We start from the raw sequence: 57,671 nt of genomic DNA, 5'->3' as shown, positions 1-57,671 counted from the left end.
TCTTGGTTTTAATATGCAGGCACTACCTTTTAATGATGTTCAAGTGAGAAAAGCTATATCACATGCCATTGAGATGGATGCAATCATTGATGGGGCTTTTAATAAAATTGGACATAGAGCCAATTCATTAATGGGATCAAAAGTGTTCGGTTATCATGAGGACTTAAAAGCTTATGAATATAATCTAAACGAAGCGAAGAGATTACTGAGCGCTGCTGGTTATGCAAATGGCTTTGAAGCTACATTACTCACAATGGATAACAAAGAAAGAATAAATCTTGCAGAAATATTACAATCGCAACTAATGGGAATTGGAATCAAACTTAACATTCAGGTTCTTGAGTATGGTTCATTTGTGGAGCAAGTGAATAAAGGAGATTCCCAATTATTTCTCATTAGTTGGAGGAATGCAACAGGTGATGCTGATTATAATCAATATAATCTTTTTCATTCAAGCTCACACGGTGCCACAGGCAATACGCTCTTTTATAGCAATAATGAAGTCGATGAGTTAATTGAATTAGCGAGAGCTGAGACCGATCAAGAGAAGCGCTTGGAACTTTATGCAAAAGCACAAGAAATAGAAATGGAAGACGCTGCTTATGTGCCTGTAAGAGTGATAGAAAACTTAGCGGCAGTTGCGAAGAATGTTGATCATTTTTCTATAAGCGCTGCTGGTTACTTAGAAATCAATGATATTTTAATAAACAAAGATTAATAGGGAGGAAAATATACATTGAATGATCAAACCTATTGGCTTAAAAATGTAAAGATAGAGAGTGGATTTAAATGGGAGAATGGCCAAGCAGTTAGAACAGAGACAGAAACGGTTCACTTATTCATTAGTCATGGGAAGATTGAAAAGATTACGAATGCCTTAGCAGATATAACAAATGATTACCCTCTAAAAGACGTAAAAGGCTTATTGTTAATGCCATCCTTTGTTGAGAAACATGTCCATTTAGATAAAACCTATATGGGAGATAAATGGCAGTCTTGTCTTCCCGCATCAAGTGTAATAGAGCGTTGTAATATCGAAAAGAATATTTTAAAATCCCTTCCTTCACAAACACATGTTAGAGCAGGAAAGCTCCTGAAACAATTACTATCATTTGGATCCACACATGTCAGGACACATGTAGATATCTATCCTGAGGTTGGGCTTAAAAACTTAGAAGAAGTCCAAAGGGCCATACAAAATTTCTCCGATCAGATGAGCGTTGAAAGCGTCGCATTTGCACAACATGGTTTATTAAATAAAGACACGATTAGTTATATGAGGCAAGCAGTTAAGCACGGGGCAGGTATTGTAGGCTCGGTAGACCCAGCTACTGTTGATAATAATATCGAAGCTTCATTAGTACAATTAATGGATATTGCTGTAGAAGGAAATGCTGACATCGATTTACATTTACATGATCCTGGACATCTCGGGACATTTACAATGAAAAGACTTGCCCATCTCACATTAGAAGCTGGGTGGCAAGGTAGAGTTTTCATTAGTCATGCATTTGGATTAGGCGGAGTATCGTTGGATGAAGTAAAAAAAACAGCTGAACTTCTTAAAGCAGCAGAAATATCTATAGTCACTAGCTTACCGACCGGGAGAGATATACCACCTGTAGATTTCTTAGACGAATATGGTATACAAGTAGCGATTGGAAACGATAATATTTTTGATTCCTGGTGGCCAACGGGGAATGGGGATATCTTGGAAAGAGCAACAAGATTAATAGAGCGATATAGATGGACAAACGAAATATCTCTATCACAAATATTAAAATATATTACAGGCGGCATTACAACTTTGGATAGAAATGGTCATCAGCAATGGCCAAAAACCGGTGACTCTGCCAATTTCTTATTTATGGATGCATCTTGTAGTGCCGAAGTCATTGCTAGACGTATAAAACCAAATGGCGTTATGTATAAAGGAAACATAGTTTATGGTGAACTATGCATAGAAGAGCCTGTTAATGATTAATGAGATATGGGCAGAAACTAAATAGTATTTCAGCAAAAGATGTATCCGAATGATTAGGAGAAGAATCTACCTTCTAATTATTCGGATTGTTTTATATCATTGAGAATAGTGGAATCGAGCAACTAAACTATGATATAAATCATCATTCGCTATTGTTCATTATTTCAGGCTAAGTCATTTAGTTAGCTACTTGCCTTATTCTGCCTACTTCCAAATTTGCCAAAAATGACTGTATTCATAAATATAAACAAAAGGTATAAAAGTATAGATGAAATGATTCCAACAAAAAATGATAGATTGTATAATGGCTCTAAAGATGAAATAAAATGTCCTGAGAGACTTAATCCCCCTGCCATACACATAGCTAAAATAGCTGATTTGTTTACACCACTAGAGTAATAATGATCTCCTTTATTATGATAGAGCTCCTTTATATCAATTTTCTTTTTATCGATAAGAAAATATTGTGTAATCATGATTCCAATCACAGGACTCAATAATCCACCTACCATGTTTAAGAATGTGAATATACTTGTTGAATTCTCCATCAACTTCCAAGGCATAATAACCATCCCTGCTATGGAAATGATAATAGCTGCACTTTTGGAATTGATTAACTTTGGAAAAAGAGAAATTAGCTGATTAATAGCAGGAATTATATTTCCGGTAATATTAACAGAAAGCGTAGATAAACAAACCGTAATCAGTGATAAACAAACCACTAGCTTACTATCGAACTCACCAATCACATCAAGTATATTCCAAATAGGTTTGCCATAAAGCATTTCTGTACCTTTAATAATTGAAATACTAGCTGCAGCAAATAAGCCATAAGAAACCATTATCCCCAAAAATTGACCGAGCGATTGTTGAATGGTTGTTCTAGCATACCTAGTGTAATCAGAAACACTCAATATAGGCGCCACCCAAGTAGCTAATAAAGCTGACATGCAAGTAATCATAGTAAATATATTTGTAGCAGAGATATTTGTAGCGCCATGCAAAAGGATTGGTTCTACTCCCCCTGCTTGATCAATAATCCAAATACTCATGCCTCCGAATATAAGGAAAACCAATGGAGTAATCACATTGGATAATTTTCCAAGTGCTTTCATTCCTCCAAAAGAAAAGCATAAGTTGATGAACCAAAATACAAGAAATGAAATAAGATGAGTAAGGCTAAGACCAAATAATGTCCATTCCCCCCCAAAATTTATATAAGCAGGCCAGAATTGGCCAATTAAAATGGTGATTGCAAGGCTCCCAGCATAAGTTTGAAGCCCAAACCACATAATTCCTGCAATGATTCCTCTCAATACACCTGGTAATAAAGCACCTGCACCGCCAAATGATGTTTTAAGAAACATCACAAAGGGAATGCCATATTTATTTCCTGCATGTCCATTGAGCTGTATCAGAATAGTAAGTAGAAACGCTGAGGCGAGAATAACAACCATGACTTCGGTTATAGAAAGTCCTAATGCAAAAAAACCCCCTACCGTTACATAGGAGGGGATATTATGAATAGATCCCATCCATAAAGAGAAAAAATGACTGAAGTTCAAATTTCTTATGGTGGGTTTAGTAGGTTGCAGAGCGAAATCCTCTTCCACTCTATCTACCATAATAGATTTACCTGGATTCAAGTATAATCCCCCTATTATTTATTAAAATGGTTGTTGAAAATGGTATAAATCCAAACAATACTACATAGGGTACCGGAAATGAAAAAGCTAATCCAAATAGCAGTGAAATTTCCTACAACAGATATAAAAGCATAACCACCTATCATTCCGATTAATGAGGAAAAGGGAATAATCGAATGTATTGGTCCTTTACTTAAGATAATATAGAGCATAGGAATAATTAATGAAGCGTACATATGCCCAAAGAAAAATAATAGTTCTAAAAGAGAAGGAGAAAAAATACTTACGACTACTAATAAAAGTACACAAATAAAGCCTGAAGTTAGATAAGTAAGATTCCATTTATCCCTGTTGGTGAGCGATAAGAAAACCTGTAATATATTTCGCACGATTAATACAGTGGTGGCTTGTAATTCTGAACTAATTGCTGCTGAAATTGCGCTGAAACAAAATAGAATAAACAAAAAAACAAACAGGGTGGTTTGAATTCTATTAATTAGTTCGAATAATAAAGAAGTAATATTATCGTAGCTTCCACTATAGATAATAATCATCAATAAAGATGACAAAGCCAATGGAATAGTCATCCATATAAAACCTGCTAAAGTAAAGGTTAACTGGACCTTAGCAGGTTTTAATAAGAAGACTCTTTGCCAAGTCGAACGATCAATGATCACTTGACCAAATCCAATTAATATAGCAGTCATAATAAACAACATAGCATCTGTGTTTTGAAAATATAACAGGTAAGGATGGTATAATTTGATTCCTTCAAATACTGGGTGCACACCATTTTGAATGTAAAAATAAACAGGAATTATGATGACAGCAGCAAATATTAATGTCACATTTACACTAGCTAGCTGATGAATTCTCTGCATCCCACCCATTCCACCAATGAGAAAACAAACAAATAAAAATAATAGCATCCCCAAATAAATAGGAATAGGAAAAACAATATGAAGGAGAATAGCCGCCCCCATCGCTTGCACGAATATAGAGTCCAAACTCGTGATTAAGAGGATACAAATCATGTACCAGTAGCCGCTAGGATTGAGTTTCTCACGTAATACATCACCAATGGTTAAATGGTGGGGGAAAGATTGACGTATCCTCTTTGCTACCATTCCAAAAAGGATCAGGCTTAATGCCCCCATAAGAGAATAGCCTATTCCTCCTACCATTCCATACTTTAATAAAATTTCAGGTGAGGAAAGGATGGTATTCCCCGTTACCCATCTCGCTAATAGGCTCACGATTCCAAAACTAACCCCTAATTTAATTGCTCCACTTATATAAAATTGATAGTCCTGTTTATTCAACGATAGGGCACCTCTAGGCGAAATTCTCTTGGCGTCATTCCAGTTAATTTACGAAACATTTGACTAAAGTAATGTTGACTATTAAAACCGCATTTTTCAGACACTGTATGGATGCTCAAAGTCGGCTGTTCAATTAACATCTTCTTGGCTATGTTTAGACGGTAATCATTTAAATATTCAGAAAAACCCAAACCCACTTCTTCATGAAACTTCCTACTTAAATAAGCTGGATTCATATGACTCTTTGAAGCCAAGTAATTAAGTGTTATTTTCTCACTATATTCTTGTTGTATGATTTGAATCGTTTGAATAATTGATTCTGAATACTGACCTAATTGTTCATATTTATTTAAAACACCTATTAGTTCATCCTCTATGACAGGTTTGGTTATATAATCAACTACACCAAGCCGAATAGATTTTTGAGCATATTCAAAACTTTGAAAAGCGGTAACCATTATAATATCCATTGTATAATTTTGCGCCAATTCACTGGCTAACTCTAGACCAGATTTACCCGGTAGTTGAATATCTAAAAAGGCAAGAGAAATATTGTGTTGCTTGTTGATTTGAACAGCCTGAGACGCATCATTTGCTTTGTAAATCGTCCATTTAGGAAATTGGTTTTTTATCAAATATTCGAGTTGTTCAAGTTCTAGCATTTCGTCATCGACTAATAAAATATTCATACTTGTTTACCCTCCTATAATCATTCATTCCTTTGTTATACAAGGGAAAACAGCTACAACGGTTGTCCCAGTTTCTGAGATTAGTAAATTTATACTCGTAGTCTCTTTCGAATAAAATAGATGCAATCTTGCCTTTATATTTTCAAGGCCTATACCCACTTCATTAAAATCATCGATTGCTTGATTATTCGCGCTGTTCCAGACAGTAACTTGTATGGATTGTGAACACTTTTTAACTGTAACCTTTAAGAAGGCTTCACTTATATGTTTTTCAAAAGAGTGCTTAAAAGCATTTTCAACAAGGGTTTGAATTAAAAAAGGAATAATTAATGCTTGATGAACATCTTCATCCGCTTCAATCTCATAAAAAAGACGATCCCTAAACCTTGTCTTTTGAATTTCGAGATAATATTTAATATAAGTAAGTTCATCATTAACCGTAATATTGTTGGTGTTGGTTTGATATTTAAATTTCAATAGTTTAGAAAACGTTTCAATTGAATAGACTAATTCTTTTTTTCTATCTAACCTTGCTAAACTTAATATCGAGTTAAGCGTATTAAATAAGAAATGGGGTTGAATTTCTTGGTTAAGCTGGTTATATAAGGCCATTTGTAATTCTCTTTCAATCGCGATTTCTTTCTTCTCTTTCTCTATTAAATCGATTCTTTTCTCAAAGATAAACAAAAAAAGTAAGGTGAAAGCGCCAATTAATGGTGCTAATACACAGAGAATAATATAAATAGAGAAACTTTCTAGGGATATCACTTTCCCACTCCTTTATGTAAGAGAAGGGGGAGTCATGCACTCCCTTCAGCGCGTAGACATAGAAATATCGAAATTTCAGTTGGAATTGAGCAGTATACTTCAGTTCCTTTTTGAGAAGCTCGATCCTTGAACCGCTAAAAACATGAGGTTAGCCTCCGAAAATGCGATAACCTACTCTTTCAATTAATGATGCGTTTGTTTACCGCTTAGATCAAAGGGTAGACTCCCTTTATTGATATTTTATATTCTTGTAAATATTTTGTATAGAGAAATTATTATCCCACTATATTTTTTCCACCATATGACAGCTCACAAAATGGCCTTTCTCCAACTCCCTTAACTCTGGCTCAGTTTCTTGACAAAGATCCGTAGCAAATGGACATCTTGTATGAAAACGACATCCTTTTGGCGGATTAATAGGAGAAGGTACATCCCCTTTTAAAATGATGCGTTCATGCTTTATAGTAGGATCGGGTACAGGGATTGATGATAATAGTGCATGTGTATATGGATGCATCGGTTTATCGAACAGACTTTTTTTATCTGCGATTTCAACGATTTTTCCAAGGTACATAACCATTACCCGGTCAGATACATGTCTAACAACGCTTAAATCATGTGAGATGAATAGAAAAGTTAATTTAAACTGTCTTTGTAATTGTTTTAATAGATTTAATATCTGCGCTTGTATAGAGACATCCAATGCGGAAACTGCTTCATCACAGATAATTAATTTAGGATGAACTGCGAGCGCTCTAGCAATGCCAATACGCTGTCTTTGGCCACCGCTAAATTCGTGTGGGTATCGTTCCAATGATTCTAACGGTAGACCAACGTATTCTAATAGTTCTTTCATTCTTTCCGGCCTTTTCTCTTTTTCAACTGACTTCTGTGTAGCCATCGCTTCATTTAAGATTTGTTTTACTTTTTGTCTAGGGTTAAGTGATGCGAAGGGATCTTGAAAGATAACTTGTAAATCCCCACGTAACTTTCTCATGTCCTTCTTCTTAACAGTAAGGAGATTTTCTCCTCCAAAATAAATTTCTCCAGCTGATGGTTCATCTAGTCGTAGAATAGCTCGGCCAGTCGTTGATTTTCCACAACCCGATTCACCTACAATACTTAATGTTTCTCCCTCATACAGTTCAAATGAAATGCCATCAACTGCTTTTACCACCGTTTTCGGCTTAAACAAAGCATCATTTTTCACTGTAAAATGTTGTTTTAGATTATTTACCTGAAGGAGTACTTTTCGCTCAGCTATGCTTTTCATTTAGACACTCCTCCTCCCTCTTACTCTGATTATTCCAATTATCGGAGTATATCCAACATCTCACTTTTGTATCATCGCTAACTTCGAATAATTCAGGGTTTCTTTCAGAACAAATATCTTTACTATGAGGACATCTTGATGAAAAACGACAGCCCTTTGGCAGATTATATGGGCTAGGAATTGTACCTTCAATTGTTCTTAACTCCTCTACATCCTCAGTTATATTTGGCAAAGATGCTAATAATCCTTGTGTATACGGATGTTTAGGATTGGCAAATAACTCCTTAGAAGAGGTATGTTCTACAATATTCCCCGCATACATGACGACCACTTGATCACAGGTTTCTGCCACGACACCAAGATCGTGAGTAATCATAATCACACCCATCCCAAGCTGTTTTTGTAAGTTTTTTATTATTTCAAGAATTTGTGCCTGTATGGTTACATCTAAGGCAGTTGTTGGCTCATCAGCTATCAGTATTTCAGGGGAACAGGCAAGAGCCATCGCAATCATTACACGTTGGCGCATCCCACCACTTAGTTGAAAAGGTTCTTGCTTGGCTCTTTTTTCCGGTGAGGGAATGCCTACTAAACGAAGCATCTCGACCGATTTTTCCCAAGCTGCTTTTTTCCCTAAATTTTGATGTAATCGAATAGCCTCAGCAATTTGCTCGCCAACAGGTATAACCGGATTTAAGGATGTCATCGGCTCTTGGAATATCATTGAAATATCATTGCCTCTTACCTTCCTCATTTCACTTTCTGGTAACTTAACTAAATCTTTTCCTTTAAATAAGATAGATCCTCCAGTAATTTTTCCTGATGGGGAGGGAATGAGACGAAGAATCGAAAGAGAAGTCATGCTTTTTCCACACCCAGACTCTCCTACTATTCCAAGTGTTTCTCCTTTATTCAGAACGAAATCAATGCCATCAACCGGTTTACTAGTTCCTTTTTTCGTAGTAAAATAGGTCTTTAATCCCTTCACTTCGAGTATAGGTATCTCTTTTTCCGCCATATTTGCGCACCCCATTTTTAATTTAAATCTATACGTTTATTAAATAATCTATAGAAAATATCAACCAATAGATTCACAATCACAAAAATAAGTGACGCGACTAGAACCCCGCCTTGAACCATTGGTAAATCTCTCATTCGTATCGCATCCACAATCATTCTCCCTAGTCCATTAATAGCAAAGATGGACTCAACTAACACCGTGCCGCCTAGTAAAGCACCAAACTGTAAACCTACGACTGTGATTACCGGTATAAGGGCATTCCTTAAAGCATGTTTGAATATGATGATTGTTTCTTTCATTCCTTTCGCTCGTGCAGTACGTATATAATCTTGGCCTATAACTTCTAACATACTAGACCTTGTCATTCGTGCTACAATGGCTGCGCCCCCTACTCCTAGGGTAATGGCCGGCAGGATGATATGAAGAGGGCTATCCCAACCTGCTACAGGGAGAATTTGTAGCTTTACGGAAAAGAAATACATTAACATTAACCCCAACCAAAAACTCGGTAACGATATGCCTAATAAAGCAATTAACATGACCCCTATGTCTTGTAAAGAGTATGGTTTTATAGCTGCAATGATCCCAGCAGCCATACCGAGGAAAATGGTTATAAGAATACTAACAAAAGCTAATTCCATTGTTATTGGAAGCCTTACTAATATCTCGTCTAATACAGGCTGACTACTTTTTAATGAAGTACCGAAGTCTCCCTTTAACAGACTTGTTATATAGTCAAAGTATTGAATAATGAGGGGCTGATTCAGTCCTAGCTGCTCTCTTAACGCCTCAATCGTCTCCTTAGACGCTCCTTCTCCAGCTAGAATAACAGCTGGGTCTCCAGGTACTAGCTGCATGATAAAGAATACAACAAAAGTGACACCAATAATGACCGGGATTGTTTGGAACAATCGCCTAAAAATAAACATTGCCATTTTCAAAACCTCCTATTATTAGTTTTTCATTCTAGGATCTAACGCATCTCGTAAACCATCACCAAAAATATTAAATCCTAGAACCAAAATTGAGATGGCTAGGCCAGGAAAAAGGGCAATATATGGAGCTGAGAATAAAAAATCACGCCCACTACTTAACATTGTGCCCCATTCAGGAGATGGAGGCTGTGCACCTAATCCAAGGAAGGACAACCCTGCTGCTGAGAGAATTGCTGTGGCTAATCTTAAAGTCCCTTGGATAATAATAGGAGATAGAATATTAGGCAAAATATGTTTAAAAATAATGACGAAATCATTTGCACCTAGTGAACGAACGGCATCGATGTATTCCAGTTTTTTTACCTCTAGAGTGGATCCACGTACAATTCGAGCAAATAATGGGACTGAAAATGCCCCTACTGCAATGGTTACATTAATTAAGCTTGGCCCCAATGCAGCTATAATCGCTAAAGCAAGTAAAATCCCTGGAAAAGCGAGTAGAATATCCATCACTCTCATTATGATAGAATCCACCCATTTTCCATAATAGCCAGCGATTAATCCGCACATTATGCCAAATAATGCGCCAAAAGCTACTGCTGCAAACCCTACGCCCATTGATAAACGACTACCATATAAAAGGCGGCTTAAAATATCTCTACCTTTATCATCAGTCCCCATCCAATGATCAGCAGAAGGAGGAATAAATTTGTTATCCAAGTTAATTGCATATGGATCATAAGGTGCGAGTAAAGGAGCAAATAACGCAATCAAAAGATAGAAAATAATAATCATTGCACCTATCATTGCTGCTTTATTGCTAAGAAGTATGGCTAATGCATTTTTTATCTGTGATTCCTTTGGTTTGTTTAAAACTTGAGACACTGAATGATTAAGCTCGGATTTTACTTCAATAGACATTGCATCTTCCTCCTGTAATATTTATGAATGGATAGTATGGTCGTTTCCAACAGTAAGTCCCCCTTAGAATTGAAGAATAATCATGTGAATAAAATTATCAAATTTAAATAGAAAGTAAATAATTTTCAGAATATTGATGAAGAAAATGAAAAAAGAAGTAAATATAATATAAATATTTTAAAAAATCATCCTCTATAATGCAGATAAGCATTAAATTTAATGTAAACATTCACTTAAGAAAAGAAAGAAGGGAAAGTATGGTTGAAAGGTTACAAAAGAAAAACATCTTAATAGGATTCATCGTATTAGTATTAACTCTTTTCACAGCATGTTCAACACAATCTAATAGTGAGAGTGCAAATGCGGAAAACGAAGATACAGCAAAAGAAGGAGGTACACTTTCAGTAGTTCGCTTATCAGATGCAACAAAGCTTGACCCTCATTTCATTACAGATATACCTTCTGCTAATATTACTTACCAAAAGGTGTATGAAACACTCGTAGTCCCTGATAAGGATTTTAAAATACAGCCTCTATTAGCAACAGAGTGGGAAGTAATAAATGAGACAACTTGGGAATTTAAGCTTCGGGAGGGAGTAAAGTTTCACGATGGAACGCCATTTAATGCGGAAGCTGTGAAAACAACATTTGATAGGTTGCTAGATCCTAAAACAGAATCCCCGCAAAGGGAAAAGCTAAGTATGATAAATGAAGTAAAAATCGTAGATGATTACACTGTGCAATTGTTATTAGACTATCCATACGCACCCTTACTCTCTATTTTAGCTAGCCAAGAGGGAAGTATAATAAGTCCAAAAGTATTAAAAGAAAATCCAGATCAATTAATGGACCATCCAGTAGGTACTGGACCTTTTCTATTTGAACATTGGAAGTCAGGGCAAGAAATCTCATTAAACAAAAATAAAGATTACTGGGGAGAAAAACCTAGTCTGGATCGTGTCGTCTTTAAAGTTGTGCCAGAGGATGCTACTAGATTAGCCATGATTGAAACAGGAGAGGCACACATAAATGATCAGGTACCCGTAACTGAACTTGACCGTATTGTGGCATCAGATAGCATGGGGCTATATCGGACGGAGGGCCTTGCTGTAGAATATATAGGCTTTAATACTTCTAAAAAACCATTAGACGATATTAGGGTAAGAAAAGCCATTAGCCATGCAATTGAAAGGGACTCAATCATAAAAGGTGTTTATAATGATGTCGGGACACTCGCCAACTCGGCAATGAGCCCTAAAGTATTTGGATATAGCGAAAATGTTGCTCCATTTGATTACGACCTTAATGAAGCAAAAAAATTATTAAAAGAAGCTGGTTTTGAAGATAACCTTAACTTAACACTACTTACGAATGACAGAAAAGAAAGAATCAACATGGCTGAAGTGATCCAATCACAATTAAAGGGAATAGGTGTAAATATAGAAATTCAAGTAATGGAATACGGTTCGTATATTGATACAATTGATAAATCTGACCATGATTTATTTATCGGTGGATGGGGTAATGCTACCGGTGATGGTGATTATAATCAATACAACTTATTCCACTCGGATTCTCAAGGTTCACCAGGTAACCACTTCTATTACAGTAACCCGGATGTAGATCAATTGATTGAAGCAGCACGGCAAGAAACAAATAATGATAAACGGTTAGCGTTGTATGAAGAAGCTATGGAAATAGAACTAGATGAGGCTGTATATGTACCTATCCGTAATTACGAGCATCTAGCAGTTCACAGTAAAACTGTTAGTGGTATGTGGTTAAATGCGGCCAACTATTTAATGATTAATGAAGTGAAGCTAAAATAAAATCTTATATTATAACGGGGTTAACTAGCTAAAAAACTCTATTTCCCCTTTAAAAACTCTTTAGGAGGTACACAAATGACAATTCAATGGTTATTAAATGTAAAACTAGAGAAGTCTTTTGACATAGAAGATGGTGAAATCCGAGGGACAAAAACAGAATTATGTCATCTAAAAATAGAGGATGGCAAGATTACTGATATAACCAATCAGTTACCCGATACTCATGAATTGAGCATAGATGGACAGGGGTATTTGTTATTACCTTCATTAAAAGATATGCATATTCATATTGACAAAACATACTATGGGGGTCCATGGAAAGCATGTACACCTATAACTAATGGCATCTTTACAAGATTGGATGAAGAAAAAAAGTTATTACCAAAGTTGCTACCAACAGCACAAGAACGTGCTGAAAAAATGATTGAACTATATATAGCAAATGGGCATACACATATACGCACACATTGTAATATTGATCCTGTCATTGGTTTACAAAACTTGGAGGCAACGGTAAGTGCTTTAAAAAAATATGAAGATGTACTTTCTTATGATATTGTCGCTTTCCCTCAACATGGATTGCTAAGAAGTGATTCTGTGCAACTAGTTAAAGATGCCATGAGAAATGGCGCTACATTGGTTGGTGGCGTTGACCCTGCAACTGTCGACCGTAATATTGAAAAGTCATTATATACTATATTTGATATTGCAAATGAAAATAATAAAGGTGTAGACATTCACCTCCATGATCCGAACTCATTAGGTGCTTTTACCTTTGAAAGAATGGCATATTATACTGAACAAACAGGGTTGAAAGGAAAAGCTACGATAAGTCATGGCATTGCGCTAGGGGACTTAGATGAAAGTAAACTAACCGACATAGGCGAACAATTAAAGGAACAGGAAATTGATATTACTACAACAATTCCAATTAATAGACCAACTATTCCCGTCCCACTATTAGATAAGATAGGCATTACTGTTTCAGTAGGACATGATAGTATTACTGATCATTGGTCACCTTTTGGAACAGGTGATACTATTCAAAAACTTTCTATTTTAGCAGAGCGATTTAAAATGAGTGACGAACATTCATTATCAACAGCTTTAAAATATGGTACAGGTGGGATTAAACCGTTAAATGCAGACGGTGAAAGAGTGTGGCCTAAAGTAGGCGATGAGGCAACGATGATGTTAGTGGATTCATCATGTTCCGCTGAAGCCATAGCTAGAAGAGGTTCCATCAAATCACTTTTCTTTAAAGGAAAAAAGGTAGAAAGCAAGCTAGGGTCAGAGCAAACTATATAATCGAAAGGGGTTATATCGTGAAAAATAAATTTTGGCTAACAAATGTATTGCTAGAAGTAGGATATGTTGGAGATGAAAATAACACATATACCACCAAAACAGACTTATACCATTTAAAAATTGTTGATGGAAAAATTGTTGAGAAAAAAGAAAAAAAGGATAAAATTTCTCCTGAAGAGAATCAAATTGATTGTAAGGGTCTTCTGGCCATACCTAGCTTAAAAGAAATGCATAATCATTTAGATAAAACATACCTATCGCTAGATTGGAAGGCTTGTACACCTGCCAAAAACTTAGAAGAACGGTTGCGCCTTGAAGCAATGGAATTAGAGGAACTCTCAACTACAGTTAAACAACGAGCTTCTAAAATGATTGAACTTATACTTTCTAAAGGTTCCACCCATATTCGCACTCATGTAAATATTGACCCGTACATTGGTTTAAAGAATTTAGAAGGCGTATACGAAGCGCTTGATAGCTATTCTGATCAACTAACCTATGATATTGTCGCTTTTCCGCAACATGGATTATTAAAAGGGGACGTCATTCCTTTAATGAAAGAAGCCTTAAATTCTGGTGCTACACTTATTGGGGGGTTAGATCCAGCTGGAATAGATAAAAACATTGAGCAATCATTATTCGAGGTAATGAATTTAGCGACCGAATTTGATGTTGATATCGATATCCATCTCCATGATGGTGGGCATGTAGGCTATTATACGATTGACAAGTTAGCTGAGATGGTCGAAGAAGCAAAATGGCATAATCGTGTAGCAATTAGCCATGCTTTCTGTCTAGGCGAAGTTCCTTTACAACAAGCTGAGCATATGAGTGATCAATTAAGCGATTTGGGGATCTCAATTATGTCCACCATTCCTATCACAAAATCACTACCACCTATTGCATTACTGGATAAAAAAGGCGTGAATGTTCATCTTGGTTGTGATGGATTTTATGATTCATGGGGTCCGTTTGGTAACGGAGATGTTCTGGAAAAGGTAACGAGGTATTGCGAGACTTATAGAAAGAGTGATGAAATCTCACTTAGTCAATCTTTAAAATATGCAACTGGTGGGATTACACCATTAAATAAAGCTGGGGAACATCAATGGCCAAATGTAGGTGATGAGGCCAGCCTAGTTTTAGTCAACGCATCCTGTACTGCTGAGGCAGTAGCGAGAACAAGTGAGAGGAAAGCGGTACTCAATAAGGGTAATTTCACCCAAATCCAACAGCATAAATCTTTTATTACTACTTAAATATTAGCTAAAAGCTAGAAGAGATGGTATCTCTACTTAGCTTTTAGCTTATTTTAGTTTGATGAATATGAGTGACAAGGTCCATCAACCACAAAGAAAAAGCCCATTTTGATCAATCTTTATTTCAAAATAGGCTTTTTAAGTTAACGCAAAATATGGTTTTCGAGATATTTCTTGATCAAACTTTAATCTAAACCACCAGATATAATTTAATCTAGATACAGGCTTTCTATTTCGATATGTGTTTTAATAAAGTATTTGGTAACGGTTATATACTAAATTAATTTACCATTGTAGGTTCGACAATATCTTTTCTTCGATAAACGTTCAGAATAAGGCCTAGTAGTGCAGAGTAAACTAGCAACATGCTTCCTCCATAACTAATAAACGGCAGGGGTACTACCATAATTGGGACGATTCCAAGACCCATTAGAATGTTCCAACAGGCTGGAACAATAAATAATGCAGCCCCACCGATTACTAATAATCTGCCGAATACATCCTTTGTCTTAAAAGCATTTAATGAAATCCGCAAAATAAATACAAAGAGAAGTAGACATAGGAGCATTCCGAACGCCCAGCCTAGAGAATAGACGAGAAATGGAAATACCAAATCTGTATGTGCTTCAGCGAGCTTTAGATCATTGTAAAGTCCCTTGCCGAACCAACCAGCCTCTGAAAGGATATCTTTCAGTGGTATGAGTGTATCAGAGAGAAAGCTATTAGGGAAATAAAGGATCATTGTACTAATGAAAATGATACCTATAAGCAAATTACCCACGGCTACTTTAATGGCAAATTGTTTATGAACATAAGAAAAAACATACATCGCTAATACGCAAAAAAAGTATATTATACTATACATAAATTGTGGGACCATGATGTAGAGAAGGACTGGAGTCCAAAATAGGAATAATAGCATTCCTTGTTTTTTCCAACCCTTAAACTCATTGATTTTGGCAAAAATGCCGGCCCACGCTAAGAAAAATAAAAATAAGGTTATAGCTGGACCATCAATCGTCATACCCCCGAAAGAAATCCATCTTTTGGCTCCGTTAACCTCCATACCAACTAAAAAAGTTGTAAGAAAAAGGATTAAGCCACCTCCATAAAAATACATCCACAAATTTTTCAGTTTCCTGTAATCAAAGAATAGAAATCCTACGAGAGCAAGAATAGCAAGGACGAGCCAGACTACTTGTTTTTTCATTAAAGAAATGCTTGGTTCTGAAAAACCACCAATCAGTGGAAGAAAACTAATGCCTGCAAGAATGACAAATAAAACAATAAGGAGCCAATCCATTCTCGGTTTATGAAGATGATTCATGTTTTTACCAACGGTAGAGGGATCTCCCATTTCCTGCATTGCCTTTTTATCCGCATCCTTAATAGATACTCCTCTCTCTTGAAAGGATTGGCTTAGCTCTTCCATATGATCACTAAGCTCCTTTTTGATCATACTGTGAGCTTCCTTGGATTTCACTTGAGAGATGACTTTACTTAAATATTCCTCAAATTTGGAAGAACTCATAAAGAAGCCTCCTCAATTAAATAGTTCAGTGATGCGCATTGTTTAGAACCTCTATGCTCCCAAGAAGATACATATTTTTTTCCTTTCGTAGTTAGGGAATAGTATTTCCTGTCTTCAATCCATTTTGAAGTAATGATTTTCTTATTTTCAAGTAGATGTAAAACGATATAAAGCTGGCCTTCATTGCTTTTGAAGCTAAGCTCATTCTTTCGAAATAGTTGGGTGGAAATATCGTACCCATGCTTTGTTCCATCTTGCAGTGACTCTAATATATTTTTAAGGGTTTCTACTTTCCAATTATGTAGTTCTAGGTGAGATTGTTTCCTACGGATCGTTTCTTTCACCGCATTTTTTCTCTCCTCGGAAAAAGAAAGACCTGCAAAATCTTTTTTTATAGAATTCTTTAATTTATAGAATGGATCGCCCATGATTAAACCTCCTTTTTCATCTTGTTCCTTAATAATTCTCTGGCATGCTTTAATCTAGTTTTTAATGTATTACGATTGACACCCGTAATCTTGCTGATATTTGCTAATGAAAGCTCCTCGTAGTAATGTAAAAAGGCAACTTCCCTGTATTTTACTGGTAAATCCATCACAGCACTTGTTAAACTGTCCGCTACATTTTTTGAGATTATTTCCTCTTCCACATGTTTTGACTTGGATGGGATATGGTCCCAAATTTTATCGCTAAATTTTATTTTGCGATAATGCCAACTACGCAAGTAATCCTTACAATGATTAATGGCAATTCGATATAGCCACGTTTTTATTGATGACTTATGATTAAACTGACCTAGTTTTTCATAGCACTTAATAAATATCTCTTGTGTTAAATCCTCAGCTGTCGTTCGATTCTTCACATATGAAAAAACAAGATGCAGTACATCATCGCTGTAGTTATCCATTAATTGGCCGATAATTTGTTCAGTATTTTCTATATTATTAACATTTATTGCTATTTTTTCATCAGCCATCTAAGCTTCACCCCTATCACCCATTTTAGACGAAGCAAGTATCATTTTGGTTTGGAAAAATTTAAAGGAAAGTAAAGGAAATATTTATGTTTATATTGGAATTGAAATTTTAAAGAGTATGAACTAACGATGTTTTTCATCAAACTTCATTTCAAAGCAACACGAGCAGTTATGTGTGATTGAATGGCTTGAATTAGAGGGGAGATAAACACATGATTGAATTACGAAAAATCAACGGGGATAAGATGAAGTAATAGCACTTGAAGTTGCAGAAAACCAGAAAGAATTTATATTAGAAACTACTATCTTAGATGCTTCTCATTTGGTTTCGTAGATACAGGAATCATTCTATGTTGGCGATTAAAAATAGAGACTTGAAGAACCAACCAACTCCTACGACTTCGTATGGTAGCTGCTCTATTTTGATGAGGAAATACAACTATATTTAAAAACACTAATGAAATAGTCTTCTTCTGGAAAATCGCCTATATATTCTAATCCATTCCTCAAATAAAATTCTTTTAACTTCTCATTACCAGCCCAACAATCTAAATATAGAGTTTGGTTTAATCCTTTTACAAAAGAACAAGTAAAGTCGGTTATTGCGGAACCAACATTTCTCCCTTGGAATTTGGGTAAAATAGCAATTTGAGATAAGTATTTACTTTCTTCATCAACTGTTAAATCATTGATATAGTCTATAACATTAATACAAAAGGTTCCTATTATTTTATTATGTTTTAATAATACATAAGAGTAGTTATTTTTTATTTGGTTCTGTATTTTATTCTTATCCCAAGGATATTCCCATTGATGAATCCCTTATTGTTGTAATTCCAATGTAGCCTCATTCAATATAAATACCACCTGCTCTAATTCCTTTAACTTAGCTAATCTTATTTCCATCTACTTTTCAATCCAATCTTTTAATATTACAATAATTAGTCCTAAAAAAGACACGTTGCACAATAAACGCACCCTTTAATTGAATAACTAAAATCTTCATTGTTCATAAGACTTAATTTTGTTAAACTAAAGCACCTGTTTGTTTAAGTGGAACACTTCACAATTCTCTCCTAAGTGAGCCCTCGTTACTAATCATGATCCTCTCCCCTTTTTCATCAAATGCATGCTTAAAATCAAATGCAAAAGGAGTTGGGCCATGCTGAATATAATAGTTATATCTCTTAAATGCTTCCTCCCATGAGACATCCTTCAAGTTTTCTGTCCACCAAACTACATAAGAAAGGTGTTTCTCTGGATATTGCTCCATCCATTTGCTTCTATCCCGTAATGCTTGTATATGCTGTCCCGAATAGGTAAAGCGATATAAGGATTGAAGATTTCTCCATACCGTAAGAGTAAGAATAGGAGAGCCCTTTCCCTTTACAGTTTCTTCAGGGAAAGGGACTCCTTCAGGTGAAAATGCCTCTATAAGTCCTGATTTAGTTGCCTGACGATATACTCCATTTCCAACTTGATAAAATTCACGAGAGGTAGGGTGGTCATAATGATGGTTTAGCCTACCAACAGTATAGATTGACACTAATGCCATAAACAGCCCTCCATCTTATAGTCTTTTTATAGATATATTCAAGTGAAAATATAGAAATACCTTCTTCCACTAACCTGCCCCGTAGTTTAAGTGTATTTGTTCACAAAATAACAAATGATACAACTATTTAACTGCTTTCCAAATCGTCCATCTGTCTTTTTCAACTATGTTCTGCTCAGTTGAAATTAGTTCATCTATATATTTAATTAATACTTTCAATTCTCTAGCTTCTAAATCATGTAGAATACTTCTTCCTACTCTTTTGCTTAAATCTTGAAGTAATTGTTCTTTGGAATCATACACCCTTCGAATTTCCCATAATTTAACTTCTTGAATTTCTCTGAATCCTACTTGCTGAAGTGCTTCCTCAACATATTGGCTACTATATCTCCGTTTAGTTTCTTTATTTATTAACTTTGGAAATAAATCAAAAAAATACCCTCTAATATGACTGTCACTCCCTTTTAATAAACAGTCTTCGGGCGTACGGTCTTGAATAATGAAGTATCCATTATCTTGTAATAATCTATATGCCTCCACAAAACAATTCTGTAAATCGTCTATATGATGGATCAATGCTCTTTCAAGCAAAAAATCATAACAGCCACTTTCCAATTCCGTATGTAAAGCATTTCCTTCTTTAAAAGTTATGTTCCTATAATCTTTACAGTTTTCTTTAGCACCTTCAAGTATTGCATTAGAAAAGTCGACACCAGTAATAGATTTTACGCCCATATCAGATAATGCCTTAGAATAAATTCCTCCACCACACCCTATATCCAATGCATTAGAAATATGATGTATTGGTACAAGCTCATTTATAGCATCCATCCACGACTTATCTGCTTTTCGAGTCGTATAAGTCATACGATTTTCATCCTTTTGAAAATCAATCCCCATACTTAGCATCCCCTTTTTTGAACTGTTCTCAATTTTAATTCTACACTATTGATAATTACAGTAAAATTTAGAATTATTTATCTATTTTTATAAGTTTTTATTATAGTTAAACTACTTTTGAAAAATCCGTACTGTACTACAAACATGCCACGTTTGTTAAACAAGAAAAAAGGCACGCTCCAGCGATCCTCATCCTTAACTCTTGCACCCGTTAGCTACTACTAAAAAGCAATCATTTTTATCATTTATATTTTTAAAGACATTTTAACGGTATTAAATGTATGATTGAAAAAAGATTCTTGAAATTCTTCAAGAAAGGTAAACCCATTATTCTTATAAAACATTTCTGCCTGCTCATTACCTTTTTCAAGATATACGACTAATTCATCACCTTCTTGTAACTGGTTTATTACTTTTTTTAATAAAGCTTTGCCCATTCCTTTTTGCTGAAAATCAGGTAAAAGATAAATTGCAGAAAGATCATTCTCTCTCTCACTTCTATAAAGATTAGCAAATCCAACAAGCTCATTGTCAGTTTCTAAAACAAAGAAAAACGTAATTTTTAATTTATGATATAGCTGTTCCGTTGAATAATATTCATTTAAATACGCTTTTTGAACAGAAACAGGAAGGAGATTTTCATATGTTTTTGCCCAAGATTTTTTAGCAATTTGTTGAATTGCAGTAATATCTTCTATTTTTGCTAATCTAATATTTACACTCAACAGCAATTCACCACTCACTTCAAAAATTTAAGATTAACCTTATTTTCTATAAATTGCACAATGAATTGAATTCTTCTTTAAAATAAAAAATCCTTTTCCAACTAAACTGCCCCGATAGTACAAAAAAAAATGCAATACCCCTAAATAAGTATTGCAACCAGTAGTTTATGTCTCCAATAAAAATTGGGAAATGGGATTTTTTCGTTACCTCTGAAAAGTGAACGTTAGTTGTTTATCCTATTGATTAAAATAACGTTGTGACAGCTTTTTTTTATGTGACTGAAACACTTCTTCTAGGGGAATATTATACTTGTTAGCAATCAATATTAAATTACCTAATACATCTCCTAATTCTTCAGTTAACTCTTGTTTATTTTCCTCAAAAGAGCCCTTAACTTCATCAGGCCTATCCCTACCTATTTCAAGAGCTCTTATCGCTCGTGCAACTTCGCCAGTTTCTTCAGCTAAAAAACCAATTCGAATAAAAATGTCTAACTCAGACCAGCCTCTACTTTCATAATAATCCTTTACCCATTGTTGAAATTCTGTGACATTCATTATATCTAACCTCCATTCCATATTTTAAGTTTAACAAAAAAACAAAAATTTTGTATAATCTTTAATGGCGTTTATTTAGGAGGCGATATAATGAAAAGGTTAGCTGTATTTTGTGGATCAAGTAATGGAGCATCTGGAGTTTATATAGAAGGTGCAAAAAAACTTGGTAAAGAACTAGCTAAACGAAATATTGCACTTGTTTATGGTGGAGCGAGTGTTGGTGTTATGGGTGCAGTTGCAGATTCAGTTTTAAAAGAAGGAGGATATGTAATTGGTGTTATGCCAAGGTTTCTAGAGAATAGAGAGATATCCCATAAGAACTTGTCAGAGCTAATCATCGTAGATTCGATGCATGAAAGAAAAGCTAAAATGGCAGATCTAGCAGATGGATTTATCGTTTTACCTGGTGGGCCAGGGACATTAGAAGAGTTCTTTGAGATTTTTACGTGGGCTCAATTAGGACTTCATAATAAACCATGTGGTCTTCTAAATATAAATCATTATTATGACCCTCTTATCGCGTTATTTAATCATATGTCAGAAGAGCAGTTTTTACACGAAAAGTACCGTAATATGGCATTAGTTGATAATGAACCGAAAGGGATACTAGATAAATTCAATTCATATGAACCACCAACTGTAAAAACTTACATTACTGAAAAACAAACCTAATAATAAAAAACAGACCAAGTCACTGCTTTTGGTCTGTTTTCCTATTCAAAGTGCATTCCAAAAGGGTAATTACAAAGCCCGCAGTATTCCTTCTTTAGTAAAAAAAGCCCTTCTCAAATGAGGCTCATAAAAGTCATTCGCAAATTTAATAGATGGTTGTTTATCTCCATCCTTATAATAACAATCCAAAGAATCGAATAATTCATTATAAATTCTTTCATCGAATTTGTTTAAAGACCTTGCAAGACCTTAGCCTCTTCTACTCCACTGATGAATAACCCGAAGAATAAAATCTGGTAAATGGGGTTTATAGTAAAAAAATATTAGGACACGTTAGCATTTGGAGGAAAAGGGATAGAGGCTATCTCAACTTTATTATTAATTTATGTTGCTTTGAAATTTAACTGTACTATGATTATTAGAGGATAGTTAGTTCAATATAAGAGCTAATATCCTCTTTTTTAATATATATTAGAATTATAAACTATATCTATAAATTCTAGTTTAATATGTTTATTTTATAATCTTATGTTTTAAGGTGGAGGATGTTATGAAAGTACAGGAAGTATTACTTGATGGTAATAAGAAAAGGTATATGCTCCTTGATGAAGGGGGATTACCTGTAGCTCCGGTTACGAAGTATTTGAAGTATTTAGATGCAACTGAAAAAAGCAGCAATACACTAAAAACATATTGTTATGCCCTAAAGCAGTATTTTGACTATTTGGAAGAAGTAAAAAAGGATTATAAAGATATTAATATAGGGGATTTAGCAGAGTTTATGGGTTGGTTAAGGAGTCCATATTCAAGTAGCAAAGTAACTCCGTTACAACAAACGAAAGCAAAAAAGACAGAGAAAACAGTGAATCTTACTATTACCGTAGTAACTAACTTTTATGATTATTTATATCGGAATCAAGAAATACAAAATGACATGGTGGAAAAACTAATGAAACAATTATTTACTGGAGGACGTACACGGTACAAGGATTTTCTCTATCATATCAATAAAGATAAACCCTCCAGCAAGAATATCTTAAAACTAAAAGAACCAAGAAAAAAGGTACAAGTATTATCTAAAGAGGAAGTTGAACAGATTTATAAGGCAACAGTCAACATACGAGATAGGCTGCTTATTAAACTTCTGTTTGAAACCGGATTGAGAATTGGAGAAGTACTATCACTGTTTATAGAGGACTTTATTTTTGATCACAAGAATGGACACCGTATTCAATTGAAAAATAGAGGGGAATTGCCTAACGGTGCTAAATTGAAAACAGGAGAAAGACAAATACATATTTCACAGGAGTTAATTGACTTGTTTGATGATTACCTTTACGAATTCATTGATGAATTAGAGATGGATACCAACTTTGTTTTTGTAAAATTGCATGGTAGAAATATTGGGCAAGCAATGAATTATCAAGATGTAAGTGCATTATTTAAGAGATTAAGGGATAAAACAGAAATTAACGTGCACCCTCACCTATTCCGCCATACACATGCATCAATGTTCTATCGACAGACAAAGGATATTAAACAGGTACAAGAACGGTTAGGACATTCCCAAATACAAACTACCATGAATATGTACCTTCATCCTTCTGATGAAGAAATTCGTGAGAATTGGGAAAAGGCACAACATGCATTTCAGTTTAGCAAAAGTGAACAATGAGAAGGAGTCAGTTAAATGAAGGTGATGGATCATAGCGACATAGAAAAAACGGGTTATCATGAACGATTAGAAAAACTGTTGGCTACCTATACAGAAAAATTCATAAACGAAGATGGTTCTATCACAAAACGGGAAATTTATAACCCTTATTTTTTAGAAAATGATACTTGGAGTATTGAATTTATTGGTGCCATTCCTAATTTTCACAAACAATATCAAAAATGTTCCAAATTGAAAAAGGATTTAAGTTTTGAAGTATACAGCTATTCTCTCAATCTTGAACTGAAATTTGTATGGTACAGCAAATTATTTCGTGAAGATTGGAATTTGAAGAGCCTTTTTGTTGACAAGGCATCACATTTAAGAAAATTAACAGCATTTTTAAATGAAATGTATTCAAATCTTTATTCTTTACTTGATTTGGATATTGAAAGATTGGAACATGAATGGGTAATTTGGTTAGAACAGAATGGCTTTAAAACGCAATTGATAAAAAATGATATATTTTATGGTGTTCTAACATCTAAATCCCAATCAGTAACATTTCTAAGGCTTGTGTACAATACCCTATCTCAATTAACAGATACACGTAATGAATGGGAAAAAGATCGATGGGATGTTAGAACTTTAAATGCGCAATATGGCATTAAATATAGTAAGTCAAAGCACAATTTTCATATAGATTTTTTAAAAATAAAGAACATACCTATTCGAAAAGCAGTCAAGCAATATATAAAACAACGATTATTAAGTAAACATAATTTTGTATGGTGTACAGCAACTAACTATATGAAACTTCTCCCTAATTTCCTAAATTTCATTTCGTCCATTGAGCCAACTTGGAATGATTTAAGGAGATTAAACAGAAAACATATTGAACAGTTCATGGAATGGCTTCATCAATATGTAAGTTGTCATCTTAAACGTAGAAATGCACATCCTGAAAGTTATATTTTAATGAGTATATCAATTATTAGTAAATTTTTAGCTGACATTCAAAGATATGAATACGCTATCGCTCCTGAGCTCAGTGTTAGAAAGCTGATTTTTCCAGAAGATAAACCGAAAACAAAAAAGAACTCTTATGACCAAATTGACCATATTCCCCAATTAGTTTTAGAGCAATTGTTTGAAAAACTGAACCACTTGCATCAAGACTTTCAGCCTGTTATTTGGGTAGCGTTTAAAACGGGATTACGGATATCTGATGTATTAGGACTAAAACAAAATTGTTTAATCAAGTTGAACGAAAAGTATTACATTGAAACAGATATTGAAAAGACTTATGTGAAAGGACATCGAATCCCGATAGATCAAGAATTAGCAAGTATACTAGCAACCTTAATAGGCCGTTCTATTGAAAATAGCAATCAAGATAATAATCCAGATAAATATATCTTTGTGCGTTATCGTGGATCTCGAAAAGGATTACCATATGCACAACAAACAATAGGAAAATATTTAAATATTCTTGCCAATGAACAACACATTATTGATGAGAATGGTCAAATATTTCACTTTAAAACCCATCAATTTCGCCATACATACGCAGTAAAAATGTTAAACAGTGGCGTTGACATTTTTACTCTCCAGGAATTGTTGGCACACGCTTCACCTGAAATGACTATGAGATATGCGCGTTTATTGGATAATACTAAGCGTAAAGCATTTGAAAACGCTATAGAACAAGGAGTATTTAGTTTTGATCTAAATGGGAAAGTGTATGAAGTATCAGATAAAGAAGAAGTTCCTCAAGACATTTTAGATACAATGTGGCGTGATCAAAAACTTACTGCCATTGATAACCCTTACGGCTCTTGTCGAGCACGATTAAATGGAAATTGCCCTTATGCAGAAGAACCGCCATGTTTAACCTGTAATGGTGGAAAACCTTGTAAAGATTTAGCTGTAGGAATGTCGGAAATGGATAGTGCTAAATACGAAATACATATTCAATCGACATCTAAAATGATTGAAGTCGCTAAACAATATGGTCGGGAAGAAATTGCAGAGAAGAATCAAAAGAATCTTGAGAGATTAAAAGATATCTATAAAACAATTAAAGATGGAAATATTATTTTTGGCCGAATAGAACGAGTAAAACGAAAGCAAGGTGTCACAAATGACTAAATATGACCGTTCAGCTCACATGAAGACCATTCATACACAACGAAAGGCAAACACCTATCAAAAGGTAGACGAAGCCATTAAACGGCTCATAAGAGCCAATGAAAGGATTAATTTTAACAGTGTCTCAAATGAATCAGGTGTAACGAAAGCAACGCTGTACAACAATATCGATATTCGCAAACGGATTGAAGCGTTAAGGCAGCAACAATCACAAGCACCTACACCAAAACAAGTTAAGCGAGAAATAAATGAGAGTAGCAAGGACGCCCTTATTGAATCACTGAAACGAAAGATTAAGAAATTAGAAGATGATAACAAGCAACTTAGAGAGCAATTGAAGGTTGCTTATGCAGAGGTATATAGAAAAGGTTAAGTTTGTGGTGAAAACGGTGCTCTCCATCCCTGTTTGTTCAGCAATCGGGCCATTTTCTTGAAGATACAAGAAATCCTCTTTTCTAAAGTATATTGAATATTTTTTTTAGAAAAAAGAACCCTAAAAAGAAAAAAGTGGGTAGTAAATATGTCTTTGAAAAATCAATGGTTGCTTAATATTGTAAAGGTCTTATTTGCATGGTTAACATTACCTTTTTTGGGGGCACGTAACATCAAGAGATTCCTTCCCCGCATCAATGATTATTGTTCTTATGGAAGGTGTAAATGTTCAAGTTGGGAAAAAGCGAAAATGGTGGATTTTTTATAATAAACCAAATTCTTATTTTTCAGGGGAATTCGCTTTTAATATAGGTCCGTTTTTCGTAGGTTCAATGTGGATATTAAAATGGACATACGGTAACTTCAAACGATTTATCTTTCTCAATGCAATTGTAGATGGTGCTTTTGCATTTGCTTTGGATACTATTGGTAAAAGGATAAAAATATTTACCTTAGTACGAATAAATAAGTTTCAATTTTTTCTTTATTTCTTTTATAAAGCATTTTTACTATATGGGTTTCAATATCTTTTTGAAAGTAAGAAGAATTAAGGATATATTAGTTTGTTGAGGATGGGGCAACTCGTTAAAAAATAGCTAATCGCTTATTCCAGAGAAGGGCGCTATTCCTTAATAAAGAGGTAGCGCTCATATTACATATAAGGACCAGATTCTGCAAAAACAAAGGAGATGTTCAAATGTTTAAACGCACGCTATATTGCTCTAATTGCAATCGAGAAATTCAAGATGGAGAAGAAATCTATGCGAAGATGAAGGCTCCGAAGAATACGATTATGGTTGAGATTAAAGCCTACTTAAAAAAAGAAAGTGAAATTTTTTGTACGGATTGTATGGATAAAGAAAAGTAACCTTTTTTTCTCCGCAATCCGGCGCAATTCTTTAAGAAAAATGATTGTTTTATACAAATGGGACAGGATTAAACAAGAATTAATCGTTACCAAAATGAATACTTAGGTAATAGAGTATTTATTTTGGGAGTTGAATATTGTGAAAAGATTTTTAAAAAGGATTTGGAATGATGTATGGGAGCTTTCAGTAATGTTTATTGGCTGGATAATTATATTTACTAAAAATATCCCAATAACTTTTTTGACCGTTTTCATTATAACAATAATAGGGTATATTTTGGATGGAATTATCAGACTTTTTATCTGGAATAGTAAAACAGATAAAAAAATATAAATGTGTTATTTTACTAGTGAGCGTTCCATCCATTCAATACACTTATTCTAGAATCGGGCGCTATTCTAGCACAAGGATAAGCGCTCATTTTTCATTTTAGGGCCATTTTGTGAAGAAGATACTGTATGATATTTAATATCTAGCTAACTGTTTAGGAGGGATTAATATGGATGTGGGTCATACATTGTTTGCATCAGATAGTATGTTTGCTCTTTTAACTTTTTTACCTATTGTTTTTTATCTAATTGCTATTGTTTTTGCCATTTATTTTGTAATTAAAGTAATTAAGTTCATGAATGAAAAGACCAAATTAGACCGTGAAAGAAACGAGAAACTTACTGAAGTAATTAAAACACTTAATCAAGATAAAAAAGATTAAATAGTATTAAACTTTGCTCAACAAACGGGCGCTTTAGTTGAATAAGAATAACTAAAAAAGTCGATAACTTGAGATGGAAATCGGCTTTTTTAATGGGTGACTTTTCCTTAGCGTTGTAAATCCGCATTTGCCTGACAGTACCCCTTAATGGACTATTTCGGGATTGTTCATCCATTCAATTTAGTTTCGATCACTTTGTGGTGGTAAAACTTCACCATTAAACTCCAGATCAAGATTTAATAGAATTTTATCGGCCTTATGAAGTTTGTTAAGGTCTTGCTCCGAAATAGCATCCTGTATTAGCTGATTGGATAGGTTTAGTCTATCCTTAATAGACTGTGCTGCATTTCGTTTCTCAGCAAGTTCAATTGCTCCGTTCATATACGTTTCAATATTTTCAATTCCTTTTACGTCTGAAAAACTTGAAGTGTTTTCAAGAGAAGCATTTAGGATCATAGAAGTATTACGTATTCCATCTGAAATCGTTCCATTGTCTTCAAGATTTTCATCTAGTGCTGTGGCAACAACATCTTCGTTATTTTTAACATTGTTAGATTCAAGCGCTTTGGTATTATTTTCACTAAATCCAAACCAAGCAGTCGCAATAACCACAGAAGCAATACTAGTTAGTATAATTCCTTTCATGTGAAAAACACCTCCGTATTTTATAATAACAACACTTACCATTTTTTTCAATAAAAGTAGGAGTTGTCGCCTTTTTTGTAACTCTTAAAGCTCTATAATTATTTGTATGTTTATTTTAGAACAATGAATAAAAGAATATTAAATAGATGAATTTTTAGGGGTAGTAAGTCATACCCCTTTTGAAAATAGACCATGGCAGAGAGAATATTTTATGCTTTAGAGAAGGCCTACAAGCAAATTAACCTTTATTTTATGTACAACCCTATACGGGGTAATACCAGCAAATCTGTCACTTAGCCTGTATCGATGTTTTTAATCTCCATTATCGTTTTAGAAATTGCATTTTTGATATATTTTCAGGGCAATTAATAATTTTTATTTTTGTTTTACTTCCAATTAGAGGATTAATTACAGTTATAAAAGGTACTGGATCTTTAAAAATTGTTGGTATTTTGGGAACATACTCTTACTTATTTTTCTTATAAAAGACAAACACACACCAGAATAATTTTTTGATGTGTGTTTGGTTAAACTAAATTTTATGTTTTCAAAAAACTTATTGGTTGAATCTTTGTTACCTTTTTTAAAGGTATCAATGAACCAATAATTCCGGATATTATGGGTATAATTATTGCTATAGCAATAATCCATAATGATTTCACATCTAAGCTATGATACATAAAATAGAGAATACATATAGCAATAAATGCTCCTAAAAAGCCACCAATCACTCCTATAATTGCTCCTTCGCCTATTATTACTTTAGTGATATCCCCTTTCTTCCATCCTACCACATATAGTAGGGCAAATTCCTTTTTCCGTTCTGTGAGATTTTGCCACATAAGTTCTGAAATTGTAAGTATAGATATAAAGAAAGCAATGGCAACTGAAAGATAATGCACTATATTAATTTCTAAGGCGACGTATTCTCCTAACCATGAGCTAAATAAAATACCATCTAATCTAAGAGAGATATAAATATAGACTACTAATAAAGATGTTGGAATAGCAATCGCTATGATTGAAATACTATTCCTTAATTTTCTCCTGAAGATAGAATTGATTATCAGCGATATAAGACTCTTCACATGGATAATCGTTTTTTTGGAACTGATCTCATCGTTTTTTAATATTTCATTAGGATTAATTTTTCCTATTAGAAGTATGGGAATTAATGGACCAATAATATAAATAAACAAGATAAACAATATTAAAAGTAATAATTTACTATATAGAAGTTGATAGCCAGATAAAGATTGTACTAAGAATTGAACAAACAATGAAGTTATGCAAATAATAAATCCAATAAATAGAGACTCAAACAAAATTAACATTTGGATGTGTTTTACTTTCCACCCCATAGCTAATAAAATTGCGAATTCTTTTTTTCTTGCTAAGAATGTTACATAAGTTGTTGAAAAGACATAAACCATTGCAACAATAATTAAGATGATTATTATTGATGAGTAGCCTAGTGTAGTTTCTTGAAGAATTTGCATGGATGCACCCACTTTAATCCACGCTTGTTCCATCCATCCAATCTCCTTGTTATTAGTAGTGATATTCACAATAACTGGGGATGGGGATGAACCGAGCATTATATCAGCCTCTAGCCCAGTTTCTTTTTCAATTTCTTCTGCTATTTTTTCTAACTTTTGCTGGCTTTCCTCACTGAAATCAGCCACATCTTTTATTTTAATTCGGACAGAGGATATAGCTTGATCTCCTAATATTTTCTGCGCTGCTTCAATAGTAGTTAGCATGGATGGTGATTGAATTAATGGTTCATATATATTAGATGTAGGATATACATCCTCAGTGGGATTTATAGGGTTATTGTTTGAATCTAAAACGTGTGTCCCTGTCGGACTTTTATAAGTTTCCATAGGTAATTCATTTTCAGTATTTTTCGATATATCTAAATCTGTGGGATCGTACATACCAATTAAATATGGCTGTAGCCTTGGACGATTTTTAATGGAAGTTCCCTTTAATTGAGCTTCTCGAAACATAACAACGCCATCGTCAGTATTTTCATTAACACTATCTAAAGAATATGCATTTTTCCACCTATTTGGAAAAGGGCTAGTCTCCTCTTTATAGCTTAGACTACTTGTTTTCTCATATAATGGCCCACTGAGTTCTGTTGCATTTTTGACAGTATTATTTGAAAATAAATCCAACCATTTATTATGAATATCATTTGCTGTATATTGAAAATTAGAAATTTCATTGCCGTTTATTGTATTAAGAAAAGATTCGCCACCATTTTTACTAATTTTCTCTAATGATTCTTTTCTTTCTAAATTTGATTCAAAGGGGATATCTAACTTTGTAACATTAATTTGTGTATTTTCCTTTATAGATGGATGGGTACTTAAAATCACTGGGAATTCTGTTAGTTCTCCTTGTACACCTACATAACCTAATTCTTCTAATGTATAAGACTTTACTAAATTGTCATCAGAAAAATAGGAACTGTCAGGTGAGGAAATAACAGATTTATTTAAACCTACTAATTTGGCTTCTTCAATCGGGTCAATGCCAGCTAATAATAGAGGGGAACCTTTATAAAGATCTCCATCGAAGCTAGTAAATCCATATTTTCTGTATATTTCTGGTGTGGCTTCTTCATAAATCCCTCTAGAAAAATAACTTTCTCTTGTTTTTGAGTAGTCGTTGAGTGTATTGTTTGTAGTTATTTTTTCTTCGATTTTATATATTCCTGGTTCATCTATTGATAGATTGTCTAATAATATGTTTATATTCATAAAACCTATGATACTTAGCGGGGCAGCAACTTGGATATCGTCCATGTTTTTTATGGTATGGTATTGCTCTAAAGTAATACCACCAGATATTCCACTTAAATAGTTTGGTTCAAACAGATTGTGTTCTTCAGTAATACTTTTAGTGCCGGTAGGTCGGACCACAATATGGTAAGAAGATTCCCATTTATTTTGTAGTGTATCAACAATTGTTCCTTGTTTTGTCTCAGTTAAACTAAATAGAAGGTTCATCCCACCTCCTATTAAAATTGCCCCCAACAATATTAATACAAACCTATCCTTTTTTTGTTTCCAGTTTTTAAATATGAGTGATAGGTAGCGAGCCATTTTTCCCTCTCCTAACTAATTGGATTCTCCCATCATTCATCTCAATAATTTGGTCTGTTCTTTCTGCTAATGTTGTATCGTGTGTCACCATAATTATCCCGCAATTTTCCTCTTGTTGAATCTTTTTAAGCAAATTAAATATTAACTCTCCGTTCTTTGAATCCAAGTTTCCGGTAGGCTCATCTGCTAATATCCATTTGGGTTTTGTTATTAAGGCCCTAGCTATTGCAACTCTTTGTTGCTGTCCACCTGATAGCTGAAAGGGGTAGAGGTCTTTTTGATCTTTTAGACCGACTAGTTCTAATAGCTCAAATGCATTCTTTTCTCTTTCATATTCTACTTTTCTAGTTAATGTAGGAATTATTACATTTTCTAGTGCGGTTAGAGAGTCTATTAAATGATATTGCTGAAAAACAAAACCAAAATTTTCATACCTTAAATCTGCTATTTCATCTAAATTTAACTCTATAGTATCAATATCATTAATCAATATAGTGCCACTAGAAGGAGTCTCGATAGTTCCTATTAAGCTTAATAAAGTTGATTTTCCAGACCCTGAAGGGCCAAGTACGCTAATAAATTGATTATCGCTTATTTTTATATTTATATCTTGAAGTACATTAGTTTTTACTATGGATCCAAAAGTCTTTGTTATATTTTTTAATAGTATACTCAATGCTAATCCCTCCGTATTTATGTTATATAATCTTTTGTAAATTATAATTATTGTTTTCTTCAATAGGTTATTAGAGAGTGCGCGCTCTCTAATTCGCCTAGATTAGTAATAAAACCATCTGGATTTACTACAATAAATGTAGAAAAAGTTTGTCCCCACCAGACTGTTTTACTCTGATGGATACTGTAGAATCACCACGTGAAAATCCACCCGATATACTGTCCTTTTTCTTCTATCACCACTAATTATTATACACAAGTGGTATAAATTGTATATAATTGTATTTTTTAAGGAAAATAGGATTTCTCCCCATTAAAATGTTGGCTTTATCCCAGGTAAGTGTACCTTCAGGAAAATCTGGCTAACCTTATATTACGATCGGGTGCAAGAGTTAAAGATGAGGATCGCTGGAGCGTTCTTTTTTTTCTTGTTTAACAAACGGGGCAGAATAGATGAAATATATGATAAATTAATAATACAGTTGAGATAGCAAAGGAGGGATTATTCTGTTAGAAATATTTCCTGTATATATGAATTCCTTCAAACAAGATAGGCTGATTAGAGTATATCTACCTAATAATTACAACGAAGGGAATAGAAAATTCCCTGTTCTATATATGCACGATGGACAGAATATTTTTAATGATAAAGATGCAATTGGTGGCACATCTTTAGAACTTGAAAACTACTTAGAGGAAAATGGATTAGAAGTTATTGTTATCGGAATAGACCAAAATACCAGAGATCGAATAAACGAATATTGCCCTTGGGTAAATGGGGATTATAGTAAAAAAATATTAGGACACGTTAGTACCTTTGGCGGGAAAGGAATAGAGTATGTTGACTTTATTGTGAATGAACTAAAGCCATTTATAGACAATAAATACCGTACCTTAAAGGACAATACTGCAATGGCAGGTATTTCTTTAGGGGGACTTATTACCACATATGCTATGTGTCGTTATCCTCAAGTTTTCAAAAATATATCCGTATTATCTTCTGCTTTTTACCGTAACCAAGAGGAAATAGAAAAGCTAATAAGGGATTCAGATTTGTCTTTAATCGAAAGCATTTACTTAGATTGTGGAGATAAAGAATCTGGAAAAGCAGAAAATATAAATAATGAATTTTTAGCTTCAAATAAAGCCATTTATGATATTTTAAAAGAGAAATTAACAAGTACAGAGTTTGCAATTATTAATAATGCTGAACATAACTATTCATTTTTTAGAGAAAGAGTACCGGAATTTTTCTCCTTTTTAACCAATAATTTTGATAAAAGAAAATTTAGTTTGTGAAGGTTTGTACTTAAACTAACGGTGCGTTTCTGCAATTAGACAGAGACGCTTTTTCTATGCCGATAAAAAGGAAATTAATGATAAACTACAGTTGCAGGAATGTTGAATAACAATAATTAAACATTAACGAACATAAGGGGGATTTGAGTGAGGAAAATTACATTATCTAATGGAAAAACTGTAGAAGTTGAGTGTTTAAGCTGTGCTTTGACAAGCGGACTTATTGAACCTGAAGGTGGCGTAGTGGTGGAAACTGAATATTTTCATGCACATCAAGATGTCGCATATCCAATAAGGGGCTTAATCATATTAGCTTCAAAACGTCATATTAAATGTTTTGATGAACTAACCGAAGAAGAAAGAATTGACTACATAAACATTCTTTCAAACATTAGAAAAGTTCAAAGAGAGATTTTAGATATAGAATACGTTTATTATTTTTACAATGAAGATACAACACATCATTTTCATACATGGATGGTTCCACGCTACGAATGGATGTACGAGTTCGGACGTTCGATAGAATCCGTTAGGCCAGTTCTTCTTCACGCAAGAAACAATATGAAGAGTGAAGCAAATACTCAGGAAGTAATGAGTGCAATCGAAGCCTTAACTAATGCATTAAGAAGTTAGCTTATTCAACAAACTGGGCAAGTTAGGGAAAGAAGAAGGAAATATTGTAAACTGTAATTAAGGTCTAAATTATGCAGGTTGAGGTAGGGGTTAAATCAAATTGGATAAGACAGTTACTTTTTCATTCAGTAGCACAATATATGAAGGTATAGAGGCGACAGAAACATTTAATTTTAAAGAATTAGGTATTGATGAGAATTTGGATAATGAAGCACTAAAAATAGAGATAGAAAGAATTTTTCAAGCTTGGGTTTGGGATAAACTCAATATTTCTTTTAGTATAGTTATTAATAAGGACAATCCTTAGTACCGATAACAAACGAGAAACATATTAGAGTAAATCGGCGTTTTAGCTTCTTTTATTGAGGGAGGTTAATTTAATAAGGAATAACTAATTGGGAAGATTAAGGGGTAAATGTAATTATGAGGTGAATTTTATTGGTTAAACAATGCTTAATCTTATTTGGTCTTTGTTTATTTACTTTTACCCCAATGCAAACTGTTAAAGCAGAAACTGTTCCAGAATTAAAAAATTCGTATTTCACAACAGAGGATATTGTTTCAGACCTTGTATTTCCAACTATTGATAAAAGAGTGATAAAAGAGTATGGAGGAGATGAACTATTTGGCTGGGAATGGCAAAGAATCGTCGGTATAAAGTACAATAACAATCATTCTTATGATGTTGTCGTAAGAATTAATATTCCTTCGAAAAATAATGATAATGTTAAAGAAGATTTAGTTAAGGTAAGAGTATCACCATCCTGTGACAGTGGAAAAATTAATAAGCAGAAATGTAATCACGGTTTTAAAATAGAAATAGTTGATTACAAACATTTGTCGCAATAAGAATTATTACCTCATTACTCAACGGATGCTTTACTTCAATATTAGGATGTTCAACAATCGGGCGCGATTGTGGAACAAAAAGTAAAAGGGAGTGAAACATATTATACATGACTAATATGTTTCACTCCTTATTTTTTATGACTTTTTACGATTTAGGTCTTGATAAATTTCAAATGTTTGATCAAAAAAACCTGACAAACCTGTATTTATGGTAATAATAAGAATCCTTTTAAAAAAATTGATTAAAATGGATTCTTCTTCACAGATTTATGTTTGATATTTATAAAAATGTTTGATCATTTTCTACCTGTGTTGCTCCACAATCGCGCCCTATTGTGGAAAATAATTAAGCTAATCTTATTGAATAGGTGCCCTTAAATAGAGTGAACCCTTATTTAAAAATTTTAAAATTTAAAAACAATTTTATCCCCATTGGAGCATGGTATTTGTTGTTTTCGACACTACTTTTTTTGATGAAAGGAATTCTATTCTATAAAAAAGTTAAAAATCTATTATTCCAGAGATTCTCATGATGTTCAATGATTGTTTTAGCTTCCAAAAGGTCACTGTTTAGGGTGGTAGTTAACCCTTTTTTCATAAATAATTTATATCCTAATCCATGAGCCATTCTAATAGTTGTATCTACACAATATTCAGTTTGTGCCCCACAAATTTCAAGTTTATTTATATTTAACTTTCTTAGTTGTTCATTCAAATCAGTCTTGTAAAAGGAATTTGCATGTGTTTTGTTGATATAGATATCTGTATCTTTAGCATCTAGTTCCGGAAACAATTGCCATTCTGGAGAATTAAAAACCAAATCACTATCATTATGTTGAACAAAAATAATAGGATTGTTTATTTCTCTAAACAAACGAATTCTTTGATTAACTCCATTTAATACATTCGCTAGTTTAAATAGTGGCACATTTTTAGGCTGAACACCAATTTGCAAGTCAATAATTATTAGTGCTGTATTTTCCATAATTATTATTCTCCTCATATCTCTTTTAGAATTTATCTACTTACGATATCACAAAATTTTTATTTATTCTAAGTAATTTTCTCGAAATATTAAGAAAAAGCACAACTCTTGATGAAGAATTGCGCTCTTTAACGGAAGACTTGAAATCAAGATAACCTTTCTCCTTTTCCCCACTATTTAAGCCTTAAGAAGCTCCTTTTTATAGGCAAGTGGAGTCATATTCATTCTCTTACGGAACTTACTAATAAAATAACTCGTACTATTAAATCCGACTTCATAGGCAACTTCTGTCACATTAGAGTCAGGTTGCTGAATAAGGACTAAACTCTTCTGGATCCGATAGTCTGTGACGTAATTTAATGGTGTTTTTCTAAGCATTTTTTTGAAATACCTGCAACATTCAGATCGACTTAATTGACCAGATCTTGCAATATCGTCTAACATGATTTTTTCTCCATAGTGCAGATGTATATAGTTCAACATTTGCTTCATCCGACTTTGTTTTACTGCTTCTCCCTCGTCATACTCTAACGGCAGGCCATTTAGAATAAGTTCTTTCCACATTTGATTAATCGACATAAACGTATCAAGTTCAAAGTGTGGTGACTCTTCTTGAATCAAAAGCTGAATGTTAAGAATAGAATTCAAAATGTTTTTTTGCCAGGAATGCTTTGTTCCAATAAATAGATAAGGGAAGTTTGTCGCTTTGATATAAGGATATACATACGTCAGGTATAGTTCGTTTGGCAGGACAAAATGTGGTGCAACATTTAAACAAGTATAGACACAGCCTGATTGTTGGTTATCTTCGGCCATGTGCAGCCGACCACTATTTATAAACAGTCCCTCTCCCTCACTAATTACAATTTTCTCTTCATTTATTTGAAAAGTTCCTTCTCCTTTCGTAACATGAACAAATTGTAATTCATCGTGCCAATGAAGTGGAATATAGCCATTTACATTTTTGGAAATTGTCGTTTCATAACAAGCTATTGGTAACTCAATGGTACGGTGATTAGTCAGTTCTTTTAACTTTTCGTCTAATTTAAAATCTTTTATCTGCAAATTACCACCTCAAAATAATTATACTTTTTCATCCAATTTAACTATTATTATCGTCACTTTTTAACTATTATAACATTATCGTTATATTATTGAGGTGGTATTAATGCTAAAAGGACATACAAAAAATAAAGGCTTACTTCTCGTTATAATAGGAGCCATTTTTTGGGGAGTAGGGGGAACAGTTTCACAAAAACTCTTTCAAGATTACTCTATTCTTGTAAATTGGCTAGTAACCGTTCGGTTGCTCATAGCTGGCATTTTACTTTTGACTATTCAATGCGTTAGGAAAGGTTACTTCCACATCATTAGTATTTGGAGGAATAAAAAAACAGCTGTACAGATAATCATCTTTGGATTACTTGGCATGCTGGCGGTTCAATACACCTATATGGCTTCCATTAATCATGGGAATGCTGCTGTTGCTACTCTTTTACAATATCTTGCTCCTGTTATGATCATCGTTTACCTACTCTTACGTAAACTGACCATCTTCACTAAACAAGATCTAATGACTGTTACTCTTGCTCTACTTGGCACCTTTTTATTACTTACAAACGGATCCATTTCCGGATTATCCGTACCTGTAATCTCTATTTTTTGGGGCATATTATCTGGGGTAGCTTTAGCTTTTTATACGCTATATGCTATTCCTTTACTTAAAGAATTTGATTCCCTTGTTGTTGTTGGATGGGCTATGGCCATCGGAGGAGTTACATTAAGTTTTATCCACCCTCCCTGGCAAGCGGACTTTTCAAACTTTACAGCCGAAATATATATGTATCTAATTTTTGTAATTATATTTGGCACTATGTTTGCATTTTGGTTTTACATTGAAAGTCTACAATACCTTTCACCTAAAGAGACAAGTCTAATTGGTAACTTAGAACCCCTTTCAGCAGTATTAACCATGGTCGTCTGGTTAGGAGAACCCTTTGGCTTTCTTCAATGGTTGGGTATGGCTTGTATCATTGGTGTGACTCTATTACTAGCATTTAATAAAAAAGCTTCTTACGAAAACAATTAGAGAAAAATCAAATCCATCAAAGCTGTCTAAACAATCCTATGCTTTGATGGATTTTGTTCACCTAAGCTTTGCCCGTATTATCCAAGTACTTTATAAATCTCTTAACCGGTTCTATCACTTCAAATTCTTTATCTAGGAGTATGTATAACGGATATGGTTTTTCCTCCACAATTACTTTCTGAACTTTCATCTTTCCACCACCTTTAAATTGGCGGGTAGTGACAGCTTCGCTGGTACTACCTCCTAACACTAGAATTGTATATATACCTGATGACGAATTAATAATTGTAAGATCGAAAGGAGATTTTAGAACGAATGGATATAACGTTAAAAAAGGAGACCTTTTCAAAGCCTCAGAAAAAGAAGGGATGATTGTAAATGGTAGTTTTGCGTGTCAACTTGGCAGTCCTAATTGCGAGGCTTGGTTTGAAATAATCGCCTAAGATAACTATTAAATTTGACATTCAAAATTTGTTGTCAATACTGTAAGCAGGATATACTATGCCTGGCTTTTTTATTTCTTTTACGTATATTTCTCCTATATAAGCCATGCAGAGCAATTTAAGGGGTATTTATTTATAAATACTATGATCTAACATAAATGCTTGTTAAACTAAAGGGAGCTATTCTGGCATAATAACCAGCGACCTTATTACATATAATGGTCCGATTGCAGAACAAAAAATCCTGCATATAAATACAGGAATTTTGATTAATCTTTTTTATAAATTATCGAACTTTTTCACAAATCATCAAACATTATTTTAAATCAACAATTACAATTTATCATAAATTTCATCCCTTACAATTCTTCCTTATTCAACTAACCTGCCCCTTATGTGACATAAGAAAGGAACAATACCATTAATCAAGTATGCCCCCGTTAGATGAAATAGAATTATTCACAATCTCCTACCTCCCCATTTCTGGATGGAAGCTTTCCTTGAGAGATGGTATGAATTGGAATGAAGCTAAAAAGCTTTATTGTTCTACTAACTTAATAGCTTCAACGTTTTTAGACTTAACACTATAATTTTGCTCTAGACTTTAATTCTCCAAATTGAGTAAATCTAATCTTTTCGCTATACTCCTGGGTTGCTCTTAATGTTAAACTCTCTTGCCTGTTTCTAAGACCTGTTGCGAATAGAAAGAGTGAGTATGCCTAACAAAATAAATCATTATTAGTACCTCATTCACTTCCTTGCTGCTTCTTCTTTTCCTTTGCAAAAATATAAAACAAGTACAGTCCAATGAGGCTATAAGTAATGAACATGCCAATGATTAGCTTACTTGATTCAGATAGCGCCGTTTGCTTAAGTAAAATATCTGGTAAGAACAGTGCGAGTAAAACAACTGGAATAATGATCGTTTTGCTCCATATGGAGAAGGCGATGATGAGTATGAATACAACGCTCCCCAACACAATACTGCCGATTTCTCCAAAGTTGACGATCGGTGTGTCTATCATTGTATCCAAAAATAGGACTAATAGATAAAACAGCATGCTAACGATGATTGGTAACGATAAGATGATTATTTCCTTTGTGACGGATGTCTGTTTTCTTGATGTATATTTGAATACAATGGAAACACCCATAATAAATAGGATGGTATAAACAATGATTCCAATGATATTAAATAGACTATAAGCGAGTACTCCATTATCAAGTAAATCTCCGAATATGGTAAAAGCAATCGGTCCCAGCAAGACAAGTGGAAAGTACTTTGCCCATGATGCAAGATCTGATTTCATTTCACCTGAAATACTCTCCATATAGGCACTTGGGGAGTCTCCTACAATTTGGTCAATCGATTTACCATTTGCTTCTGCTTCTATTAGATGATCTTCGAGTTCTGTAGTAATCTCCTTAATTTCGTTGAGGTTTTTTCCACTTGATAGTAAATAGATATGCAAGTCCTCAAGAAATTTTCTACTCTTCTGTGTTAATGCCATTTTTTCCACCTCCACTATTCCATTTCTTTTTTTAGGACGGCATTGACGCTTTTCTCTAGCTGTTGCCACCTCAGGATAAATTCTGCTAATGCCTGCTTGCCTTCTTTTGTAAGAGAATAATATTTTCGCTGCGGTCCAGCTGTCGATGCTCTGCGAACAGAAGTGACTAATCCTTCTCTTTGCATGCGCATGAGTAGCGGATAGATCGTCCCTTCACTCACCGCATCAAAGCCATAATCACCTAGCCGTTCAGCCATTTCATAGCCATAGCACTCTTTACCATCAATAATCGCTAACAGACAGCCATCGATAATTCCCTTCATCATTTGTGTTTGCGACATTTCTTTTCCACCCATTTCACTATCTTGTTTTACAAGGTATAGGAACAGTATAAAAGATACTATCTTGTAAAACAAGGGTTATAGTATTTATTTTTCAATAAAAGCGTCTCTAACTCAAACGTTTGTTAAACCATTACCCTTGTTCCCTCTATCTATACAGATATCAATTGGATATTATATTACAAAACTTGGGCTATCGTATCTAAATGAAAAATTAGGTCCTTCTGACATTTATTCATAACCAATAGAACGATACACTTTTAGTACGTTCAATTATTAAAGGAGATGAAGGATATGTATGGAAATAAAAAACGGTACCTCAGTGGGGCGATACTTATGACTGCCATGCTAATGGCTCCAAGTGCAGCATTCGGACATGGTTATGTCGAGCAACAACCTTCTCGTGCCCTTTTATGTGCACAAGGTGTCAATGAAAATTGTGGCGGAGTTCAGTATGAACCACAATCAACAGAAACAACAAAAGGTTTTCCTGAAGCAGGTTTAGAAGATGGCCAATTTGCTTCTGCCAATGGGATATTTCCTGAATTGGACGAACAATCCGAAACGCGATGGGCAAAAGTCGATATGGATGCAGGGGAGCAAACATTTACATGGCATTTGACTGCTGCTCACTCAACAGCCAAATGGCATTATTACATAACAAAAGAAGATTGGGACCCTAATGCACCCTTAACACGAGATCAATTTGAATTAACCCCTTTCTTTGAAGAAAATGATCATGGGGCAGTCCCAGGCTCAACCGTTTCACATGAAGTAACCGTACCTGCGCGTGAAGGCTATCATGTGATCTTAGCTGTATGGGATGTGGCGAATACAAGCAATGCCTTTTATCATGTGATTGATGCCGAATTCTCTGGTGTAAGTAATATACCTACACCCGAACCTGATCCTGAGCCAATACCTGAACCGGAAGAACCAAGCACAGACCCAGAACCCGAAACGCCTATTGAAAGCGATACTTGGCAGACAGACACTATTTATGTAGAAGGGGATCGTGTAATTTATAACGGTTTAACATATGAGGCACAGTGGTGGACAAAAGGGGATCAACCTGGTATATCGAGTGTGTGGCAACTCATCAGCGAAGCGGAAAACCGTGAATGGAATAGCGAAGTCATTTACTATGGTGGTGACCAAGTACTGTTTAATGGGCAACTTTATAAGGCTAAATGGTGGTCAAAAGGGGACGTGCCAGGTGAATCTAGTGTCTGGGAAGAAATTTAAGTAGGTGAATAACTTATTGCTCTCCTAATTAGACAAGAGAAGTTGTGTGGACATTTCTCATTTGCCCACACTTCTTTTTTCATTTGGCGAAACCGCCTAGGTAGACATCTCATTCCTCTTATCTATCAGCTTACCACCGTCTCTCTTCCTTCATTATTGGAGGATCGTTATAATGAAAATGAAAAGACCATAAAGACTAACCACTATCCACGCCCACATTCTCCTAATTCCAGCTGTATATTGAAGACCTATACCCACGAGGATAAGTTCCCATATAAAGAATACTTCGAGTAAATGTAGTGGACTTGACACGTCACTGTTAAACAAATAACCAATACTTGTTACCTTAATTAAGCCATCACTACCAACTAGGGCTTGAATAATGACATTCAAGACATTACCAAAAGTCGTTACAATGACAATATATGTATACATGGAAAATAATTGTGTAAAGGTTGCACCTGTTTTGACCACTTTTGTTATGACCCAAATTATTAAGCTCACAACTGTTATAAAAAATATGGGACCAAATAAACTGGCAATAGAGATTGGTACGATACTTAGCCACATACCTCCCATTTCACCCAAACCGACTTCAGAAAATATACTGGGTTCTACGTAAAATGCACCGAAAAACATATGAATAAAGGATAAAATAAAGACGATAAATAAGGCACTTTTCACCTTTGGTGTTTGCTTTAACTGTTTAAAGAGCATAGACGGCTCTGATACTAGTGCTTTTAAATCGTTCCACATCACGGTTCCTCCTCTAACAAAAAGAAGTGCAGCTTATCTACTACACTTCTTCTAATTATTCATAACGCAATGATTCAATAGGGTCGAGCTTTGATGCTTTACTTGCAGGTAATATCCCAAAGATGACACCGATTAGCATAGAGAATAGCATGCCTCCAGCAATGACTTGCCAACTCATGAGAGACGGCCAACCCGCAAATAGACTAATTAATGTTGTCACACCCCAACCAAGCAGAATACCGACTACACCACCAATGAAAGTAAGTGTAATTGACTCTATGAGGAATTGAGTTAATACTTGCTGTCTCGTTGCGCCTAACGCTTTTCTTATGCCAATTTCACGCGTACGCTCTGTGACAGAGACAAGCATGATATTCATGACGCCAATTCCACCGACAAATAATGAGATCCCGGCAATACTACCAATAATCATCGTCATAATTGTTGTGACCTGACCGAGTCCTTCAGCGATTTCTTCCATATTTAACACTTGGTATGCTTCTTCCGTGTTATAGCGACTGTTCATTAGAGAGACTGCTTTCTCTCCTGCCTGCTGTAGATCATCTGCCGAATCAGTCTGTAATGTCACTTGCGATATATCACTACTGCCATAAATCGTTAACCAAGTCGAACTAGGCAAGTATACTTCCATACTACCGAAGGAGAAAATCCCTGTTGGTTTTTCTAGCACACCAATAATTTCAACCGGTTGAGCACCAAGGCGAATCACCTCACCCACTGCTGCTTCTCCTTCAAATAGCTCTTCCTGAAGTGATTGACTAACAATAACTGCCCGTTTTCCACTTAAGAAATCTGCTGTTGTAAAACCTCTTCCATCTGATAGATTTAACGGGTTCAATTGAAAATAAGATTCGTTAATCCCCATTAAAGTTGCTTCTATCTGCTGATCTCGAAACTGAACAGGGCCGAATTCTAAGCTTGACGCAACGACCCTTTTCACTTCATCAATTTCCTCTAAAGCGCGAATATCCTCTTGTGAAAAAGCCGAGGCATACAATGCATTGGGATTGGCCATTATCTCTTCATCTGACGGTTGATAAAATAAATCAACCGTATTTCCCGGGCCTGTGAGTTGTGATTTCAACATGGCTTCCCCGCCCTGGCCAATAGCAACAACAATAATAACAGAGCCAACACCGATAATGATCCCTATCATTGTAAGAATGGAACGCAGCTTATGTGCCATTAACGAACTAAGTGCCATTTTTATACTTTCAAGAAGGCTCAAAGTCATCGCCTCCCTACTTGGCGCTCATTTTCGACAATGATACCATCGCGGACGAGAATTCTACGACTCGCATAAGCGGCGATTTCCGGTTCATGTGTTACCGTTACAATCGTAGTACCTTCTTTATTTAGTTGGGTAAAAAGCTCCATAATATTTTCACTCGTTTTTGTATCGAGCGCGCCAGTCGGTTCATCAGCCAAGATCAACTTCGGTTCATTCACAAGTGCACGGGCGATGGCTACCCGTTGCTTCTGTCCGCCTGATAACAAACTCGGAAGCTGTTCCATCCGGTCTTCTAAACCCACCTTAATGAGCGCCCGCTCAGCTTTAGCCATTCTTTCCTTCTTATTCAGACCACTATAGATCATCGGTAGTTCAACATTTTTTAAAGCAGTCAGCCTTGGTAGTAAGTGAAATTGTTGAAAGACAAAACCAATGGACCGATTTCTAATTTTCGCTAGTTCCACTTCAGAATATTGCGATATATCTTCACCGTCTAGTTGATAGGTTCCATTCGTCGGTCGGTCTAGACAACCAATAATATTCATTAATGTCGATTTTCCAGAACCAGACGGTCCCATAATTGCGAGTGACTCTCCATTTTCAATCGTTAAGTCAATGCTTTGTAAAATATCGACCATTTCATCGCCTATCCGATAAGATTTTGTGATTTCTCGTAAATGAATCATTCGACTTCCACTTCCAAGCCATCACTCAATTCATCAGAAGGATTAGTAATCACATCATCTTCAGCTGTTAAACCATCTAATATCTCTATCTTTTCACCAGTGGCAACGCCTACACTCACGTCTTGACGATGAGCTTTTCCATCTCTTAAAAGATATACATAAGATTCACCATCCGCAGATAACACAGACTCAGATGGGACAGTAAGTGCCTTCTTACTACTTGTCTCCACTTCAATAATTAATTGGAATCCTGTGCGCAGTTCAGTAATATCATCTTCAATTTCAACTGTCATTCCATATTGCGCTGGGGTCGCTTCACCAGCAACAGACTGGTTGTTTTCATCTGGCATTAAACCGATGAAATTAACCTTCCCCTTCCATTCTTTATCAGGTAATACATCTGTCCGAATCGTCGCTTTCATCTCTTTCTCGACCTTTAAAGACTCAAATTCTGATAAAACCCCTCGGGCTACCATTTCATCCGTATTACCAATATGGATGACTGGCTGCTGAGTCATTGAATCCGTTGGTTGGTCTTCATTCACTTGTAAAATTGTTCCGTCTAATTTACTTTTTATCTCTAAATCTTTTTGTTGTGCTTCGATTTCTTTCTTTTCTAGAAGTAACTGACGAACATCTAAATTTGCCATTCTTAAATCTAATTGCAGCTGATCTCTTTCCGGAGCTATTTGCTTAGCGGCTTCTTTTTTGCCGACTTGATCATGCAATTCCTTTTCTTGGTCTGAGAGTCGATCTAATTGTTTGTCCACTTGATTGATTCGTAAATAACCAGATTCAATCTGTAAACTCAACCTTTCAAGCTCCATCGCCACTCGTGTATCATCATACTTGGCGACAGCCGTACCTTTTTCAACAGCATCGCCTTCCTTTACAAGGATTTCAGCAATTTCTTCGCCTTCTACACCAGGATACACTTTCTGTTCATTTTTCAAAGATAATGTACCTGGCACAATTAACGTATCTGTAATTACTTCATTCTCAACATTTGCAGTCGTTACAGAAGGTCCTTTCGCAAAAGCTTGATGATAGACGCTTGCGCCTATCATCACCAAAACTACACTTACCACTCCAACAATGATCCAAGTTTTTTTCTTCATATTTATCTTAGACCGCCGTAGAAGTAACTAATGCGAAAATCATACTAATAATAAAGAAGGCAATGGCCACACCGTATGCAACACCTTTACTTAATCCCGCCACTTTATGCAAACCTAAACCGACAAGGATTGTTTGCCAGATGGAGAAAACTTCAATACTCGCCCAAACACTCGTAGCTTCTGCATTTAATACAGATGCTAAACTCGTCACATTTAACTCTGGGTTGCCACCAATTATCATACGAATGACACCATTCAAGATTAGTCCAATGACACTGATAACCAGAATGTATGTATTCATTGAGAAAAGCTGCTTAAATGACACATCAGAACTGGCAATTTTACAAATTAATAGATAAATAGCTGAAGAAATTAATACCGTAAAAATGGGTGAAATGATACCAATAATCACAAACATAATCAGTGAAATCATGTATACCATATCTTGTTCAGCTTGAGATAACTCATCAATTCCAAGATAAGCTGGGTCCATCGATGAAGCGGTAATAATCATACCCACTGTGAATAATAATGTCACTAATAATAGTGGTACCCAGATCTTCGGTTGTTGCTTAATCCGCTCAAATTGCTCTGATGGATTGGCAATCATCCCAAACAAACGTGGTTTCTTTGGCTCCTCCACCTCATGCTTTAATTCAGCTTCCATAAAAAAATCTCCCCTTTTTATAAACTTGCTACAATAATGTATACGTGGTGGCAATTGTAAAGTTTCATTTTTTTGGTAAATAATTTTATTAAAGACGCTGAATACTATCCGATGTTTCGCTCATATCATTAGCAAAGAAATAAAATTTAATAGAAGGAGATTGAAATGGGAGTGGAAGATAAAAGAGAACACTTAAAAGAAGCGCCATTTAGTTTTCAAATAATGAAAAATCAATCAGTTGTGATTTCCTACAACCATAAAGTCATAAAAACAATCAATGGAAAAGAAGCGGCGAAGTTCATAAATAAGATGGAGAACGAAGAGGGCAACATTCAATTATTGTTGGCAAAACTCACTGGTAACTTTAAGCGAGGAAATGAAAGGTTGAGTAAGGAACATCCAAAACAGCAGTAGGGAAATGCCCTTTTTAGGGTGCCTGATGACATGTTTCATCAGGCACTCTATTTGAAGGTGAAGCTTACTAATATAGAAAAGCTTGATTCGAGTACATGAGTTTTTTGTGGCGCTCTTATTTTTCATGCCTAATTTGAGACCGCCGTATCTAGTTTTACAATGGCCTCAATGTGCCATTCTGATTTGAGAGACCGCAATTCACTTCCATGCGACACTCTTAAAGCGGATCCCTCGTTCAAGAGCAATGTTTCACATTTTTATATAAAGACATTTAACCTCATTATTGCTCATCATAGTATTCCCCGGCAGTTTGCTCAGCATTAAATGTCCAATTTACACGAAGTTGATCACCTTGAAATTGATTTTGATCTTGTCCATTATCAACAAATTCGAATAACACAAACATTTTTTCTTTCTCCCCTGCTAGGATACCATCGGGTATTTGTCCACCGCCAACGAATGTATCGATAGCCGTTAAGTCTGGCTCTGTATTCGATAATTCTGCCAATGTAGTTTCGACAACAGGGACTGTTGCGCTGCTTGTATTATACATAATCGTTACTTTGATATGGTCAGCGAAATCTTCTACATTATCCCCATTTGCATCCACTACAGTGTAATCTGTTTGTAGCAGAACTTTATGAATATCTAATGTACCATTATTCTCTAAAGTGAATTCTCGATAGATTTCATCACCTGGTTTGATATTATCAATATTCACAACAAAATCCGGATTTACAGCTAAATCTAATGTTCCTGCTGCAAAAGTATTTTCAGTGGCAAAACTATCACTAAAATAAGCATAAGTGCCTCCGGTAATTAATGATAATCCAAGTGCAGCTGTCATCAGATTCTTTTTTGTTAACTTAAAATTTAATCCCATGTAAACATTCCTCCTAATATATGTTTCACTTCCCTTAGTAGAGAAGAGAATTACTGCGTATATACCTCTTTTGGTTTTCTCTCCCCTGGTTGCACAAAGGCAGAGAAGAGTAAAATGATGCCTGGAATAATCATTAATAATGCGGCTCCTGCTTTTGTTTGTGCGGTATGCAGAACATAGCCCAGATAGGGGATAGTCACACCTGCATATTCCCCAACCACATGATGTGCTGGGACTTCCCATCTATCAACAGCGTCATTATTATCACCTTTAGTCTTATACGTAATTGTCCCATCTTTTAAAGATGTTTCTACTATTCTATGTGTGATAAGGATCTCATCAAGTTTGTAAGTAATAATATCTCCTTTTTGATAGGTTTGATTTTCTTCTGTTCTGTTAATCGCTATCACTGAACCTGTTTTAAATAATGGCTCCATTGATCCAGAAAGCACTGTTTTAACCTGGTATCCAAAGAGATTGGGTTCATTACCAGTGAATCGAGCAAAAAGCATGATAAATAATAAAACACAGATAAGCAGAAATAGTAGATTACCAATTAAGCGCAGTGTCCATTTTGCTAGACTTAACAATATGAATGACTCTCCTTTCATAAAACTTCATCGTTTTTCTCTGCTACCAATAATATAACTGAAATATCTGAAAAATAAATTGGGTTATTTTTATCTGTAATTAGACCTAACAAAGCGTGCGATTCCTATAGAAAATGATAGAGTTGAGAGTCCAAAGTCGCGTTTTATTAACCCAATCGCTTACATATTGACGCAGCATTAAGTTTTCAGAATAATTGTAATTGTTTACAGAAAATGAATATGAGGTGATTGTTTTGAAGAAGAAAAATTTTACTAAGAAAGTGATTTTACCCACTGCATTAGCCTTGTCCGTCACATTCACGGGGTTTTCTCCATTGTCCACATATGCAGCGATTCAAACAGAGACCAATGAAGTCATCTGGCAAGCACCGAAAGGATTAAATAAAGAGGAGGTTGTACAAGCTTATTTACAGGACCAATTAAAAGATCAGCCCCAACCTAAAGCACGTTCAAGTAAAAAGAATGTGAATCAATTTAAAATCATTGATGAACAGGTTGATAAACAAATAGGAACGACTCATATGAAAACCGTTGAACAAATTAACGGGGTCCCAGTTTACGGCTCAGGCCAAACAATTTCACTAGATGAGGACTTAAATGTTTATGCTTCTATCGGAGAAGTAAATAACGAGTTAGTGAAGGTAAATATAAATACAACACCTACTATTACTGAAGAAGAGGCTGAGTCTCAGGCGAAAGCTGCGATAGAAAATGAAATTGGTGCGATAAAAGATTATGATGGCATTGAAACAGATCTGATGGTATTTCCAAAAAATGATGAATACCATCTGACCTATTTAGTAAAAGCCTCTACTTCTATTCCTGAGCCTGGTTACTTCCATTATTTTATTGATGCGCATACGGGTGAAGTACAACATCACTTTAATGCTCTTCATTCTGCGGAGCCGGAAACAGAAACTGTCAGTGCTCGTGGATTAGACTTATTAGGAAAAATGCAAAATTTCAATGCGACAAAGAATATTGAAACGGGTAAAACCCATTTATATTCATTAGAAACTGTCAAAAATCGTTCAGTACCTATTCATACGTATGATGCACAAAGAATGGGTGAAACGCCTTTTATCCTTTTATCTGCCTTACTAGGATTTACAGGATTTGAAGTAGAGACAGCGTCTAACTTCTTCTACGATCCAGCAGCTATTTCTGCCCAACAAAACTCGATAAAGGTAAACAAATACTATCAAAACGTACATGATCGTAATAGCTTAGATAACGATGGTATGAAGATTATTAGCACCGTGCACATTGGTGAAAAGTGGAATAACGCAGCGTGGAACGGGAAACAAATGCTTTATGGAGACGGTGATGGTTCATACTTCAGTTCACTAGCAGGGGCACTTGATGTTGCAGGACATGAAATGACACATGGCGTGATAACAAATACAGCTAATTTAACGTATGAAGGTGAATCAGGCGCACTAAATGAATCCATTGCTGATATTTTCGGTGTGTTAGCAGAGAATCATTCCAAAGCCGAAGAAGATAAAAATTGGGTAATAGGTGAAGATGTATACACTCCTAATATCCCAGGCGATGGAGGGCTTCGCTCCCTAGAGAACCCGAAAGACAACTCACTTCACCCGAACTATGGGATGAAAGATAATGCATATCCTGACCATTATGATGATCGCTATTTAGGAGAGTTAGATAAAGGTGGCGTCCATATTAATAGTAGCATTAACAATAAAGCAGCCTACCTTATTGCAGAGGGTGGAGATCATTACGGTACGACAGTTAATGGAATAGGATCAGATAAATTAGGCAAAATTCTTTATAAAGCATTAACAGTCTATTTAGTGCCATCATCTAATTTTTCCGAGATGAGAGAAGCTATGGTGCAATCTGCACGTGATTTATATCCTGATAGAAATGGAGAACCTTCCGCTGAAACAGCTGCTGTAATGGCTGCTTACGATTCAATTGGAGTACTAGAATAATTATTGAATCTTGTAAGCTGAGTGGTAATCATAACGAACAAACACTATGAATAATAGTCTTTGTTCGTTTTTTTATGAAAATGGCTAGCGTTCAATCCGTTATGCCTTAGGGCCTTTTTAGGTTCCCACTCATATTTTTGGGTTTTTCTGATTTATGGACTAAACCTACGAACAGCTCACACAACCTCTTTGTCTGGATTTCATTTCCATATTCAGAAATTCAAATGACGTGCAAAACGCTTTTGCTCGGCTTTCATTTCGGTTTTTTCCTCTAAGTGACCAGTCTTTTTTCTGTCTTTTCTGCGTATACGTCTCTTGCAAACAGTTCGCTACAAGAATCCTCATCATTTATTATAGAATAATTAGGAGAAAATCAAGTTGTACCAATTAGAGTATGACATTGAAAGGCTAGAGATAGAAACCTTTTTCGGATATCTAGCTATTTTTATCATTTGCTTTAACCATGTTGATATGATAAACCTTAATTATTCGTGGGCTTTTTTTCATTACATTCTATCTTCAGTTAGTAAGGTGGCTTTTTTTATGAACACTAGTGAAATTGCTAAATTATCTAAGGTCCATCCAAATACAGTACGACTTTATGAAGAATGGCAGTTTATTTCGCCTGTACCAAGAAAACCAAATGGTTACAGAGTTTATTCTGAACTTCATCTTAAGCAAATGGAAATCTCTAGACTTGCTTTTAGACAAGAATTTATACAGAATAACCTTCGCAAAAAGGCAACAGAAATTGTTAGACTTAGTGGCCGCGAACAGTTCAAAGATAGCTTACGAGCAGCAGAATCCTATTTAACCTATTTGCAAACAGAATATGAGTTTGCTTTAAAAGCAATTGAGACGGTGAAAAATTTATTACAAAACAAATCGATTACAGGTGAAACTTACTCCCACAAGTCCGTTGCTTCTATGCTTCAGTTAACGGAAGAAACATTACGGAATTGGGAACGGAATCATTTGTATACTATTAAAAGAAATACGCAAAATCGAAGAATTTATACAGATCGTGATATTCAAAAATTACTCGTAATACGCGCGTTACGTAGCGCACATTTCTCGATTACTAGCATTGCACATTTATTTCAAGAAATGGAACAATCGAAAAAAAACACAGATATCCTGCAAATTTTACAAACGCCCACCTTTTCTTCGGATTTTTTCCATGTAACAGACGATTTAATGAATCAATTAAAGATAGCGATGGATGATCTGAAAACAATCATCGCTATCTTAACAGAACTACAATAATGGTGATGGTGCTTCTTTATCTACCAATACGGTTAATTCATGCATTGCTCTTGTTGAGGCTATATACATTAGCCCACGATCAAATTCGGTTCTATAATTGGTTTCATTCACAAAAGGTACGATAACAACATCAAATTCAAGACCTTTCGCATACTGAATCGTCGTTAAAACTAGACCTGTTTCAAACTTTCCCGTTTGGCCATCCAGTACTGTAAATGGTATGTTTAAACGTTCCTGCAAGATCTGTAAGTCTTTCTCCCCCTTACAGATAATGGCCGTAGTTCGATAATCATTCATCGCAATTTCATGAATCTGTTTCAGCATCTGTTCAAATGTTAAATACATACATTCTTTTGGTTCTTCCCCGTGTCTTGCAATTGGATGAATTTCCCCATTATGCATGAATTTTTTTGCATACAATGCAATTTCATATGATGACCGATAGCTGGTTGTTAATTCTACATATTCTAGATTATTAAACATGACTCCAAATGCCTCTTTTGATATCGTTTCATATGGTAAGATGGCCTGACTAAAATCACCAATGATTGTTCGCTTACACGTAAACACTTTAGAAAGTACAGCATATTGGATTGGTGTATAATCTTGCATTTCATCTAGTACAAAATGCTGTACGAGCTCATACTGCTTGATTCCTTTAAAATAAAACTGTACAAATAGATAAGGGTATACATCATTAAATTCAAAATGTTTTTTCGAAAACTTAAAAGAGTTTTGCCCCTGTGTTTCGATAAAAGATCGATAAATCTCTAACGGTGAAGAAAACAAGAGTCGTTTTTTCAGACGCTTTATGATTTCACTTTTATTCGGTATTTTCCCTTCTCTATCCCACTTAGATTTAAGCGCTTGAATGATATCATCTGCCATAAGTTCTAAACGTGTAACAATCGGCTCACTTCGATATTGAAGGAAGCGCCCTTGTAAATAATCAGCTTGTAGCACTACACCAGCAATGGAGATATTTTCGTTTTTAAGAAGCCTTGAGTCTAAGTTAAATAAAAAGGATTGAAGCTTTTGAACAAATGAATAATTCCCTTTCATTTTTGCACGTAAAGCCAGCTCCCCATTTGGATTCGATAGAATCTCTTTTGTTTCTCCCTCAAATGATCTAAAAGTTACACCAGCTGGTAATAACTTTTCAGTAAGCTCGTCCAATGTAAAGGAGCGAATTGGCTCTTCACCTAGCTCGGGTAAGACGGTAGAAATATAATCACCGAATACCTTGTTTGGCGACAAAATAAAAATACGTTCTGCTCGTAACGTATCACGGAATTTATATAAATAATAAGCTATGCGGTGCAAAGCAACAGCTGTTTTTCCAGAACCAGCAACTCCTTGAATGATGACATTATACGCTGATTCATTCCTTACTATTTTATTTTGTTCTCGTTGAATCGAAGTGACGATTGTTCTCATCTTATCATTTGTATGCTGATTTAATGTTTGCTGTAGAACTTGATCTTGTATTGTTAATGAGCTATCAAGCACATATTGGAGTTTAGAATTTTCTATTTTAATCTGACGTTTCTTAATAAGTTCTCCGTCAAACTGCTGATCCATCGCAATATAATAGGCCTCACCGATTTCAAATTCATAGTACATATTACAAATAGGGGCGCGCCAATCATAGATAATTTGTGTGCCTTCTTCATCGGCAAAACCGAAGCGCCCAATATAAAACGTCTCTGCCTCACTAGGATGGTCACCATGATATAAAAAATCAAATCGTCCGAAGTATGGGGATTCTATAAGCTTTCTTACTTGCTCACGTTCCATCACTCGTGCGAAACCATGTTTGTCTATCATACTTAAAGTTTGCTGGTAGTCATACACCTGGAATTTATCGAGTTCATTTTTATATTCAACCATATATTTTTGTAATTCCTTAAAATTGTGGTCTTGATCAATAATATTTGATGAAAGCTTTTTATAGGCCTTTGTTAATTCATTTATAGTTTTTTCAAGATAAATAATTTCGCTTGTCTCCATCACAAAATTCCCTCCTTTTCAAGTGTATCACCAACTATAACAAATAGATTCTCGCTGGTGTTTAAGTGGAGGGTTGTATTTTTATTTCGGTCTTAAGAAGAATAGCGAGAGAAATAATTACAGAATATTAAAAATAATATACCAATTCAATAAATCTATATTACAATTGTATACATTAATAATTAAATAGATCTAGGGGGTAAGTACCATTGTCAGTAGGCCATATTATTAAATTTTATAGAGAAAAAGAAGGTATGACTCAATCACAATTAGGTGACGGTATTTGTACCGCAACACATGTGAGTAAAATTGAGAATGGTAAAACAGATTATTCATTAGAAATTATTCAATTGTTTTCGCAAAAGTTACAAATTGATTTACAAAAAGAAAGTGAAAAGTTCGAGGAAATCGAAAAAACATTGCATTCTTTCAATGAAGCTTTGATTTTAAATAAGATTAAACAGGTAGAGTCTTACCGAAGAATTTTAAATAATATACCGTACTTACTATCTACTAAGTATGCCTATTTTTATCAACTGGTAATGCTACGATATTGGTTCGTAAAGGAGGAGAAGAAGGAGATCGATGCCCTCTTAGGTTCTTTAGACAAGGTAGAAGCATGGATGAATCCTTATGAAAAAAACTTTTTACTTCATATGAAAGGATGGCATCTCATCCGCTATTCTTCTAAAAAAGATGATCATTATGAAGCCATCGCTATTTTCAATAAAATCCAGATTGCCTATTACCCAAATGAGGAATTCTATTATCATTTAGCACTTGGTTATCAATATGTAGGCAGACAAGTAATGGCATACATGTATGCAGAAAAGGCATTAAAATACTTTAAAGAAATCAATAATTACGCTGATGCAATTAAGGCGGAGTCCTTGTTGTTATTACACATATCTGAAGATCCTTATGTCGATGTGAAACCTATGTATAACCGATTAATTTATGCGTGCGAATTAATTAATGATAATGACAAAAAAGGGATGTTACTGAACAATCTTGGAAACACGCTTCTCAAAAGAAAAGAATATAATGAAGCTTATCAATACCTGAAGGAGTCTATACGCCTATGTAATAAAAAAGGTAAAGTCTACATTCATCGCCTTTTCAATTATATTCTCGTTGCAGTTGAAGGCCATTTAAGTAGTAAAAAAACCTTAAGAAAAAATATTATCGAAGGACAAAGAATAGCACTAGAACTAGAAGAAGAAGTCTTTATACACCTTTTTAAATTATTGGAGTATAAATTAGAAGATGAACAAGACAAATACCAACTATACTTAGCAGAAAAGGCATTCCCATATTTCAAAGAACATCAACACTTTGCCTTAATGAAATCATCTTTGAAGGAACTAGTCGAGATGAATCAAATGAATTCTTCCCCTCAGTTAACAAGTGAATTATTAGAAGAAGCTGTTCAGCTTATATAATTTTCAACTGGCACTATAACTGTAAAAAGTTTCATCCCCTGGTATCCTTATCAAGCTGCACGACAAGCAAGAGATTGAAAGTTTTAATAAATAAAGGTAAATGAAGTATTTTAAACGAATACCTAAAAATATACAACACTTCTATTCCATATAGATAAATTTGTAGAAAGTGAGACCCCCATTATCTTTCTATTGTTCGAAAGGAGTTTGAAGCATTCTTGAATAATCCAATTTGATTTACCCCTAAAAATCCAACTATAGACGAACAAAACTTGGGGGAAATAATCATGTTTCGAAACAAAAATTTTGCTTTATTAGTATCCGGGCAGTCTCTTGCGAATATGGGGGATATTCTTTATATTACATCAATCATTAGTATGATATATCAATGGACAGGGTCAAGCTTTTATACAGCATTTGTTCCTTTTACGATAACATCAGCTATGTTTCTATCAAGTTTACTTTCACCGCTTGCGATGAATCGTTGGAACTTAAAATGGCTTCTCACCTTTTCACAAGTTGGGAAAACGATCATTATTATCCTACTCACCCTTCTTGTAACTGAAATGGTTGCTGTACCGTTTATCATTGTCTTTTTACTCATTGCTGGCATCGGGTTGCTCGATGGCTGTGCGAATCCGATCAGCCAAACACTGATTCCTCATTATGTTAATAGTGAGCAATTAGTGAAAGCAAATGGGTTTTTCGATACGATTACACAAATCATTCAAGCTGGCATGTGGTTCATCAGTAGTTTGTTGCTCATTCGTATTGGCAGCAACAGCTTATTGTGGGTAGTGATTGGTTTATTCTTCTTATCTAGTTGTTTCCTTTCTTTTTTAAACAACGTACAAAGCTCAAACGAAAAACAACCGTCTCCGTTTGTCGAAATGAAAGAAGGTTGGCACATCCTGTATCGAACACCGATATTGCGAAAAATGGCCTATATTGAAGGGCTTGATTCCATCGCTGCTACAGTATGGATCGCTGCTATTCTCTATGTATTTGTGAGTGAAAGGCTACAAGCCGACCATCAATGGTGGGGCTGGATAAATGGCACTTTTTTCCTTGGGCTCATTCTCGGCAGTCTTTATTGTATGAAGTATGCAAATGTAGTAGAAAACAAAATACGAAAGGTGTTTCTGTTAGGGGCCATCGCAGCGTTTTTTAGTACTTTCTTATTCGCTTTGAATACGATACCTGTGATTGCACTTATCCTTGCCTTCTCATTTGGTGCTTCTATGCAAATAAAAGGCATACCGCAACATACAATGATTCAAACGAGTGTGTCACTTACACAGTTATCAAAGGTCTACGCCGCGCTAGGCGCATTGGGCACAGGTATTTTCGCCCTTTCCTCTTTACTGATGGGATGGCTCGCTGAAACATTTAATGTTCAGCTTGTTTTTCTCTTTTCTGCCGCTTTAATGGCCATGATAAGTATTTTAATAAAAGTAAATCAACAGGTTTTTGTTAAAGGAAATGTGAAACAAACGTAAAAAAGAGGGGGCGGACATCCGCTCCCTTTTTCACTATTTTAGGGGTATCTTCATCTCATCAAGCTGTAGTGGGATATTCGCACTCAAGGAGCCTAAATTTACACGGATGATATAATCGTCTTCATCACCTTTTATTTCATAAGTGCTACGGAAACGAAGGGCTCCTTGATCGATTACTTCTGTTTTGTGCTTCATTGGTGCCTTATAAATATCCTTTCTCTCCTTCTCTACTATAGTAATATCGTTTTTAGCAAAATCTTTATAGAAGGTAAAATCACGACCGAATGTCTCTCCTTGATTTATTTGATAATCGAAAGTGACTTTCCCTTTATGAACTTCCAACTTATCAATTTCGACTGAAAAAGCCTGACGCTTTGATGCTATTTTAAATGGTAATTTGTGTTTTAATGATATAAATTGATCAGGTGTTGATAATCGGACAAAGGGTTGTAGAATTAAATCGTCTTCATTAAGCCGTTCTAGAATTATACTTCTCCCCTTCACTATAAAACGGCCATCAGCCACTCCCCTTTGTATACTATGATCAATAGATATTTCAATAGGTTTCCCACTATAATCGGATGCATTTAATTCTACAAAATCATGTTGCTCATCTTTTGGAAAAGTAGCTGTGTATTCAATAGTAGTAGAGGCCTTTCCCTTTATGACAGAGTCAATATGTAATTGCATATCCAACTTCTCATCTGTGACACTTTTGTTCACTTTCACTGTTTCATAAGGTAATTGTTTGATCGGCACATCAAATTTCCAGTTACCTTCTTGTTCACCAACGCTAAGAAAGGCCAAAGGAAAAGTAGTTTCTTTTGGGAGCTCTTTTTGGGGGTAGGGAAATTGAATATGACCAATATACCGTTCACCATCTTTCTTCATATGAACGAGTTCTTGACTTTCTGATATGTTCTCATCTCCGTCAAAAATTTCATATAATGCTTGAATCTGTTCCTCCCTGCTATCTATACCTGTGACCGAAAATACCGCTCCAACAATGGTTCCGTCATAATAAACTTCATTCATCTCGATACCAATACCGTGTTGTGTAGACGTTTCGTGTAATTCAGTTACCAACCCTTGAGATTGTAAGCTCCTACCAACCGAATCATTAAATGCGGCATAGACATTACCAATTAAGGGAATTTGGGCCATAGCCTGTGAAAAAGTAGGAGAAAGAAAACTAGTAAACAATAAAATAATAGCTGCGACTGATGATAATATAACGACACTTTTTATTCGGGGTTGAGATTTACGCTTTTTTTGTTGAGCACGATATTTACCTACTTTTATTGCCTGCTTGAGAGAATCCTGCGGTACTTCTATATCCTTATAAGCTTCTAGGTATTCTTTTTCCTTCATCATAATAATCCCCTCCTAACTTTTCCTTTAACTGTTCTTTCCCTCTACGTAAATACGTTTTAACTGTTCCCTCGGGTATTTTCATTACTTTTGAAATTTCATTTATTGTTAGGTCATGAAAATAAAAGAGAATAATAGCATGTTTTTGCTTTTCTTTTAACGTTCGAATAACATCTAGTAAATCTAGTAATGCCTCTGATGTTGGTTCGTGCTGCTG

General features: G+C 34.9%; 56 protein-coding genes and 1 pseudogene (2 of these 57 running past the window's edge). 23 read left to right on the top strand and 34 right to left on the bottom strand.

Going from position 1 to position 57,671, the window contains the following annotated elements:
• Positions 1 to 718 carry the end of a glutathione ABC transporter substrate-binding protein gene (locus MKX78_RS03625; protein ID WP_445293132.1) on the top strand. Its footprint begins 893 nt before the window's first position, so only the last 718 of its 1,611 coding nucleotides appear in the window; its start codon lies off the left edge, out of view; the stop codon is at positions 716 to 718.
• Positions 719 to 736: 18 nt separating this feature from the next.
• Complete coding sequence (locus tag MKX78_RS03620; RefSeq protein WP_341049820.1) at positions 737 to 1,984, top strand: amidohydrolase; 1,248 nt, start codon at positions 737 to 739, stop codon at positions 1,982 to 1,984.
• Between the two features lie 182 nt (positions 1,985 to 2,166).
• Here MKX78_RS03620 and MKX78_RS03615 read toward each other — a convergent pair whose 3' ends face one another.
• From MKX78_RS03615 to MKX78_RS03580, 8 genes are all read right to left on the bottom strand, one after another.
• The gene (locus MKX78_RS03615) at positions 2,167 to 3,630 is read right to left on the bottom strand and encodes a cytosine permease (RefSeq protein ID WP_341049817.1); all 1,464 of its coding nucleotides are present in this window, start codon (positions 3,628 to 3,630) and stop codon (positions 2,167 to 2,169) included.
• A 14-nt stretch (positions 3,631 to 3,644) separates the two neighbouring features.
• Positions 3,645 to 4,952, bottom strand: a complete 1,308-nt coding sequence (locus MKX78_RS03610; RefSeq protein WP_341049814.1) for a hypothetical protein — start codon at positions 4,950 to 4,952, stop codon at positions 3,645 to 3,647.
• Positions 4,949 to 5,641, bottom strand: a complete 693-nt coding sequence (locus tag MKX78_RS03605) for a response regulator transcription factor (protein WP_095370595.1) — start codon at positions 5,639 to 5,641, stop codon at positions 4,949 to 4,951. Before MKX78_RS03605 ends, MKX78_RS03610 begins: the two co-directional genes overlap by 4 nt.
• 24 nt (positions 5,642 to 5,665) lie before the next feature.
• Entirely contained in the window at positions 5,666 to 6,409 is a 744-nt protein-coding gene (locus tag MKX78_RS03600) for a sensor histidine kinase (RefSeq protein WP_341049808.1), read from the bottom strand.
• Positions 6,410 to 6,692: 283 nt separating this feature from the next.
• Positions 6,693 to 7,682 (bottom strand): ABC transporter ATP-binding protein, encoded by a 990-nt coding sequence (locus tag MKX78_RS03595; RefSeq protein WP_341049805.1) that lies wholly within the window; start codon positions 7,680 to 7,682, stop codon positions 6,693 to 6,695.
• On the bottom strand, positions 7,666 to 8,700 hold the full coding sequence (locus MKX78_RS03590) for an ABC transporter ATP-binding protein (protein WP_341049803.1): 1,035 nt from the start codon (positions 8,698 to 8,700) through the stop codon (positions 7,666 to 7,668). The genes MKX78_RS03595 and MKX78_RS03590 overlap by 17 nt, the downstream gene beginning before the upstream one ends.
• Before the next feature lie 17 nt (positions 8,701 to 8,717).
• The gene (nikB, locus tag MKX78_RS03585; RefSeq protein WP_095370599.1) at positions 8,718 to 9,638 is read right to left on the bottom strand and encodes a nickel ABC transporter permease; all 921 of its coding nucleotides are present in this window, start codon (positions 9,636 to 9,638) and stop codon (positions 8,718 to 8,720) included.
• 18 nt (positions 9,639 to 9,656) lie between these two features.
• A complete protein-coding gene (locus MKX78_RS03580) occupies positions 9,657 to 10,559 on the bottom strand; it encodes an ABC transporter permease (protein WP_224939257.1) in 903 nt (300 codons plus the stop codon).
• A gap of 257 nt (positions 10,560 to 10,816) precedes the next feature.
• Between MKX78_RS03580 and MKX78_RS03575 the strand changes: the two genes are divergently transcribed.
• The 3 genes from MKX78_RS03575 (at position 10,817) to MKX78_RS03565 (ending at position 14,955) form a co-directional block, all read left to right on the top strand.
• Positions 10,817 to 12,388 carry a glutathione ABC transporter substrate-binding protein gene (locus tag MKX78_RS03575; RefSeq protein ID WP_095370600.1) on the top strand — a complete coding sequence of 524 codons (1,572 nt, stop codon included), beginning with the start codon at positions 10,817 to 10,819 and terminating at the stop codon, positions 12,386 to 12,388.
• 75 nt (positions 12,389 to 12,463) lie between these two features.
• On the top strand, positions 12,464 to 13,696 hold the full coding sequence (locus MKX78_RS03570) for an amidohydrolase family protein (protein ID WP_095370601.1): 1,233 nt from the start codon (positions 12,464 to 12,466) through the stop codon (positions 13,694 to 13,696).
• Positions 13,697 to 13,713: 17 nt separating this feature from the next.
• Entirely contained in the window at positions 13,714 to 14,955 is a 1,242-nt protein-coding gene (locus MKX78_RS03565; protein ID WP_095370602.1) for an amidohydrolase, read from the top strand.
• A gap of 280 nt (positions 14,956 to 15,235) precedes the next feature.
• Here the strand turns inward: MKX78_RS03565 and MKX78_RS03560 are convergent, their stop codons facing one another.
• From MKX78_RS03560 to MKX78_RS03530, 8 genes are all read right to left on the bottom strand, one after another.
• A complete protein-coding gene (locus tag MKX78_RS03560) occupies positions 15,236 to 16,486 on the bottom strand; it encodes an FtsW/RodA/SpoVE family cell cycle protein (protein WP_307315122.1) in 1,251 nt (416 codons plus the stop codon).
• A complete protein-coding gene (locus tag MKX78_RS03555) occupies positions 16,483 to 16,914 on the bottom strand; it encodes a PadR family transcriptional regulator (protein WP_307315124.1) in 432 nt (143 codons plus the stop codon). The genes MKX78_RS03560 and MKX78_RS03555 overlap by 4 nt, the downstream gene beginning before the upstream one ends.
• 2 nt (positions 16,915 to 16,916) lie before the next feature.
• A complete protein-coding gene (locus tag MKX78_RS03550; RefSeq protein ID WP_307315126.1) occupies positions 16,917 to 17,462 on the bottom strand; it encodes a sigma-70 family RNA polymerase sigma factor in 546 nt (181 codons plus the stop codon).
• A 417-nt stretch (positions 17,463 to 17,879) separates the two neighbouring features.
• Entirely contained in the window at positions 17,880 to 18,281 is a 402-nt protein-coding gene (locus MKX78_RS24480) for a GNAT family N-acetyltransferase (protein WP_445662669.1), read from the bottom strand.
• Between the two features lie 244 nt (positions 18,282 to 18,525).
• Positions 18,526 to 19,017 carry a DUF3291 domain-containing protein gene (locus MKX78_RS03545; protein WP_095370607.1) on the bottom strand — a complete coding sequence of 164 codons (492 nt, stop codon included), beginning with the start codon at positions 19,015 to 19,017 and terminating at the stop codon, positions 18,526 to 18,528.
• A 123-nt stretch (positions 19,018 to 19,140) separates the two neighbouring features.
• Entirely contained in the window at positions 19,141 to 19,917 is a 777-nt protein-coding gene (locus MKX78_RS03540; protein WP_341049798.1) for a class I SAM-dependent methyltransferase, read from the bottom strand.
• Positions 19,918 to 20,162: 245 nt separating this feature from the next.
• Positions 20,163 to 20,642: a GNAT family N-acetyltransferase gene (locus tag MKX78_RS03535; RefSeq protein ID WP_341049795.1), complete on the bottom strand. Its 480-nt coding sequence runs from the start codon at positions 20,640 to 20,642 to the stop codon at positions 20,163 to 20,165.
• Between the two features lie 237 nt (positions 20,643 to 20,879).
• Positions 20,880 to 21,200 carry a MazG-like family protein gene (locus MKX78_RS03530; protein ID WP_307315134.1) on the bottom strand — a complete coding sequence of 107 codons (321 nt, stop codon included), beginning with the start codon at positions 21,198 to 21,200 and terminating at the stop codon, positions 20,880 to 20,882.
• 90 nt (positions 21,201 to 21,290) lie between these two features.
• On the opposite strand from MKX78_RS03530, the gene MKX78_RS03525 reads away from it, so the two are divergent.
• The 7 genes from MKX78_RS03525 (at position 21,291) to MKX78_RS03495 (ending at position 27,690) form a co-directional block, all read left to right on the top strand.
• A complete protein-coding gene (locus MKX78_RS03525; RefSeq protein WP_307315137.1) occupies positions 21,291 to 21,872 on the top strand; it encodes an LOG family protein in 582 nt (193 codons plus the stop codon).
• Positions 21,873 to 22,422: 550 nt separating this feature from the next.
• Complete coding sequence (locus MKX78_RS03520; RefSeq protein WP_307315138.1) at positions 22,423 to 23,547, top strand: tyrosine-type recombinase/integrase; 1,125 nt, start codon at positions 22,423 to 22,425, stop codon at positions 23,545 to 23,547.
• Between the two features lie 15 nt (positions 23,548 to 23,562).
• Entirely contained in the window at positions 23,563 to 25,677 is a 2,115-nt protein-coding gene (locus tag MKX78_RS03515) for a tyrosine-type recombinase/integrase (protein WP_307315140.1), read from the top strand.
• Positions 25,670 to 26,050, top strand: coding sequence for a DUF6262 family protein (locus MKX78_RS03510; RefSeq protein WP_307315142.1), 381 nt, complete (start codon positions 25,670 to 25,672; stop codon positions 26,048 to 26,050). The genes MKX78_RS03515 and MKX78_RS03510 overlap by 8 nt, the downstream gene beginning before the upstream one ends.
• Before the next feature lie 271 nt (positions 26,051 to 26,321).
• Positions 26,322 to 26,660: a hypothetical protein gene (locus tag MKX78_RS03505; RefSeq protein WP_307315144.1), complete on the top strand. Its 339-nt coding sequence runs from the start codon at positions 26,322 to 26,324 to the stop codon at positions 26,658 to 26,660.
• 146 nt (positions 26,661 to 26,806) lie between these two features.
• Positions 26,807 to 26,977: a Fe3+ hydroxamate ABC transporter substrate-binding protein gene (locus MKX78_RS03500; RefSeq protein WP_224936471.1), complete on the top strand. Its 171-nt coding sequence runs from the start codon at positions 26,807 to 26,809 to the stop codon at positions 26,975 to 26,977.
• Positions 26,978 to 27,477: 500 nt separating this feature from the next.
• Positions 27,478 to 27,690, top strand: coding sequence for a hypothetical protein (locus MKX78_RS03495; RefSeq protein ID WP_095371110.1), 213 nt, complete (start codon positions 27,478 to 27,480; stop codon positions 27,688 to 27,690).
• Between the two features lie 180 nt (positions 27,691 to 27,870).
• Here the strand turns inward: MKX78_RS03495 and MKX78_RS03490 are convergent, their stop codons facing one another.
• The 3 genes from MKX78_RS03490 to MKX78_RS03480 form a co-directional block, all read right to left on the bottom strand.
• Complete coding sequence (locus MKX78_RS03490; RefSeq protein WP_307315148.1) at positions 27,871 to 28,335, bottom strand: hypothetical protein; 465 nt, start codon at positions 28,333 to 28,335, stop codon at positions 27,871 to 27,873.
• A 539-nt stretch (positions 28,336 to 28,874) separates the two neighbouring features.
• A complete protein-coding gene (locus MKX78_RS03485; RefSeq protein WP_307315149.1) occupies positions 28,875 to 31,451 on the bottom strand; it encodes an ABC transporter permease in 2,577 nt (858 codons plus the stop codon).
• Positions 31,423 to 32,127, bottom strand: coding sequence for an ABC transporter ATP-binding protein (locus tag MKX78_RS03480; RefSeq protein WP_233435328.1), 705 nt, complete (start codon positions 32,125 to 32,127; stop codon positions 31,423 to 31,425). The genes MKX78_RS03485 and MKX78_RS03480 overlap by 29 nt, the downstream gene beginning before the upstream one ends.
• A gap of 530 nt (positions 32,128 to 32,657) precedes the next feature.
• Between MKX78_RS03480 and MKX78_RS03475 the strand changes: the two genes are divergently transcribed.
• The 4 genes from MKX78_RS03475 to MKX78_RS03460 all read left to right on the top strand — a co-directional run bounded on the left by MKX78_RS03475 (position 32,658) and on the right by MKX78_RS03460 (position 34,907).
• On the top strand, positions 32,658 to 33,425 hold the full coding sequence (locus tag MKX78_RS03475; RefSeq protein WP_307315154.1) for an alpha/beta hydrolase: 768 nt from the start codon (positions 32,658 to 32,660) through the stop codon (positions 33,423 to 33,425).
• A gap of 147 nt (positions 33,426 to 33,572) precedes the next feature.
• A complete protein-coding gene (locus MKX78_RS03470; RefSeq protein WP_307315158.1) occupies positions 33,573 to 34,058 on the top strand; it encodes an HIT family protein in 486 nt (161 codons plus the stop codon).
• Between the two features lie 100 nt (positions 34,059 to 34,158).
• On the top strand, positions 34,159 to 34,365 hold the full coding sequence (locus MKX78_RS03465) for a hypothetical protein (RefSeq protein WP_095373760.1): 207 nt from the start codon (positions 34,159 to 34,161) through the stop codon (positions 34,363 to 34,365).
• Positions 34,366 to 34,496: 131 nt separating this feature from the next.
• A complete protein-coding gene (locus MKX78_RS03460) occupies positions 34,497 to 34,907 on the top strand; it encodes a hypothetical protein (protein WP_307315163.1) in 411 nt (136 codons plus the stop codon).
• A gap of 490 nt (positions 34,908 to 35,397) precedes the next feature.
• Here MKX78_RS03460 and MKX78_RS03455 read toward each other — a convergent pair whose 3' ends face one another.
• Positions 35,398 to 35,892, bottom strand: coding sequence for a cysteine hydrolase family protein (locus MKX78_RS03455; RefSeq protein ID WP_095370615.1), 495 nt, complete (start codon positions 35,890 to 35,892; stop codon positions 35,398 to 35,400).
• Positions 35,893 to 36,069: 177 nt separating this feature from the next.
• Positions 36,070 to 36,951 carry an AraC family transcriptional regulator gene (locus tag MKX78_RS03450; RefSeq protein WP_307315396.1) on the bottom strand — a complete coding sequence of 294 codons (882 nt, stop codon included), beginning with the start codon at positions 36,949 to 36,951 and terminating at the stop codon, positions 36,070 to 36,072.
• Positions 36,952 to 37,060: 109 nt separating this feature from the next.
• Here MKX78_RS03450 and MKX78_RS03445 point away from each other — a divergent pair, with 109 nt between their 5' ends.
• Positions 37,061 to 37,981 (top strand): EamA family transporter, encoded by a 921-nt coding sequence (locus MKX78_RS03445; RefSeq protein ID WP_307315168.1) that lies wholly within the window; start codon positions 37,061 to 37,063, stop codon positions 37,979 to 37,981.
• 64 nt (positions 37,982 to 38,045) lie between these two features.
• Here MKX78_RS03445 and MKX78_RS03440 read toward each other — a convergent pair.
• The 3 genes and pseudogenes from MKX78_RS03440 to MKX78_RS03430 form a co-directional block, all read right to left on the bottom strand.
• Positions 38,046 to 38,171, bottom strand: a pseudogene (locus MKX78_RS03440) (tyrosine-type recombinase/integrase); the annotation flags it as partial.
• A gap of 999 nt (positions 38,172 to 39,170) precedes the next feature.
• Positions 39,171 to 39,935 carry an HAAS domain-containing protein gene (locus tag MKX78_RS03435; protein WP_322910169.1) on the bottom strand — a complete coding sequence of 255 codons (765 nt, stop codon included), beginning with the start codon at positions 39,933 to 39,935 and terminating at the stop codon, positions 39,171 to 39,173.
• A 14-nt stretch (positions 39,936 to 39,949) separates the two neighbouring features.
• Positions 39,950 to 40,276, bottom strand: coding sequence for a PadR family transcriptional regulator (locus tag MKX78_RS03430; protein WP_095370623.1), 327 nt, complete (start codon positions 40,274 to 40,276; stop codon positions 39,950 to 39,952).
• Between the two features lie 294 nt (positions 40,277 to 40,570).
• On the opposite strand from MKX78_RS03430, the gene MKX78_RS03425 reads away from it, so the two are divergent.
• Positions 40,571 to 41,521, top strand: coding sequence for a lytic polysaccharide monooxygenase (locus MKX78_RS03425; protein WP_341049781.1), 951 nt, complete (start codon positions 40,571 to 40,573; stop codon positions 41,519 to 41,521).
• 153 nt (positions 41,522 to 41,674) lie between these two features.
• On the opposite strand, the gene MKX78_RS03420 is transcribed toward MKX78_RS03425, so the two are convergent.
• Genes MKX78_RS03420 through MKX78_RS03400 form a run of 5 tightly spaced genes read right to left on the bottom strand, consistent with a single transcriptional unit; the run spans position 41,675 to position 46,000 of the window.
• Positions 41,675 to 42,277 (bottom strand): YIP1 family protein, encoded by a 603-nt coding sequence (locus MKX78_RS03420; RefSeq protein WP_341049778.1) that lies wholly within the window; start codon positions 42,275 to 42,277, stop codon positions 41,675 to 41,677.
• A gap of 55 nt (positions 42,278 to 42,332) precedes the next feature.
• Complete coding sequence (locus MKX78_RS03415) at positions 42,333 to 43,526, bottom strand: ABC transporter permease (RefSeq protein WP_095370625.1); 1,194 nt, start codon at positions 43,524 to 43,526, stop codon at positions 42,333 to 42,335.
• A gap of 2 nt (positions 43,527 to 43,528) precedes the next feature.
• A complete protein-coding gene (locus MKX78_RS03410) occupies positions 43,529 to 44,215 on the bottom strand; it encodes an ABC transporter ATP-binding protein (protein ID WP_341049776.1) in 687 nt (228 codons plus the stop codon).
• Complete coding sequence (locus MKX78_RS03405; RefSeq protein WP_341049774.1) at positions 44,212 to 45,333, bottom strand: efflux RND transporter periplasmic adaptor subunit; 1,122 nt, start codon at positions 45,331 to 45,333, stop codon at positions 44,212 to 44,214. Before MKX78_RS03405 ends, MKX78_RS03410 begins: the two co-directional genes overlap by 4 nt.
• 7 nt (positions 45,334 to 45,340) lie before the next feature.
• Positions 45,341 to 46,000, bottom strand: coding sequence for a Yip1 family protein (locus tag MKX78_RS03400; protein ID WP_307315176.1), 660 nt, complete (start codon positions 45,998 to 46,000; stop codon positions 45,341 to 45,343).
• A gap of 165 nt (positions 46,001 to 46,165) precedes the next feature.
• Here MKX78_RS03400 and MKX78_RS03395 point away from each other — a divergent pair, with 165 nt between their 5' ends.
• On the top strand, positions 46,166 to 46,414 hold the full coding sequence (locus tag MKX78_RS03395) for a hypothetical protein (protein ID WP_341049771.1): 249 nt from the start codon (positions 46,166 to 46,168) through the stop codon (positions 46,412 to 46,414).
• A gap of 280 nt (positions 46,415 to 46,694) precedes the next feature.
• On the opposite strand, the gene MKX78_RS03390 is transcribed toward MKX78_RS03395, so the two are convergent.
• Together MKX78_RS03390 and sipW are read right to left on the bottom strand one after the other, a co-directional pair.
• Entirely contained in the window at positions 46,695 to 47,297 is a 603-nt protein-coding gene (locus MKX78_RS03390) for a TasA family protein (RefSeq protein WP_341049768.1), read from the bottom strand.
• Positions 47,298 to 47,347: 50 nt separating this feature from the next.
• Complete coding sequence (gene sipW / locus MKX78_RS03385) at positions 47,348 to 47,887, bottom strand: signal peptidase I SipW (protein WP_341049766.1); 540 nt, start codon at positions 47,885 to 47,887, stop codon at positions 47,348 to 47,350.
• A gap of 254 nt (positions 47,888 to 48,141) precedes the next feature.
• Here sipW and MKX78_RS03380 point away from each other — a divergent pair, with 254 nt between their 5' ends.
• Positions 48,142 to 49,866 (top strand): M4 family metallopeptidase, encoded by a 1,725-nt coding sequence (locus MKX78_RS03380; RefSeq protein ID WP_341049764.1) that lies wholly within the window; start codon positions 48,142 to 48,144, stop codon positions 49,864 to 49,866.
• A gap of 543 nt (positions 49,867 to 50,409) precedes the next feature.
• Positions 50,410 to 51,132, top strand: a complete 723-nt coding sequence (locus MKX78_RS03375; protein ID WP_340977784.1) for a MerR family transcriptional regulator — start codon at positions 50,410 to 50,412, stop codon at positions 51,130 to 51,132.
• On the opposite strand, the gene MKX78_RS03370 is transcribed toward MKX78_RS03375, so the two are convergent.
• Positions 51,124 to 53,142: a HelD family protein gene (locus MKX78_RS03370; RefSeq protein WP_095370634.1), complete on the bottom strand. Its 2,019-nt coding sequence runs from the start codon at positions 53,140 to 53,142 to the stop codon at positions 51,124 to 51,126. The genes MKX78_RS03375 and MKX78_RS03370 overlap by 9 nt on opposite strands.
• Positions 53,143 to 53,351: 209 nt before the next feature.
• On the opposite strand from MKX78_RS03370, the gene MKX78_RS03365 reads away from it, so the two are divergent.
• Entirely contained in the window at positions 53,352 to 54,584 is a 1,233-nt protein-coding gene (locus tag MKX78_RS03365; protein WP_340977782.1) for a helix-turn-helix domain-containing protein, read from the top strand.
• Positions 54,585 to 54,871: 287 nt separating this feature from the next.
• Positions 54,872 to 56,083, top strand: a complete 1,212-nt coding sequence (locus tag MKX78_RS03360) for an MFS transporter (RefSeq protein ID WP_341049760.1) — start codon at positions 54,872 to 54,874, stop codon at positions 56,081 to 56,083.
• Between the two features lie 33 nt (positions 56,084 to 56,116).
• Here the strand turns inward: MKX78_RS03360 and MKX78_RS03355 are convergent, their stop codons facing one another.
• Together MKX78_RS03355 and MKX78_RS03350 are read right to left on the bottom strand one after the other, a co-directional pair.
• Positions 56,117 to 57,457, bottom strand: a complete 1,341-nt coding sequence (locus tag MKX78_RS03355; protein WP_341049758.1) for a DUF4179 domain-containing protein — start codon at positions 57,455 to 57,457, stop codon at positions 56,117 to 56,119.
• On the bottom strand, positions 57,423 to 57,671 hold the end of the coding sequence (locus MKX78_RS03350; protein WP_341049757.1) for a sigma-70 family RNA polymerase sigma factor. The gene runs 300 nt beyond the window's last position; 249 of the gene's 549 nt are visible here — the last part of the coding sequence; the start codon falls outside the window, past its right edge; it ends in the stop codon at positions 57,423 to 57,425. Before MKX78_RS03350 ends, MKX78_RS03355 begins: the two co-directional genes overlap by 35 nt.

The sequence above is a fragment of the Cytobacillus sp. FSL R5-0569 genome (genome assembly GCF_038007265.1).
Taxonomy (GTDB): Bacteria; Bacillota; Bacilli; order Bacillales; family Cytobacillaceae; genus Cytobacillus; species Cytobacillus kochii.
The sequence above is the reverse complement of the archived record's forward strand: the minus strand, read 5'-3'. Positions and strand labels throughout refer to the sequence as shown.

Bases quoted from the DNA above. Each gene is read 5' to 3' on its own strand.
- MKX78_RS03370 (WP_095370634.1), bottom strand. From the start codon at position 53,142: ATGGAGACAAGCGAAATTATTTATCTTGAAAAAACTATAAATGAATTA.
- MKX78_RS03560 (WP_307315122.1), bottom strand. From the start codon at position 16,486: ATGAGTTCTTCCAAATTTGAGGAATATTTAAGTAAAGTCATCTCTCAA.
- MKX78_RS03430 (WP_095370623.1), bottom strand. From the start codon at position 40,276: ATGTCGCAAACACAAATGATGAAGGGAATTATCGATGGCTGTCTGTTA.
- MKX78_RS03530 (WP_307315134.1), bottom strand. From the start codon at position 21,200: ATGAATGTCACAGAATTTCAACAATGGGTAAAGGATTATTATGAAAGT.
- MKX78_RS03550 (WP_307315126.1), bottom strand. From the start codon at position 17,462: ATGGCTGATGAAAAAATAGCAATAAATGTTAATAATATAGAAAATACT.
- MKX78_RS03510 (WP_307315142.1), top strand. From the start codon at position 25,670: ATGACTAAATATGACCGTTCAGCTCACATGAAGACCATTCATACACAA.
- MKX78_RS03405 (WP_341049774.1), bottom strand. From the start codon at position 45,333: ATGAAGAAAAAAACTTGGATCATTGTTGGAGTGGTAAGTGTAGTTTTG.
- MKX78_RS03485 (WP_307315149.1), bottom strand. From the start codon at position 31,451: ATGGCTCGCTACCTATCACTCATATTTAAAAACTGGAAACAAAAAAAG.
- MKX78_RS03355 (WP_341049758.1), bottom strand. From the start codon at position 57,457: ATGATGAAGGAAAAAGAATACCTAGAAGCTTATAAGGATATAGAAGTA.
- MKX78_RS03540 (WP_341049798.1), bottom strand. From the start codon at position 19,917: ATGGGGATTGATTTTCAAAAGGATGAAAATCGTATGACTTATACGACT.
- MKX78_RS03400 (WP_307315176.1), bottom strand. From the start codon at position 46,000: ATGGAAGCTGAATTAAAGCATGAGGTGGAGGAGCCAAAGAAACCACGT.
- MKX78_RS03445 (WP_307315168.1), top strand. From the start codon at position 37,061: ATGCTAAAAGGACATACAAAAAATAAAGGCTTACTTCTCGTTATAATA.
- MKX78_RS03500 (WP_224936471.1), top strand. From the start codon at position 26,807: ATGTTTAAACGCACGCTATATTGCTCTAATTGCAATCGAGAAATTCAA.
- MKX78_RS03605 (WP_095370595.1), bottom strand. From the start codon at position 5,641: ATGAATATTTTATTAGTCGATGACGAAATGCTAGAACTTGAACAACTC.
- MKX78_RS03570 (WP_095370601.1), top strand. From the start codon at position 12,464: ATGACAATTCAATGGTTATTAAATGTAAAACTAGAGAAGTCTTTTGAC.
- nikB (WP_095370599.1), bottom strand. From the start codon at position 9,638: ATGGCAATGTTTATTTTTAGGCGATTGTTCCAAACAATCCCGGTCATT.
- MKX78_RS03545 (WP_095370607.1), bottom strand. From the start codon at position 19,017: ATGGCATTAGTGTCAATCTATACTGTTGGTAGGCTAAACCATCATTAT.
- MKX78_RS03495 (WP_095371110.1), top strand. From the start codon at position 27,478: ATGGATGTGGGTCATACATTGTTTGCATCAGATAGTATGTTTGCTCTT.
- MKX78_RS03520 (WP_307315138.1), top strand. From the start codon at position 22,423: ATGAAAGTACAGGAAGTATTACTTGATGGTAATAAGAAAAGGTATATG.
- MKX78_RS03505 (WP_307315144.1), top strand. From the start codon at position 26,322: ATGGAAGGTGTAAATGTTCAAGTTGGGAAAAAGCGAAAATGGTGGATT.
- MKX78_RS03575 (WP_095370600.1), top strand. From the start codon at position 10,817: ATGGTTGAAAGGTTACAAAAGAAAAACATCTTAATAGGATTCATCGTA.
- MKX78_RS03525 (WP_307315137.1), top strand. From the start codon at position 21,291: ATGAAAAGGTTAGCTGTATTTTGTGGATCAAGTAATGGAGCATCTGGA.
- MKX78_RS03455 (WP_095370615.1), bottom strand. From the start codon at position 35,892: ATGGAAAATACAGCACTAATAATTATTGACTTGCAAATTGGTGTTCAG.
- MKX78_RS03590 (WP_341049803.1), bottom strand. From the start codon at position 8,700: ATGGCGGAAAAAGAGATACCTATACTCGAAGTGAAGGGATTAAAGACC.
- MKX78_RS03425 (WP_341049781.1), top strand. From the start codon at position 40,571: ATGTATGGAAATAAAAAACGGTACCTCAGTGGGGCGATACTTATGACT.
- MKX78_RS03420 (WP_341049778.1), bottom strand. From the start codon at position 42,277: ATGTGGAACGATTTAAAAGCACTAGTATCAGAGCCGTCTATGCTCTTT.
- MKX78_RS03475 (WP_307315154.1), top strand. From the start codon at position 32,658: ATGAATTCCTTCAAACAAGATAGGCTGATTAGAGTATATCTACCTAAT.
- MKX78_RS03515 (WP_307315140.1), top strand. From the start codon at position 23,563: ATGAAGGTGATGGATCATAGCGACATAGAAAAAACGGGTTATCATGAA.
- MKX78_RS03395 (WP_341049771.1), top strand. From the start codon at position 46,166: ATGGGAGTGGAAGATAAAAGAGAACACTTAAAAGAAGCGCCATTTAGT.
- MKX78_RS03580 (WP_224939257.1), bottom strand. From the start codon at position 10,559: ATGTCTATTGAAGTAAAATCCGAGCTTAATCATTCAGTGTCTCAAGTT.
- MKX78_RS03490 (WP_307315148.1), bottom strand. From the start codon at position 28,335: ATGAAAGGAATTATACTAACTAGTATTGCTTCTGTGGTTATTGCGACT.
- MKX78_RS03435 (WP_322910169.1), bottom strand. From the start codon at position 39,935: ATGGCATTAACACAGAAGAGTAGAAAATTTCTTGAGGACTTGCATATC.
- MKX78_RS03410 (WP_341049776.1), bottom strand. From the start codon at position 44,215: ATGATTCATTTACGAGAAATCACAAAATCTTATCGGATAGGCGATGAA.
- MKX78_RS03375 (WP_340977784.1), top strand. From the start codon at position 50,410: ATGAACACTAGTGAAATTGCTAAATTATCTAAGGTCCATCCAAATACA.
- MKX78_RS03595 (WP_341049805.1), bottom strand. From the start codon at position 7,682: ATGAAAAGCATAGCTGAGCGAAAAGTACTCCTTCAGGTAAATAATCTA.
- MKX78_RS03360 (WP_341049760.1), top strand. From the start codon at position 54,872: ATGTTTCGAAACAAAAATTTTGCTTTATTAGTATCCGGGCAGTCTCTT.
- MKX78_RS03390 (WP_341049768.1), bottom strand. From the start codon at position 47,297: ATGGGATTAAATTTTAAGTTAACAAAAAAGAATCTGATGACAGCTGCA.
- MKX78_RS03555 (WP_307315124.1), bottom strand. From the start codon at position 16,914: ATGGGCGATCCATTCTATAAATTAAAGAATTCTATAAAAAAAGATTTT.